This window comes from Cytophagales bacterium (genome assembly GCA_019456305.1).
In the GTDB taxonomy this organism is placed as follows: domain Bacteria; phylum Bacteroidota; class Bacteroidia; order Cytophagales; family VRUD01; genus VRUD01.
On the sequence record VRUD01000024.1, the window covers coordinates 1 to 43852 of the forward strand.

The following is a 43852-nucleotide window of genomic DNA, read 5'->3' on the forward strand; positions in this document are numbered from 1 at the left end:
AATTGAAATTTTTAATACTATTTTTTCTTTAATCCATTTAAAATTTCCTTCATCTCCATAATGTCCCTTTTCATTTCAACATTCTCCTGTTCCAGCATTTCATTTTTCTCCTTCAATTGATTAATCTCTTCCTGCATTTTCACATCATTATTTTTTAAAGCAAATATATCATTCATCATTGCTTTAATCTCCTCTTTTATTTCAATCAGATAAAGAAATATCTCCTCTACTTTTTTTACAAGCGCTTTACTGATATCACCAAGATGAATTCCTTTTGAGACTACTTCCTCTGTAGTAGGTATTCCGTCCAAGCTATGATCTTTAAAGATGTCGGGTTTAACTTTTGATAATAGATCAGGCAATGGGTAACCTGGCGCTAACACATAATCATTCCAGCCGGTTGTCATAACCACTACTTCATCAGAACAAACAATTTTACCACCATATACGTGCAGCAAAGCATCAGCAAAATCGTTTATCTTTTGTTTTGTACCAATGATTACTTTGCCATCGCCCAGTATTGCCATTCTTTGAACATCATTGAAAGTGCTTCCAGATGTTGTAAAACGAATAGCGCCATTATTAGGATTTCTAACAGTTAAAATAAGATCCTCAGAAAAGCCATTAGCACGTATCACAGCATCACCCACAGTTGAAATATTTGACCAGAAGCCGTTTGTAGTTACTGATGCTAATTGCAAGCTTTGGGCGCCATTTGATATGGCAATGGATGGATAGAGAGCATCATAAACACTAAACTTGGTAATTCCGTCATATGGAATTGTGCCTCCTATCATCACATTACCGCCACCATTTGCCAAAACAACATCATTATTGGAATTATTATTCAGAAACAGCGTACCATTCGCATCTATTTCATTCCCATCAAGGAGCATCACTTGTGTGCCTGAAACAATTTTAATAGTACCGATAAATCTGCTGTCACCAATTACTGCAAATCTAACACCTGTTGGAAAAGTATTTTCAGTCGTACCAATTCCAAGGTTGGTAGTTGCTTCATCACATAAATTAATATTATTACCATGTTGGCGCCCTTTAATTGCTAAACAAGGAGCAGTTAGTGCAGGTCCTCCGCCTCCAACACCAGCAGGCTTTCCGCCAGGCAATCTTCTCTCCGGTCCTCTATAAAATCTCCCCTGATCATCTGCAAAAACCATATAATATTTCGGAGGATTACCATGTCCAACACCAGAGGTATCAGGAATAAGTAAAACATTTACCTGTAAAGCGCCTCCAAGCTCCAAAATCTCATTGGCGCTCATTTTGCTGCCGTTCGTTGAGGGATATTTTACAGGCCCTTGGGCAAACAGGTAAGATGACCATAATAATGTGCTGATAAATGTAATTACAATATTTTTTGCACAATTGCTGTTGAATGTCTTGAGTGTTTCCATAATAAGCTCTTTTTTGGTTAATAAAACGCTGCAAAGGTATTTTAAATAGTTTTTATTAGCAAATAAAAAATGTTTTTTTTCCTTTTTAAGTTGAAAATCTTTTTTAGGTATCGTTGTGTGGAGGGGGGCATTTTTGGGTCTTTTCTGAATTCACTTACAGTCATATTTGTAACCTTGCGAAATTGGTTGGATAAATGATGCACACTGCTGTAACCTAATTTCCATGCGATCTGCTTTAATGTAAGCTCTCCTTCAATTATAAATTGTATTATATTATTTTTACACAATATAAGTCATTTCAAGTTAAAAATCAAAAATTTACAACTTTAAAACACAATTTACAAAAAAATCCTCATAAATAGTTTTAAACACATTTCCTTATTTTTAGATTTGTAATTATTTTTTTAACAAGATCATTTTTTTACAATGAACCTGCTTTCTGCGTATAACCGATCTTCCCTTCTACAAAAACTATCCTCCCATGAATTTGACCTGCTTGTGATCGGAGGAGGGATTACAGGTGCAGGCATTGCTTTGGACGCAGCTTCCAGAGGGTTCAAAACCGCGCTTGTAGAGAAACAGGATTTTGCAGCAGGTACCAGCAGCCGTTCCACCAAGCTTATCCATGGGGGCCTGAGATATCTAAGGCAAGGGGAAATAGCGCTTGTCAGGGAAGTAAGCAGGGAGAGAGCCATCGTATATCGCAATGCACCCCACCTGTTAGTTCCTGAAAAGATACTTTTACCATTGATAAAAAACGGAGACTATGGCAAATTTGAAACATCATTGGGATTGTGGTTCTATGATATGGTTGCAGGCGTAAAAAAAGAAGAACGCAAAAAAATGCTTCCTATAGAACAAACATTAAAAAGTGAACCCCTGCTTAGAAAGGAGATTCTAGTGGGCGGTTGCTTATTCACTGAGTACCGTACAGATGACGCCCGGCTAACCATTGAAATAATTAAAACGGCAGTTAAATATGGCGCTGCCTGTATCAATTATTGCGAAGTTAAGGACTTTATTTATGAGAATGAAGTAGTATCGGGAGTTGAGTGTGATGATTTGCTTTCTGTAGATAAAAATAGTAGCCCGGCTCAAAATATTTTTATTATCAAGGCTAAACAAATAATAAATGCTGCAGGGCCCTGGGTTGATAAGATCCGGAATAATGATACAGCACACACGCTAACTCCCACGAGGTATTCAGAACAAGAAAAGCGATTGCATCTTACCAAGGGAGTACATCTTGTAGTTAACCATGAGAAGTTTCCAGTCAAACAAGCTATTTATTTTCCTGCTCTTACAGTAGGTAAGGATTTTGCTAATACAAGAATGATATTTGCCATCCCGCGGGGCAAAGCTACCTATATCGGAACCACTGATACTGATTATAATGGAAGCCTTGAAAATCCCGTTACAAACAAACAAGATGCTGATTACCTGCTTAATTCAGTCAATTATATGTTCCCGGCAGTTAAGCTTTCTCTTCCGGATGTTGTTTCAAGCTGGGCAGGCATCAGGCCCTTGATTCACCAGAAGGGGAAGACTCCATCAGAGATATCACGGAAAGATGAAATTTTTATCTCAAAAAGCGGCTTAATATCTATAGGAGGCGGCAAGCTTACCGGTTATAGAAAAATGGCTCAAAGGGTGGTAGATATTGTAAATAGAAACCTGCATAATTCTTTTGGTTTTCCTAAGGTAAAATGTAAGACAGAAAATATTATTATAAATGGCGGAGAAATAGAGGAAGTTACAAACTACATCCAACAAGTTTTCGAAAAAATAAATACCTACGGTTTGGGGCATTATCAGGCAGAATACCTTGTACGAAATTATGGGTTGCAATGTGATTTTATCCTTGAAAAATTTCTGGAATTGTTCAATAATCAATTATCAATAAACAATAATCAATTGATAGCCTCCCGACTAGATCGGGATTTCGCTGCCGCTCAACTTGCAAGAGCAGAATTATGGTTTACTGTCAATCATGAGTCAGTCTTCAGGCTGCAGGATTTTTTTATAAGGCGTACTGCTATGCTTTATTTTGACATTCAGTCAATGGAAAAACTTTTAGAGCCTCTTTTGGAGGATATGAAAAATTATTTTGGCTGGACTGAAAATGAATCTAAATCTGAAAATGTACAGATCAGAAAGATTATTCGCAATGCAATTGTTTTTCCTAATTAGAATTTATAATATTAATGAAACTAATAGAAAAAAATGTATACTAAGAAGCAGAATAAAAATATTCGTATCATTAGTCCCGCATATTTGCGGGATTAGCATTATACTCAATTTGTAAATATGCCCAAATACTGTTTCTTCAATGGCAAAATAGTTTCGCCCAACAACCCTAAGATTGCCTTGAACGATCTGGGGGTGATCCGGGGTTACGGCATCTTCGATTATCTGAGGACTTACAATGGAAAACCATTTTTGCTGGATAAATATATAGAGCGTTTCCAAAATTCAGCGAAGCAGATGCAACTTCCATTGCCATATTCAGAACAGGAATTAGCTGGTATAGTTAACGAACTTTTAGAAAAAAATAAAATAGCTGCAGCTGGCATACGGTTAGTAATTACGGGAGGTGTTTCAGAAGACAATTATAATATAGGCAAACCTGTATTTTATATTCTTATAGAAGATGTTCATACCTATCCTGACAAGTGGTATAAAGAAGGGATGAAATTAATGACACATGATCATTGCAGGGTTTTCCCGGAGATCAAGCTTACCAATTATATCACGGCAATCAGGCTGCAGCCAGTATTAAGGCAAAAAGAAATGCACGATATTCTTTATGTTTATGATAACAAGGTGCTGGAAACAACCAGAAGTAACTTTTTTATTTTTAAAAATGATACTTTGATCACTCCCAAAAATAATGTGCTTATTGGCAGGACAAGAAATTGTATTTTAGACCTTGCTAAAAATGATTTCAAAATAGAACAAAGAGATATTGAAAAAGTCGAATTATCCGAAGCCGATGAGGCATTCATCACAAGCAGTTCCCAAAAAGTGATGCCAGTGGTTAAGATTGATGATATTCTTGTGGGTAAAGGTAAGGTGGGGGCAAATACGAGACGGGTTATGGAGTTGTTTGGACAATTTACATCAGGTTATTGATCTAACTTTTCACTTAAGCCCTGCTTGTTTTAATATTTTTTTAAAACATTATGCTTCAATCGCCATTTTATCCAGCACCGCCATCACTTCTTTCACATGCTGCCTGGAGCTTTCAAGCATCGCTTTTTCTTCATTATTGAGCTTTAATTCAATGAACTTTTCAATGCCTTTTTTACCCAATATCACCGGTACTCCTAAATAGCAATCATCTATGCCATATTCTCCATCTAATTTAACACATACCGGGAATATCCTTTTTTGGTCTCTTACTATTGCTTCTACCATTTGAGCTGCTGCGGCACCGGGAGCATACCAGGCTGATGTGCCTAATAATTTTACGATCTCGCCACCGCCCATTTTTGTTCTTTCAATAATGGCATCTAATTTATCTTTAGCGACCAGCTCAGTGACAGGGATGCCTGCAACGGTAGTATATCTTGGCAGCGGAACCATCGTATCACCATGGCCGCCCATCAAAACTGCCTGAATATCTTTGGGTGAGCAATTAATTTCATCTGCTAAAAATGCCCTGTATCTTGCCGTATCCAATATACCTGCCATACCAAAAACTTTCTCGCGGGGTTTTTTTGAGGTCAAATGTGTGCAGTAGGTCATCACGTCCAGCGGGTTTGATACTACCACAATGATCGAATCAGGTGAATGCTTTATAACATTTTCGGTGACCTGCTTTACAATACCTGCATTGATAGAAATAAGGTCATCGCGCGACATACCCGGTTTTCTTGGCATACCCGATGTGATCACTACTACATCTGAACCTGCAGTTCTTGAATAGTCATTGGTAATTCCAATGGTGCGTGTGTCATACACATTGATCGGGGCTTTTTGCCAGATGTCCAGGGCCTTGCCTTCAGCAAGCCCCTCTTTGATGTCGAGCAGCAATACCTGGTTGCCGATCTCACGGGATGCTAATACATCTGCACAGGTAGCGCCCACGTTACCTGCGCCTACTACGGTTACTTTCATTTTTAAATTACTATTTATAAGTGATGCAAGTATACGAATTCACACCGTGAAATACAATGAGAAATGCCTAAAATATCCAATCCCGATACGCTCGTACCCTTGCTACCTGCCCGCCAAAGGCAAAGCCCAAGCAAGGCAGGCGGGGCAGGCATCTAACATCCAATATCCATCTCCCACCTGCCCGCCCGCCTGTCTGGCGGACAGGCCAAAGGCCTAAGGCAGGCGGGTCATCCATCTTCCATCTTATAAATCTTATTCACCTCAAAAAAACCATAAGATGATTTATAAGCCCTAAAAAGATTTGTATTGTATTGATGATATAATTCGGCTAATGAATTTAATACTTTGGCTTTTATAATAACGTTATGGTCAAAGACCTCAAAAAAATTTGCTTGGGGAATTATATAAAGCTCGCAACTATCCGATTCAACAATGGCGTTATAGCTCCTTTTTGTGTTTTGCATAAGTGCACCTTCTCCAAAAGCCCCTGATCTTAACCTCGTTAAAATTTCAAACTTGTCTTTTATGTCCAGATTAAGAGATATTACACCGGATTTGATAAGGTAGAATGCCTGGGCCGGGTCACCTCTAAAAAATATTACTTCCTGGCATTTGAATCTTCTTAAGTGCAGGTGAGGTAAAAATGGCGCTAACTCATCATTTGAGAGCTTTTCGAATAGTTTGCTCCTTGTTAAAAATCTAAACAAGTTCATCTCTTTAACAGAATAAGACTTTCTAAATGGATTCTTCATTATTGAATTAATTATAAATTTTCAACCACTAATTACACTAATTTCACGAATAATTGTGGTTATTTTTTTGACTTTTGATTTTCTACTTTCTCTTTGCAATAATATACGCTTTTTTAGTCATCTCAGTAATCTTAAACCGTTCATCAATCCTATAGTTGATCACCCAGATAATTGGGCCGTCAGTTGATCCAGGTTCTGTCGGGGAAGTCAACACCCAAACTTTATTTTTCAAGTTTAAGGGAATTTTCTCATCAATCAAAAAATCACTGAGTTTTTTTTTCTTTTTATTCATACCTAAGGGACAAAACCAGTCGCCTTCCTTCCATTTTCGAAGGACCAACGGGAATTTTAATTTGTCATAGTCAAGAGATGCAATATGTTTTGGCTCCCTGATCTTAAAGTTATTATCCCGGGTTTTCAGGACTGAAATTTGGTACTTAAGGCCACCATGTTGAAACGATCTTTGGGATTTTTTAACTATACTGAACCTTCGAGGTTCAGTATCCCGAGCGCTCGGGATAAAATTTTTTATAATGATCAGTTCCGTACGGTCTTTTACCAAAGTATGAGTAGGTGATTCAAATTTCCTTCCCGGTTCACTGTCCAGTGCATTAATTATCTGTAAGGTTATCTCATAACCAAAATTATAGGGTTTTAATAATTCGGAAAGAATGATTGGCACAAGATTTTGATTTTGCAGAGACGTTGCATGTTGGAACGAAGTGGAAATCCCGACTTGTCGGGGCAACGTCTCTGTAAAATAGAAATTTGGTGAACTTTCTATTTTCTTTATTTTTTTAATATCTATATAATCCTCATTTGGATCATTTCTTAAAACTTCCTTTCTAACTTTGTCAATATACATCTTAAAAACATTTTCTACTGCGCTCACTTTCTCTACCGTAGCCTGTATGGTTGTTTCTAAGTTGGGATTGATCTTTTTGAGCAGCGGTATAACCTTGTTTCGGATAAGATTTCTTTGGTATTTGTTTGATTTGTTAGAGCTGTCTTCGCGCCATTTTAGCGTTTTTTTCTTAGCGTAAAGAAGTATTTCTTCTTTTTGAGCAAATAATATTGGCCTTATAATAGTTCCCGAAAAATACGAAGCAAGCTTACTTTTAACTTGAATACCGTGCAAACCAGCTATACCTGTTCCTTTTGTAAGGTTAAGAAGCATCGTTTCAAGCACATCATTTTGATGGTGGGCTGTTAAAAGAATCGAATAGGTGAATGGGTGAATCGGTGAATCGGTGATCCGATAGCTATCGGATCGCTTAATTTTTCTTCTCTCCGTTTCTCCGATTCCCCGTTTCTCCGATTCAGGTGGGCTTGGGGTTAGGTGGGGGCTGATCTTCCCAAACCACTCATACCTCAGAATACGAGCAGCCATTTGCAGGGATATTTTTTCTTTCTTCGCATAATGCGCTGTATTGAAATGTTCAACATAAAAATCAACTTTATATTTTTGAGCTAAAGCCTTAACAAATGTTTCGTCACCATCAGATTCTTTGCCTCTTAATCTGAAATTACAATGAGCAATAGCAAAGTTGAATCCTGTCCTATGTAGCAAATCGCACAAAACCACCGAATCAACTCCCCCGCTCACGGCAGCGAGTAGCTTGTCTTTTTTTGTGAATAATTGGTTTTTAGAAATGAATTTTAGAAATTTGTCAAGCATACTCAAAGATAGGATTTTTATTATTAATATCAGGCAAAAATATTATGAAAACAAGAATATAGCGTAAATTTATTAAATGAAAAGTATTGTTTGATATATTAATAATTGTAAACTTGTATTTTAATGCAATATTAACTAACCTTGTAATAAAGAGATATACAATGAACATTGAAACAAAAAAATTAGAGATCATCAATTGGATCATACAATTAAAAGATTTTTCTATTGTTCAGGAAATCTTAAAAGTGAAAGAAAAAAAATCTCAATCATCAAATGTAACAAAAAGAACGTTTGGGTGTGGTAAAGGTATTTTCACATATGTGTCTAAAGATTTTGATGAGCCTCTAGATGATTTTAAAGACTATATGCCATGATATACCTGATAGATACTCACCCACTTATCTGGTATATAGATAAGAATAAAAAACTTTCAAAAAAAGCAATTTCTACAGACAGAGCATTTCATAGTTATCCGATAAATATTTTTTATTAATACAAAAGAATAATTAAGGCATAGTTACAATATGTGTAATATTTTTACGGAAATTAAAACTGGCATAACGCCAATTATAAAAATGAGCATTACAACAAAACACCGTACCCGCAGCGCCCAAACTGGTGCCCTTGTTGCAGAGAGAGAGTCCTGTAATAAATTTATTTGGATATTTTTAAGTTTCTTTTTAATCAGCTATTCAGACACCTTTGCTGAGCAATCCCCATTAAATAAAAACGATTTAACGGGGCAGGCAAAAATAGACAGCCTCCTGATCGTTCTTAAAACTGCCAAAGATACAAACAGAGTACGCGTGCTTAATGCCTTATGCTGGGAATACAGACCCATTGACCCTGATAAAGCCCTTTATTACGGAAAGCGAGGATTAGCCTTAGGGAAAAAATTAAGCTATAAATCCGGAATTGCAGGCAGCTTAAATAATCTTGGTAGCGTATATCTGTTTCAAGGCAGCTACGAAAAAGCAATAAAATATTTCCAACAAGCAGGAAAAATAAGTGGCAAACTGGGAAACAAACAACTTATTGCAGCAAACTTAAACGATATCGGGGTTGCTTATATGTATCAGGGCAACTACGTAAAATCCCTTAATTTTTTCATCAAATCCCTTAACATTCGAGAAGAATTAGGAAATACGCAGAAAGTTGCGGCAAGCTTAGGCAATGTTGGCATTGTTTATTTTTACCTGGGCAACTACGAAAAAGCAATAGAATATTACCTGCAATGTTTAGATACAGCCAGAGAATTGGGTGACAAACAATTAATTTGCGGAACGTTGAATAATATCGGTGCAGCTTACCAGTCGATAGCTAAATACGAAAAAGCCATAGACTATTACCGGCAATCATTAAAATTAGCGGAAGAGTTAGGGAACAAACAATTAATTGCAGCAAATCTGGGAAATATGGGGTATGTTTATGAAAAACAGGAAAATTATCAAAAAGCAATTAAATCCCGGCAAAAAGCTTTGAAAGTAGAAGGAAAGCTCGGAGAAAAACACGTAATTGCAAACAATTTGTATAATTTGGGTAGAGTTTATAACGCATTGGGCAATTTTGAAAAGGCTTTATATTACAGCAAAAAAAGTCTATCTATTGCAAAAGAAATAGGTTCAAAAAATCTTATTAAAGGTAATTACTGGCAGCTCTCAGAAACCTATGCTACCGAAAATAATTACAAAAAAGCCTACCAATACCACCTACTCTATTCCCAAATGAAAGACTCCCTTTTCAACGCAGAAAAATCAGAAGCCATAGGCAAAACAGTGGGCCGCTATGAGGCGGAAAAAGAGCAAAGAGAGCGTGAGCTGAAGGAAAAGGCAGAGGCAGCAGCAGCAGCAAAGGTACAGGCACACCTGAACGTGATATATTATTCGGCCATCGCGGCTTTTTTGGTCCTATTATTCTTCATAATACTCTTTTCCGGGAGGTTTGCCATCCCTATAGTTATGGCTAAAAGCGTGGTTTTTGTAGGAGTTATTTTGTTGTTTGAGTTTATATTAGTACTGATCGAACCTATGGTAGAATATTATACAAGCGGAAACCCGGCTCTAATGGTTGTTATCAACAGCAGCCTGGCTTTGTTGATATTGCCTCTACACAATTTTTTGGTGAACAAGCTCGTTCAGCGGGTAACTAAGATGAAAGTGGCGAGGAGGAAAATCATGAGAAAATCCAAATAACAATTAAAAAATCATAATCACGTGATAAAAAAATCCTGAAAAGTATAAATAGAAAAGAGTCGGCAATCTACAGTCCCCAGTCGGCAAAAAACAATTGCCGACTGCCGGCTGCCGACTGGAGACTGCCGACTGCCGACTTATTTTATTTGCAATATGAATATCAACAAAAATCAGCTTTCTACAATACTTTGTGTTTTAGTATTATTTAACGAGGTGTTTGCCCAAAAATCCGAACAAATAGAATTGATACAGGCAGATGTGCTTGAAGGCGGGATACATAATGGCGAAGAGGTCAGAAAATTGATTGGTAAAGTGGTATTTAAACATGATGAAACATTCATGTATTGCGATTCATCCTACCAGTATGCAGACAGGAATGCACTGGAAGCTTTTGGCCATGTGAAGATCCAACAAGGAGACACGTTAACCCTTACCGGTGACACGCTGTTTTATAATGGCGATAACAAAATGGCAAAAGTGCGGGGAAATGTTGTTCTCAAAGACAAAGAGATGACCCTGACAACAAAATTTCTTGACTATGATATGAAGAATAAATTGGCCTGGTATTACAGTGGTGGTGATATCATAGACGATGAAAATCATCTTTTCAGTGAGCTGGGATTTTATAATACCATGAGCAAAATGCTTTCTTTCAAAACCAATGTCTCATTGATCAATCCTGACTATGAACTCAAATCAGACACATTGCTTTACAATACTATAACCAAAATCGCATACTTTAAAGGGCCAACAGATATTATCACTGGCAGTGGCACGCTATATGCCGAGGACGGTGAATATTATACCCTTGAAAAGCAATCTGTTTTCAGAGGAAAAGCCAGGATAGAAACAGAGGAATATATCCTGGAGGGGGATAGCCTGTATTATGACGAAATAAATGACATTGGCATAGCTAAATACAACGTTAAATTAGTCTCAAAAGAAGATAATATTATTATTGAAGGGGATATAGGAAAATATTGGGGCAAAATTGGTTTATCAAAAGTATATGGCCTGCCCAAGCCCACCAGCGCCCCTGAAAAGGAGAAACAGGGAATCAGAGAAACGGAGAAAAGGAAAACCAAGCAATTCACCGATTCGGTAAGGAGTGGCGGTGGGGATTTAGGGGGGGCTGGTGAGGTGCTTGGCTATGCACTTATGAAGTATTTGATGGTAGACCCTGATGGAAACCCCGCCACAGGCGGGGCAGGCACAGCAAGTGATACAATGTATCTGAAAGCTGATACACTCATTTCGATAGACGATACTATTTTAGAAAATAGATACTTGCTGGCTTATAATCATGTCCTGTTATTTAGTTCTGACCTTCAGGGAAAATGCGATTCTGCTGTATATGTTTTTTCCGATTCAACTATATTTTTCTATAATGATCCGGTTATATGGAATGAAAATAGCCAGATCACCGCTGACAGTATCAATGTACAGTTGGCAAATAACCAGATCGACAAAATGAATATGCGTATCAACTCTTTTATAATTTCCCAGGACAGCTTGCTTGAATTCAACCAGGTAAAAGGCAAAAACATGACCGCATGGTTTAAGGATGATCTCATTAATAAAGTCTATGTGGATGGTAATGGTCAAAGCATCTATTTTGTGCTGGAAGAAGATACGAGTCTTGTAGGGATGAACAAGGTGTTATGCAGCAACATGATCATCATGTTTGAAGAAAATAAGGTTAAAGATATTTCGTTTTTAAATAATCCGGAAGCAAAATTTATACCTCCTCATGAAATTGAAGAGCCGGAGAAAAAGCTTAAGGGTTTTCGCTGGAGGATAGAAGACAGGCCCAGGTTAGTGGATTTAGTACCTTGAAATTTTGAGATATGAGACGAGCATTTTTCATATTCATATCTATTAAGTCCCGAGTACTCGGGATTCGCAAAAGTTCGCTATTTCGCTGATTTTCTGAATTTATTTGCATAAAACATTATTTTTACCTACCTTTGCAACTCATTTGGATAAAAAGGAATATCCAGGGGGGAGACTACATAAACCACTAATTACACTAAATTAGTGAAATTCTTAATTAGTGTAATTCGTGTAATTAGTGGTTTCAAACACAAAAACCTCGTTAGCTATATCATGAGCCATATAAAACGACATTTAATAATAAGTAAATTATCTAACGGGGCAAACATATTTTTCCTGTCATTTTTATGCTTGATATTTTTTTCCTGCAGCGAGTTCCAGAAGATACAAAAAAGTGATCAGCTAAGTGTAAGGTATGATGCAGCGATAAAATATTTCGAAGATGGGGATTATACTAAAGCAGGGATACTTTTGGAAGAATTAATTCCGATAATACGGGGGAAAAAGGAAGCCGAAAAAACCCAATTTTATTACGCTTACTGCCATTATCATCAACGTCAGCTTGTTTTAGCTGCCTATTATTTTAAAAACTTTTATCAAACCTATCCAAGGAGCGAATATGTGGAGGAAAGTATGTATATGCATACACTGTCTCTTTACGAGAGCTCGCCTAAATACAATTTAGACCAGACTGATACATATAAAGCCCTTGAAGTGATCCAGTTGTTTGTAAATAAATATCCAAATAGCAAGCATGTAGATGAATGTAATGACTTCGTAGATAAGTTAAGAGTTAAGCTTGAAAGTAAAGCTTATGAACTGGCAAAGTTATATTATAACCTGAGGTATTATAAATCTGCTGTGATAGCATTTTCAAATTTTAATAAAGATTTTCCCAATTCAAACTATAATGAAGAGCTGGCTTACCTGAAGATTGATGCCCAATATAATTTAGCCAGGATCAGTGTTGAAAAAAAGAAAAAGGAGCGGCTATATAAAACGATCCAATATTACGAAAATTTTATAGACCTTTATGTTGATAGCAGGTATGTAAAATCAGCAGAGAATATATATGATTCCTGTGTTCATCTGATTGGTAATATCAAAAATACTTAAATAACTAAATTAATTATGGCAAAAACATCAAAAGCAATAATAATTACAAGAGATATTGACCAGATTGCCGAGCCAACTGGTAATGTTTATGATTCTATTAATATTATTTCAAAAAGGGCAGGCCAGATATCGTCAAAGGTTAAAGAAGAGCTGCATGCAAAGTTAGCTGAATTTGCTTCTACTGTAGATAATCTTGAAGAGATCTTTGAAAACAGGGAGCAGATAGAAATTTCGAAATTCTATGAGCGGATACCTAAGCCTGCAACTGTAGCGGTGGAAGAATTCCTGGAAAATAAGATCATGCATAGAAAACCCGGTGAGGACACAGATGAGGATAAAAACAAAGAGGATAAGGAAATAAAAGAAAATAAAGACACTGGGGAGAAAGGAAATAAGGAATTAAAGAAATAGGTTTATAGTAGGCAGTTAATAAAACTATAAGGCTCTTTTCTAAATATTGGATGATAGATTATCGGTTTTCGGTTCAGTAAATTCAATAAGTTGGCAAAATGCAGTTGGCAGTTGGCAAATCTTCCCCCGCCTTTGGCGAGGGAGTTTTTTGCCAACTGCCTATTGCCAACTGCCAACTTGAAAAGGCCAACTGCCAACTGTTTTTATAATTACTATCAACCAATATTTAGAATAGAGCCAACTATAATTATGGCAGGCAGTTTTCGGGATTTAGCGGTCTAATTGCCAACTGCCTTTTGCTCCCGCCTGAGGCGGGACCAACTTTTTCAGAAATGGTATTCTGTAATAAAAAGATCATTGTAGGTGTATGCGGGAGCATTGCTGCTTACAAAACTGCCTGGTTGATAAGGCTTTTAATAAAAGCAGGGGCAGAGGTTCAGGTAATAATGACACGGGCTGCCTCTAAATTTGTTACACCGCTTACGTTATCTACCCTCTCAAAAAAACCCGTATTAACAGACTTCATAAAAAGTAAAACCGGTTTATGGAATGATCATGTAGCGCTGGGTCTGTGGGCTGATGCCTTTATTGTTGCCCCTGCCAGCGCCAATACCTTGGCGAAATTGGCCGGTGGTATTTGTGATAATCTGCTCAACGCAGTTTATTTATCCGCCAGGTGCCCTGTGTTTTTTGCTCCTGCAATGGACCTGGATATGTACCAACATCCTTCAACTCAAAATAATCTAAAAAAGCTCACTGCATTTCGCAATCATATCATTGATCCTGATTTTGGAGAATTGGCAAGCGGATTGACCGGAATTGGTAGAATGGCCGAACCTGAAAATATTTTTTCTTTTGTTGAACAATATTTGAATACTTCGAAAGATCTAAAAGGCAAAAAAGTATTGATAACAGCAGGTCCTACCCAGGAGGCGATTGACCCCGTAAGGTACTTAAGTAATCATTCAAGCGGTAAAATGGGATTTGCAATAGCTGAAAATATGGCTGATAAGGGTGCCAGCGTCATGTTGATAAGTGGACCTACACAACTGAACGCTAAAAATAAAAATATAAAGCTGACAAAAGTTACATCTGCTGATGAAATGTATGAAAAAGCGCTGAACGTTTTCCCTAAAATTGATATTGCCGTGCTTGCAGCTGCAGTAGCAGATTATGCTCCGGTAAACAGGGCTGAAAATAAAATCAGGAAAAATAATCAAGAGATCACAGTAAAAATGCACAAAACAATGGACACTGCTGCAACGTTGGGAAAAAATAAAAAGTCAAATCAAATCATTGTAGGTTTTGCCCTGGAGACTGAAAATGAACTGGAGCATGCTCAACAAAAGCTAAAAAAGAAAAACTTTGATCTCATTGTGTTAAATTCCCTGAACGATAAGGGTGCCGGCTTCGGACATGATACCAACAAAATAACAATCATCCACAAAAATAATAAAACCCGCGAATTTGAGTTAAAATCTAAAGAAGAAGTTGCTGAGGATATTGTAGGGGAAATTGTTAAATTGTTGAATTGTTAATATAAATAAAATAGAAAAATGCAATCTTTAAAACCACAATGGCAGTCTTTAGAATCACAATGGATATCTGAAAATCCCAAAGAGATAAATAAATATTTAGGACAGTGGATAGCTGTTTTTAAAGACAGAGGTATTATAGCAAGTGGAGATACTTTAAAAGAAGTTTATAAAGAATTGGAAATAAAGGAAATCTCAAATGCATAGGGCATAGCGCCCAATACTTTGCTACATCGGTTATATGCATTATTAATCATGAAACTAACTAAATTGTTCTTAATTGATTGCCTGCTGCCTACTGCTACTGCCAACTTTTTCATTATTGCCTACTGTCTACTGCCTTCTGCCAACTGTTTTCCCCAGGAATTAAATTGCAACATTATTCTCAACACCGAGAATATTCAAACTACCGAAAAAGAGATCTTTCAGGATATGCAGGCGGCTTTTTGGGAATTCATGAATAATCGCAGATGGACAAACGATATATTCAGGCCTGAAGAAAGGATTAACTGCAATCTTTTCTTTACTTTTACCGATATGCCTTCCATCAGCAGCTTTAAAGCTACGGTACAGATCCAGTCTACAAGGCCGGTTTATGGAACCGGTTATGAATCAATACTGCTTAACTTCGTGGATAAACAATGGAGTTTTAATTATACAGAATCCCAACCCCTGGAATTTAATGAAAACAATTTTACTGACAACATCACATCTTTATTAGCCTATTATGCATACATCATCATTGGCCTGGATTATGATTCTTTTTCAAAGCTTGGAGGTTCTGATTATTATGAAAAAGCGCTCAATATTGTCAATAATGCCCAGCAATCTTCTGCAGTTGGCTGGAGAGCATTTGACGGAAACAAAAACCGCTATTGGCTTAATGAAAATCTGATGAACCAGCAAATGCAGCCTTTCAGGGAAGGCTTATACCTTTATCACAGGCTGGCTTTTGACAATATGGCCAAGAACCCTGAACAAAGCAGAGCACATATAATCTCCGTATTGAATAAAATAAAAAAAGTAGAAAATATAAAACCCGGATCTTTTTTAGTCCGCACTTTCTTCGATGCAAAAGCTGATGAAATAGTCAATGTCTTTACAGAAGCCAGTCTTCAGCAAAAACAACAAGCTTTCAATCTGTTAAGGGAGCTGGATCCTACCAATGTGGAGAAATATGAGCAGATCATGAGGAATTAGTTATCAGTTGACAATAGACAAGTTGTAATTTTCCGTGTTAAATAAATCAATAGTGTAATAAAAGATGCTCAAAAAATAGAACGCTGATGACGCTGATTGAGCGGATTATAACGGATAAAATGGAATTAATCCATAAAGATATTACTGATAAAATTTTGAAAGCAACAAACATAGAAGTAGGATTACTTCTTAATTTTGGCAAAAAACCACAATTCGTAAGAAAAATATTCACAAATTAATCCGCGAAAATCAGCTAAATCAGTGTCATCAGCGTTCTATACTAAAATTACCAACATCGATGCTCAAACACCTCACAATAAAAAACTACGCATTAATAAAGCACCTCGAAATGCAGCCCTCCTCTGAATTTAATATCATCACCGGAGAAACCGGAGCCGGGAAGTCAATCATGCTGGGCGCTATAGGGCTGCTGCTGGGCAACAGGGCTGATACAAAAACGCTTTACGACAAATCCCAAAAATGTGTTATAGAAGGAAATTTTGATGTGACGGGCTACCCTGTTAAAGAAATATTTGAAGAGGAAGAGCTTGATTATGAAAATGAAACCATTATCAGGCGTGAAATAAATCAAAACGGCAAATCAAGGGCTTTTATCAATGATACACCCGTAATGCTGGAAACCCTGAAAAAAGTAGGCGACCAGCTCATTGATATCCATTCCCAGCACGAAACCATCTTGCTGGGCTCATCCAACTTCCAGTTAAAGGTGGTTGACTCGGTTGCCGGCAACCAGGAATTATTAAATGATTATAAGGAAATTTTTACTCAACACAAAACCCTGGAAACGGCATATAACGAACTTGTCAACAATGCGACCAATGCAAAAAAAGAGCTGGATTACCATTCATTCCTGCTCAATGAGCTTAATGAAGCGCACCTGGAGCCTGGTGAGCAGGAAACACTGCAGGAAGAGCTTAAGCTTCTTGAAAATGCGGAGGAAATTAAATCAAAACTTAACCTGCTGCTTGATCAGCTTTCAAATTCTGAGCAAGCGGTAACCGATACGCTCCATCATGCCGTAAATGAATTGGAAAAGCTTTGCTCATTTTCAGATAAATATGAAAACCTTAAAAAAAGAGCAGAAAGTTGTTTTATTGAGCTCAAAGATATTGTGGATGAAATAGAAAAACAGGATTCCAACATTGATTTTGATCAGGGTAAAACTGAGCAGGTACAGGAACGGCTTTCCCTCATATACAATTTACAACAAAAGCACCAGGTTAATTCAGTTAAAGACCTGTTGAATATTCAAATGGAGACGGAACTAAGGGTAAATAAAACGCTCAATCTCGATCAGGAGATTGCCACGCTTAAAGATAAGTTAGAGCATGCACAGAGCCAGTTAAAGAAAGCATCCAAACAGCTCACTGAAAGGAGAGCCGCTGTAATTCCAAAAATAGAGGAGAAGCTTACAAAATTGCTCACCGACCTCGGCATGCCAGATGCCACCATCAAAATTGAACACAACATCGCTGATCCCGGCATTAACGGGGCAGATAATATTACATTTCTTTTCAGCGCCAGCAAGGGAATTGAGCCAAAGGAGCTTAAAAAGGTAGCCTCTGGCGGTGAATTCTCACGGCTTCTGTTGTGCACAAAATATCTTATCGCAGATAAAACAGCGTTACCTACCATCATTTTTGATGAAATAGATTCGGGTATTTCAGGGGAGATCGCCATAAAAGTCGGCAATATGATGCAAGGTATGTCGCAAAACCACCAGTTGTTCACCATCAGTCATTTACCACAGATCGCTGCCCGGGGCACTGCTCATTATTTTGTTTATAAAGACAATACAAATGAAAAAGCAGTGAGCAGGATCAAAAAACTTACGAATGATGAAAGAATTGCTGAAATTGCGGAGATGATAGGAGGGGAGAAACCATCTTCTGCGGTGTTGCAAAATGCCAGGGAGATGCTTGCTGTTTGATTTTTAAAAAAAATTACTAACACCGGAATAAAAACTGATGCCGTTAAAAAATTAACCTGGCAGGACGTGTTTGAAAAAGAATATCAATTACCTCTCAAAGAAGATTAAATCCCAATTATTTTTCTATTTTCATAGCAGGATCAATTTTGTTGCTTTTAATGAACCCCTTAACAATTGATAACCCTATGTTACCGCATCCTATAATAGCTATTTTATTCCAATCCTATCACTTTAAGTGTCACAAAGCCAATTAATATTCCATTGTCAATTTTCTTTAAGTCAATTAGGAAACAATCATCACGTTCCTCAGTTAAACTCACCAGATAATCTTTAGCATACTGCTTAAAGTAAAATTCTTGCTGTTCAGGGTTCGCCCCTTTAACTATGGTATGAATATGCCTGGTGTCAGGATGTGTCACATAATCACCAGGTAAAATTGTCTTGACGGTAAATAGTCCTTCTTTATCTGTCAATACAATTCCGTTTAAACGAGCAGATGTTATATCATCTTCTATTTGACGATGGTATTCACCAGTATTATCTGTATGGTATAGATAGATGTTTTGATCAGGGATCGGATTCCCATTTTCTTTTTTCACCAATCTTCCACATATTATTAATGGAGTCCCTGTCTCTTGGTCATTGGTAATTTTAACTATATGTAAAGAGTCCAAGTTGAGATATTCCTCCATTAAGTGAAGTTCTGTGTCCGTTAATTCTATGATTGTTCTATCTTGCGCTGAACAATGTATCACAGAGAAAATGACTAATATTATAAGCGATTTTTTTTTCATCTTATTATGAATTTAAAAATATTACTATTAAGCAAGTTATACAGAGTGAAGAACAGTTTATGAAGACGCAAAGCGCATAGCGCATAGCGCATGGCATCTCCCGCCATGCGCCATGCGCTGTGCGCTATGCGCTTTGTGCTACGCGCCATGCGCTTTCACCGTCAGCGAAGTGCCGCTTTCTCCAATCACGACCACCTCTGTATTTTTATCTATAAACTCCCCCCTGCTATTTGCATCAAATAAGCTGCCTTCTATCATTACTTTACCGCTTGGCCGCAATACAGTATAGGTAGTTCCTTTGCTGCCGGTCATTGGTTGCGTGGTAAATTTAGATGTGAATCCTTTTTTTGACTCAAGTTTTTTCAGCAAAGCGATTTTTTGAAACATTTTGCTGTTGAAAAATTTTACGCCTCCAACCGTTATCACCAGGATACCACCGGTTAACCCGATAAATAAAGTAAGAGCCGCATTGTAAATTTCATCAGTATTTACATAAGAAAAGTCAAACAGGTCGTTACTGATCATAACCAAAATCAAGGAAAAAAAGGTGAGTATGATCCCGGAGATCCCTGCAATGCCAAACCCGGGTATCACAAGCACTTCCAAACCAATAAGTACCAATCCTGCAAAAAACATGGCTATTTCCCAATGCGCTGCCAGTCCGTTCAAATAGTAGGGAGAAAAATAGAGGGTAGCGGCTATGATAGATGCTATAAGCGGGAAACCGACACCGGGCGTTTGCAGCTCAAAATATATGCCCATTATTATGACCATCATCAGGATACCGCTTACAACCGGATTTAAAAAAAATGCAATGACTTTTTCAGCGCTGCCGAGCTTAAAATGTATTAATTCATAATTTTCTATTTTGCATTTTGCCAGGATGTCTTCAATTGAATTGACTTCTCCTTCACAGAACCCGTTTTTTATTGCTTCTGATGTAGTAAAAGTGACTACCTGCCCTACCTGAGAGACACTATCAACCCCTAATTTTTCCTCTACCATTGCCTCTGCAATTTTTGGGTCCCTGCCTTTTGCTTCGGCAGTTGAACGCATCATTGACCGCATATATGATTGGTATTTATCAGGCGCAGCTTTACCATCTTCCGTTACTACCGTTGCAGCGCCAATATTGGCGCCCGATACCATGTAAATACTATCGCAGGCAATAGAGATCAATGCTCCTGCCGAGGCGGCATTATTATTGATAAAAACATAAACAGGTATAGCTGAATTTAATATCCTGGTTCTGATAGTATCAGCATCAACCACGATACCCCCATAAGTATTCATATCAATGACGATATAGTCTGCATCTATGCTTTTTGCTTCTTCAAAAGCCAGCTTAATATACCTGCTCATTCGCGGGTCTATCTGCGCTTTGATCTCTATTACCAAAACTTTGACGCGGCTGTCAATGGCTGAAAAGCTACTGAACAGCAAAATGGTAAAAAGTATTATCGTCCTGAACATGATCTTTTTAGTTTTTAGTTACCCCGCGCACCCCGCATATAAATTTTATGTGCGGGGTTATGGTTAATTAGTGTCTGTCTCTAAAGTCACTTTTTCATAAGAATAGCACCCTGATTTATCAGGGTGAAAAAACGAGAAGTACCATTTTTCAGTCCGTTTTAACGGACTTTAATCACTTTGAATATCCAATTATTGAAGTCCGTTAAAACGGACTTAGAGTTTATTTTTTTGATTATTAATACTTTTCATAAAAATAGTTTAATTTTGCCTAAAATTAAATAATTTAATTGATAAAAGAAAATTATAATATTAACAAACAAAACGGATACTCATTAAACGCTATGTGCAGAACTAAATTCTTGTTATTATTTTTCCTGTTTTCTATAACCTGTTTACAATTGACCATAGCCGATTGTAAATTGTTAAGTGTTCCCACCGAATACCCGGGTAGGGCAACTGATTCAATAGGTGTAGTGAAAAAAAATGGTAAGGTTTATATTCTTCATAAAGTAGAGCCAAAGGAAACACTTTATGGGCTTAGCAAAAGATATGGCATTCCAGTAGAAGAAATAAAGGAGGCAAATCCTGAAATAGAACAGGGTTTGAAAATTGCCCAGGTGATCCGGGTACCTCTTATTAAAAATACCGAAAGTATTAATAAAAGTACAACTGCTTCAATATCCAAAGGTAAGAAAATACATGTAGTGAAGCAATCTCAAACTTTATTTAGTATTTCCAAAATGTATGGGATTACGGTAGATGATATAAAAAAATGGAATGATTTACCCGGTAATGACATTAAGATCGGCCAGCCATTGGTTGTTGGGAAAAGTTTGAAGAACAAAACACTGACCAATAATGAAAAAGTATCTTCCGAAGGCAATAAGAAAGATGATCAATCGGAGATAGTACAAAAAACACATTCCAATACCGGTATATCTGAAAAGGAGAGTAACGTAGTTTATACCAAAACGGGCGGCTATAAAAAAGTGATAGAAAAAGGGCTTGCAGAAATGATCAGTGACAAAGATTTTGATAACACCAAATATTTAGCGCTTCACCGAATAGCGCCAGTTGGCACGATCATGCATGTAAAGAATGCGAAAAACGGTGTAAGCGTGTTTGTCAGGATCATCGGTACACTCTCAGATAACCAAACCAATGAAAATGTGGTCTTAAAGATCTCAAAAAAGGCCTTTGATCGCCTTTTTGCCGAAGATAAAAAGTTTGCAGTGGTGATTTCGTATATTCCGTAAATTAGTTTAATGCCAATCCCGAGTACTCGGGGTGCGGGGTTGCAATGGAAATCCCATTTCAAAAAGTAACCGGTATTAACCGCTATTAACCTTTATTAACCGATATTAACTGAATTATTGTTTAAATACTCTTTATTATGAAACTTAGTACTACAGCTACCCTGATATGGTTGTTCATCTCTACAGGGCAGGCTTTTGCCCATAAGCAAGGTTTAAAAGATTCTACTGTCAGTGAGAACCGCAGCTACAACTTTTATGTTAACAGGCAAATAAATTATAATGAGGCAAGCCTTACAGTAGATATTGCAAAGGGCAGTAAAATTGTTTTTGAATATGTATATGATAGTGGAGGTGATGCGCGTGTTGACGCAAACTATAGGGAAAAAATTGTATTTGAAATTGATTCTGGTGACGGGCTCTTCCAAATTACTGATTCTTCTATAGTACAGTTTAATGTTTACTACGGACAACTTTGCATGTGCGTTGACAGAGGTTATCAACAGGTGAAAAAAGGATCTGTGCAAGGCATGATATTAGAAAATGGGAATTGGTATCTTGAAGTTGACCTGGTTGCTATCGGGAGAAATTCTAAAAAAGAATATCAACATAGTTTCGAGGCAGAGTTTATAAGATCATCAAAATAATAATATGAGACCTAAAACAGTAAAGTTTTCTAAAGCTGCAAACTCTGATTTTAACAGAACGTTAAGACAAAGAGTTAACGAATATTTCATAGCTAATAATATTTCTAAATATGCAGATTCAGGAATGGTTTGGAAAACAATTTTTATGACCGCATTATATTTCATTCCCTATGCTTTTATAATTTCAGGCATTTTCATCAATACCTGGATTATTTTCAGCTTGTGGATCATTATGGGAATTGGAATAGCAGGTATCGGTTTATCTGTTACTCACGATGCAATTCATGGGGCATATTCACCCCAAAAGAAGGTAAATATGTTCCTTGGTTATTTATTGAATATCATTGGTGGAAGTGCAGCAAATTGGGAAATTCAGCATAATGTGCTTCATCATCGTTTCACCAATATAGACGGTTTTGATGAGGATATAACACCCGTAAAGGTATTGCGTTTCTCTCCTCATCAAAAGCGATATTTTATTCATAGAATACAACATATTTATGTATGGTTTTTTTATGGTTTAATAACGTTGTCCTGGGTTTTAATGAAAGATTATGACCGGATATTCAAATATGAAAAAATGGGCATGTTTAAGGAGCAAAATAAAACTTTAAATGGATTATTAATTGAAATCGCCATAACTAAGCTGTTTTACTACTTCTATATGATTGTGATACCAATGTTGGTATCACCTGTACCCTGGTGGCAAACTTTAGCCTTTTTCTTTTGTATGCATTTTGTAGCCGGATTGATGTTAGGATGTGTATTTCAGCCTGCACATGTGATGCAAACATCTGAATATCCTGTGCCGGACCTGGGTGGAAATGTGAAAAATGATTGGTCAATACATCAAATACTTACAACGGCCAATTATTCCCCTTCCAGTAAATTATTATATTGGTTTGTCGGAGGACTAAATTATCAAATAGAACACCATTTATTTCCAAATATTTGTCATATTCATTACAAAAAGCTATCAACAATTGTTAGAGAAACAGCACTGGAATATGGATTGCCTTATCATAGCCAACCAAGTTTTACCTGGGCACTTTGGTACCATGCTAAAATGCTCAGGTATCTGGGCACAAATGATAAGTTTTGAAAAAAGACCTGGTTGCTATCGGGAGAAATTCTAAAAAGGAATATCAACGTAGTTTCGAGGCAGAGTTTATAAGATCATCAAAATAATATACCATTTTATGGTTGTAATCCACCCAAAAATGACTGTATTACAACCATAACGTGGTATCCATAAACAAGTTACCTACAATAGCCCGCCTAAAAACTGACATGTTTAAAAATAGGGTGAATCATTAACAGTTGGACACAAAAGTTGTTAATAGAAACGTCAACAGTTCTTTGACAAGTACGTGGATTGAAAAAAAATTAAAAAAGCCCGCCCTCAGAGATTTTTATTTAATCTTCTGCCAACACTCAGCAAGCACATTCAAATTTTGCTTTGAGAGTATTTATTTTTCAAGGTAAAGCAAAATTTGAAAGAGCTTGTTTTTGCAAACGCACAAAAAAATGTTGAAAACTTTTTAAAATAATCCATTGACATTTTACAAATCTGTAGTATTTTTGACAAAATTTGACAAGTCATTATCAAGCAAGACATGGTAACTATAAATTCAATAACGGAAATAGGTCAATATCTCAGAAACAGAAGAACAAAAAAAGGCCTAAGATTATTTGATGTGGCAAAGGGAACTGATATTGACACTACAATGTTGAGTAAGATAGAAAGAGGCGAACGTCTTCCGACATTTGAACAAGTTAAACGAATTGCTGATTTTTTTGGAATTTCTGAGAAAACCCTCAGAATTCAAGTGACAGCGAAAAAAATAATCAAAGAATATGGGCTTAATGAAACAACCCTAAACGCTGTTAAACTTGTTAAGGAACAAGTTATTCCTTATCTAAAAAAAAAGAAAAATGAAAAAACTGGTTAAAGACAACATAGAATTATGTTTGCAAGAGGCTTTGGAGGGAATGTCAAAATATCCTGATAATTCCTTTGACATGGCTATTTGCGACCCTCCTTATGGTGCATCAACAAGGGCATCTTGGAAGTACGACAGAGAGAAAAAACTCAATGGGTTTGGCGGGAACTGGAATCTCGCTAATCACGATTGGGATTTGCTGACAGGTAACGAAATTTTCGCATTCGCTTATCAATGGCTTTCAGAACTCAAACGACTTGTTAAACCGACCGGTTCGATATGGATTCACTCCACTTACCATAATTCCGGTTTCGTTAATGTAATTTGCCAATTGCTTGAATTAGAAATAATCAATGAGGTTGTATGGTACAAGCGAAACGCTTTCCCAAATCTTGCTAGAAGACGACTAACCGCAAGCCATGAAACAATCCTTTGGGTACACACCGGAGGCAATAAACGTCAATATACTTTTAATTATGAAGATGTAAAACAGGTACGTTTCAAGGGAGACAACCTAAAGGAACCCGGAAAGCAACTCAGAACAGTTTGGGACATCCCGAATAACAAAAACAAGAATGAAATAGCTTTCGGCAATCATCCCACACAGAAACCATTAAGATTATCAGACCGATTACTAATGATTTCAGGAACCAAAGGCGGTAAACTTCTCGTGCCTTTTGCAGGTTCAGGAACAGAACTGATTGCAGGGCTGAAATACGGTATGGAAGTCGTTGGCTTTGAAACAAATCAGGAATATATTGACCTTGCTGAAAAACGATTGAACGAATATCTGGAAGTCACGAAAAGCCAATTAGTATTAGAATGTTGAAACCAAATTCCAAAGTCGAGGCGGTAATAAAATGGTCAGGCAGCAAGCGACAAGTCGCCCCCCAAATAGGCCGTTTAATCCCTAAAGTCACCAAAAGGTACTTTGAACCGTTTATCGGAAGTGGTGCTATGCTGCCATTCCGCAAAGCACAGGTAGGCATTGCTGGGGATATCATTACCGAACTCGTTGACCTTTGGAATACTATAAAAAACGAACCTGAAAAAACTGCCATAGAATATCTACAGCGTTGGAGCAGATTGCAAGCAGAAGGTTATCAGGTTTACTATGAAGTGAGGGACTCTTTCAATGCGATGAGAAATCCTCACGATTTTCTTTTTCTTACGAGAACCTGCGTCAATGGCCTTATTAGGTTCAATTCAAATGGCGACTTCAATAATTCATTTCATTTAAGCAGACCCGGTATAAATCCGGAAAAACTGAAAGAGATAATATTTAAATGGCATTATTTCATCCAAGACGTTACTTTTCAAAACACCGATTACCGAACCACCCTTGACAGTGTGGAAAAGGATGATTTCATTTTTCTTGACCCTCCCTATGGTGGAACCAAAGGCCGATACACGAAAGACGAATTTTGTCTTGATTCCTTTTTCAATGAATTGCAACGGCTCAATTCGCTTGGGGCTAACTGGATTCTCACATTTGACGGAGTTGCCGGAGAAAGAGAATATGATTACAAGTTACCGGAGGAACTTTACGAAAACAAAGTGTTAATTAAGACAGGCAACTCACCGTTTACTAAAATGATGAAAACAAACATAGATGCGGTGTACGAATCAGTGTATCTTAACTTCAATCCCCCCACTAAACTGCTCGGCAATTTTCATCAAGAGGTTAGCAAAGAACCCACAATGTTTTGAAGTTTTCAGGTGAAGTATTGACACTTCCTTTTCACCTTTGAACTCCAGAGCAATTGCAATGTCCAATTTTCCTTTTTTCATTGCGGCCACTAACTGGCTATCATCACCGTAGCAAAACGCACCAGCAGAAAACGATTGGAACTTCTTTACTGGTGCTGCACTATCAGTATAAGCCCTCCATTCCCCATTTAATGACCTGTAGGCATTTGGCTGGCTGCACAGAATATCCTTTAAAAACATATTTAGACGAGTGCCTACATCTTTTTCCAAATCCCTTGATACGTTCTTTGATTCCATCGCGATATAAATCTCATCGCCATCGTAAAGCTGTATGGCACAATCAGGACGTTTCCTGTTAGAACCGGAAACTCTGGGCAAAGAAGTCCACTTATATTCCTGCTTCTTAACCTTATCGAAAACCAGTATACCACTCCAATCGCCACCAGGAGGATTGCACATTGCCTCATATATCCCATGCTTTTCTTGATGTGAAAAGAGAACATGCAACACAGTATCAACATCATATTCCGAAAAGTGATTGGGGACATTATTGGAAATCGGAATTGAAATTTTCTTGGTTCTCTTTTTAAATGCTCTTTCCTCGATATGATAGAGAGGCCCATGCTTGGAAGTAGTACTGTCCGCAAAGACCATGTTGCTCAAATTCAATATCGCCTCCCACAAACCGTTGGTTTCTGCTAATCTCGCAGGGTTTGTCTTGAAAGTATCCCAAGTGCTTTTTATCGCAGGGCCGGAAACAATCGTCAGAATTTTGATGTCATTACCGAAAACCATTCGCGCCAATGGCACCAATCCCCGGTCAGGTCGCGAATCATCCCCTCTTGGCTTGAAACCCGTAATCCAAACCACAACCAACGGTTCTTTAAGCACTTTCAATTCGTTAATGAAATCACCCACATCTTTACCATAGATGGTCTTAAATATCTTCACAAATTCACGTAATTCATCTTTAGATATTAGGCATATCGGAATCTCCTTAGCGCCAATCGAAATGCAATCAATCTTTTTGATTTTTCCTGACAGCTTGTCAAAATTCCGTGTAACATTAACCTTCCCCGACCGCTTGCGCTTCCATTTCTGCACCACATCGTCAGTTGCAAGCCATTCCGCTCTGTCTTTGCCAGTCACAGCATCAAGGAACTCATCCCATTGTTTCCCTTTAAGTGTATCAATTCGCTTCCGTTCTTTTGCAAGTATTCTTACCAACGAAAGCCCTTTTTTCTTCAATGCCTCAAATGCATCGGAATGATTGTTTCCATCAATGATTGCTTTCAGCAATACCAAGCTATCTTCAAGGCCAAAGACCAGCTGGAATTTATTTCGTAAATCTTCTGTAATAGCTGGATGCGCTTCATAAACCGGAAGGCATACCACATCGAGAGATACACTTGCAGACAAGTAAGAAAACGGAACAATCGGATTTGGGAACCTTGGTGCTTTTACAACCCTATTCTCGTCCAGTTCTACACCTCCAACCTCTGCATAGTAGAAATACGGGATTCCCAATTCCGCACAAGTAACTGCTCTACCACTTCTTTGCCAGGCATTGTTACCAGCAGGAAGTGCGTTACAATATTCAATAGCGAGAACAATTTCCTCATTTCCGTCTACTTCTTTTGTAATGTAGGCATCGGTGGCTTCCCGGATTGGCGCTTTTTCCAAAGTTAGTGCACTTTGGATACTTGTTCCCCATCTCCCATGTCCCGAATAAAGCGTTGCATCAAACTTAGCATTGCCGCTTACATTAACCCGAAACTGAGGACAATACAAATTATCCGAAATCCTCTCCACAGTAGCACCATACGCTCTTACAATAAGTTCTAAAGTGCGTTCGCACTCAATGATATTGTCACCGTGAATTCTGAGTTTCATTGATTTTCTACCGAATAAACACCTAAAAAAGCACCCGGCAAAAGTAGTCATTATATTAGGGAATTAATCATCCCTGTTTTGCCTATATGCTGCGCTTTTGCACGGAAAATCGTTGCATCACTGTTTATTCAATGATTTATCCTTATTTTCTGCTGATTTTTACTTACCGCTTCTCAATTCTTAAACATTGCTTTCCCATAAGCATAAGCGTTGGTGCTCAGGCGGTTCCGTTCAACTCAATTTTATCCGCAATTTATGCTTACTTTGCCACTCTGAATTATATTTTTTTGCGTAAATTGCGGATAAAATCCTAAATGTTAGGGGCAATAATAAAAAGACAGATGACAACAATGACGACAAAAAAGAAATCGACAAAAATACCACCTAAGACAGAGGCGGAAGTAATGTTTAAATCGAACTTACAATGTTGTGTTTGCCAAAAAAAAGGCGACCATATTCACCATTTGGACAGTGTTAGAACTAACAACGACTTTGACAACCTTGCTTTACTATGCTTTAAACATCATAATTTTGCGACAATTAAAGGAAGCTTGAGTAAAAAACTTTCTCGACAAGCAATAATCAAATTTAGAGAACATCATTATCAAGTCATCGAAAACGAAAGACAAAAAACGCTTGGGGCACTTAATAATCCAATCATAGAATTGAACGAAGAAGCCCTTTTGACAGCATCAAAAAATGCAATAATCATAATAGAAATTGAAAAAATAAAAGAAGAATACTTCAGTGCAAATTGGGACAAAAGAGAAAAAATAATAGGACAACTGAATAAATTTTCCAACCATTCTAATTTCCGGATAGCATTTGAGGTTTTTGAATTTCTCTCAGAAGCCGCAGGTCAGACAAGAGGGGGAATGACATATAATATGGCAACTTCCATTTTTGGTACTGCCCTTGACTTCTCTCCTTCATTACACGATGAAGAAAAAAGAGAACAAGCAATCCAAATTGCAAAACAATGTATTCATATCGGAGACAACATTGCTTATGACGCTTTTATTCATTTACGGAATTTGGCAGTAGCAATGTGGGGGTTGACTATAATCAAATTTATTTATCGTAAAGCAAAGGAAAATAATATTCAAGAATTGAAGGACGAAATTAATCGTACCTACAAAGAATTAGAAGCAACACTTCGCAGACCTGAAAGAACTGATTTAGAAAATGCACAGGAAATGCTTAAAGTGTTTAAGGACGACCTAGACGAATGGAGTTTGAGTTTTCCTCCTCTACCAAATCGTCTAATGAAAATTATTGACACAGACAATAAAAAATAGAAACTATGACAAAATTTACAATCGGAGCATACGAATTAGAACAAGCAACCGCGACTAACTTTGCCGACATTATCTCAATCATTAAAGGTCGCTCAATCGTTTCTGGTGCGGACTGGGAACAAGGCGACAGATTTGAATTAGGGCTTAGCGGAAATTTAATGCTTCGCTTTTTTCGGACTGACACGAATATGACTGTGAATTTGATTAGCACAAGAAACAAAGATGAAAATCCCACACTTGTAATTGATATGGGAGATATGGGACAGAGAGTTCCAATTTCCGTAATTGAAACCAAACTGAATGGTTTAAGGACACTTTATGCAATCTACTTTCTCATACACAACGACAGAGCACAAGAATTACAATCATATTTAATTCAGCATCCACAAGGAGACATTGAGAAAGCACTTTTAAAAGAAGATGAGCAACTTTACATTGAAAGCATTTCGTACGGTTCGTGGATTTTGACAGTTTGGGGAAAAACAAAAAAAGCATACAAAGCAATTGTATCAACTGCTGGACTTGTATTTGTGCGTGGACGAGAAGCATTTTTGAGCAAACTTGAGGCGGACTCTCGATTAAAAAATGCAGAAGCTGATTTAAAAACGGTTGAAGTTAAAGACAAACAATTTGAACTACATAAAAAACAGTTTGACTATTTACTTGAAGCAAGTGAAAAAATGGACATTCCAGAAGTAAAAAAACAATTAAAACGCAGAATGATTCAAGCGACAAAAAATTTTACTCTCGGGGACAAGAGCGACAGCGATTCATTCAGACAACTTGAAGAATAAATTACTGCCCCTAACAGCGCATATATTTCATCGCGGTTGACGAGAATATTCATACCTTAGCGTTTTCAATAATCGGTTGGTTTCTGAGACGGTGACGTAGTTCTCAAACCGCAACGAAACATATGCGCGGCCGTTCAATGTTTTATTTAAACCAGGGATTTGGTCCATTTTTTGACATAATCCCCAATAATAATATGAGACCTAAAATGGTAAAATTCTCTAAATTTTTTCCAAGGCTTCGTTTGTAAAAAAATTTAGACCTTCCGTTCATTTATTCATGCACACAAATTGGAGAATCCTTAAAGAATTTTTAGATCAAAAAGCAGCGTTATATAACAGACCCGATTTTATCCCAAACGACCCCATCTCAATTCCCCATCAATTCACAAAAAAGCATGATATTGAGATCATGGGATTTTGGGCTGCCATCCTTGCCTGGGGGCAGCGTAAAACCATCATTAATAAATGTAATGAATTGATTAAATTAATGGATGGCGCTCCTTACGACTTCATTATGAATCATAAAGAGAGCGATCTGAAACCATTTTTGAACTTTAAGCACAGAACATTTAATGCGACCGATACGCTCTATTTTATTGCTTTTTTCAAAGATTATTATTCTAAAAATGAATCGCTTGAAGACGCCTTTACGTGTGAGATGGCACCCCTAACGGGTGACCACCCGAAAGGGTGGTATGATGCCACCCCTAACGGGCGACCACCCGAAAGGGTGGCAAGATGGGAGATGGAAAAAGCATTAATCAACTTTCACAACCTGTTTTTTAGCCTTGATGACTACCCTCACAGAACGAAAAAGCATATTCCAACTCCGGCAAAAAAATCTGCTTGTAAACGGTTGAATATGTTTTTGAGGTGGATGGTTAGAAAAGACGATAAGGGCGTAGATTTTGGTATTTGGCAGATGAAACCTTCACAATTAGTTTGCCCTTGTGACGTGCATGTGGATAAGACAGCCCGCAAATTGGGTTTAATTACCCGTAAGCAAACCGATTGGCTCACTGCTTTAGAGCTAACGGAAAATTTAAAGCAATTTGATCCTGACGATCCCGTGAAATATGATTTTGCATTGTTTGGAGTGGGAAAGTTTGAGATGGCGGAATTCGAATTGGGGATTGCGGATTTTAGATGTTAATTTAATTCAAATCTGCTTATCAAACTCCTCCTCCCCATCACCCCCTTTTTTCCTACTATTATCAAATTCTGCTGATCAGGCCAAAAGCTATATGCTCTGACAAGCGTTAGTTTAAATTCATTTGGAAGGGACATGTGTTTGATCTTTTCACCTGTATGCTTATCAAATTCAACAAGCTCTATTTTATTCAAACCTGATAAAGTTATATCGGATGAAGCATAGAGAAAACTTAACTTATCTTTGAAGTTTTCAGCTACAAAAGAAACGGAATTAAGCCCATCATAAGCTGCATTTACCTGGGATTTTAGATGAAAATTTTCCCATTTAAGCTGTCCGGTTGAGTCAAAAGAAAATATCAAAATTCCTTCCGTTTTTATCAGGGCGCTTCTTTCATACCAGTTTGAAATGTTCTTTAAACTTTTTATGTACAGGTACCCATAAAGAGACATATACCTGTTTTCCAGTACAAATAATGCTCCTCCATTTTGATTTATCCTGAAGCCGGCAATTTCATAATTCATCCAGCTTTCCGGGCCATATAAAGATGTTTCCTGCTGTCTGGCGCTATCAATTCGTTTTACTAAATCTTGAGATATTTCATAAAAATTAATTTCTTCCACCTCTGAGGTTTCAAAATTAAACCTGGAATACATGACTCCAATGAGCTGATTATCAAGTAAGTTCAAATTAGCTACATAGACGATCTTATCATCAACGATTAATAATTTAAAATCTTCACGGCTATTATTGGTTCGTTCAATTTCAAGCAGGTTACTTTCTTTTGTTGTCAGATCATACTGTATCACAATTATCCTGCCCGTTGCATCTGCATTAAGAATATAAATGTCTCCAGGGTTGTTCAAAAAAATGCCATAGTTTGCATAATTATCTAATGGAATAACGGCTTCATTAATTTTCTCAAAGCGATTATCAAAAATTTTCACGTTTGCATAGAGGCGTTCCTTGCTATAATCATAACGCCAGGCAATAAACTTTTTTTTATCCGGGGAAAAGCCGGTATAGTATTCATATTGTAATGGCGTGATAAAGTTTTTTCTTATTCCGGAATTAATAAGGTCCTGGAACGTTTCTTTTACGCTACCCTTGCTATATGCATTCTGCCATTTTTCCACAGCAACAGAGTCCAGCTCCTTATACCATATTTTTTTGCCTTTCTTAAGGTCAAATCCATAGACAAACAGCTTACTGAAGTACTGATCATGATTGTGAACAACGGAGAGCAGTACAATTTCCCCGTTATGATAGATCAGATCTTTATGATCTTCATATTTTTCAACTGTAAGCCTGGTTTTCCATTTGGGTACTAAATTAAGATCATAACGTTCCAGTAAGTATAGAGATTTTCTCCCGGTAAGGTTTCCTTTTGTTTTAGAGAGGGTGATAAAATCTGTATCAGAGATCTTAATAAGCTCAATACGTCCGTCCGGCTCTCTATATGGGCAGCTTAATGAGAATAGTTGTTGGGATACGAGAGTTTGGGCAAAGCCCCCCTTAGTCTCCCCGAACCCCGCACATAAAATTAATAGTAAAAACAAACAAATAAATCTCTTTGAAAAATTTATGTGCGGGGCGAAGGGGGGAAATAGGAAAATGCAAAGTGAAATTTTACTCCATGAGATATTACAACTAAAAAAATATATTTGAATAAATTTTGTGAAACCACCTTCTTTTCTTAGATTCAAGTAACAAATGCAACTGAATTGAGATGATTGAAGGAATATTTGCCAAAACATCTTAGTTAATGGTTATTGGTTTTTAGTTTTAGTTTTTCAAATTTGCATTTATTACTTGAATCCACTTTTTTATTCATGTGCCCGGAGCGGGAGTCGAACCCGCACGGAGTTGCCTCCACTGGTTTTTGAGACCAGCGCGTCTACCAATTCCGCCATCCGGGCATTTTTATTTGGTGATTTAGTTGATTTCCCATTTGTTGATTTTAGACTTGCAAATTAATTTAAAACGAATTAAAAATCGGTTTTACGCAGCGAAAAGGCAACCGATTTTTCGGAGAATAATTTTTTAGTATTTTTCCAGACTTCTTTAAAAAGTTCAGAGTTTCTGTATTCATTAAGGCATTTCTCATTTTCCCATAAGCTGTAAGTTACAAAAATATTATCCTGATGATAATCTTTCATAAGCTCTAAATGAGTACAGCCCTTGAAATTCCTGATCTTGCTCTTAGAATCCTTAAATATCTTCAAAAACTTCTCTACATTTTCTTCTTTAAAAGTCATTCTGACGATTCTTACAAGCATGATATTTACTTAGTATAAAATGTTACAGTTACTACAGAATCATACGTCAGGTATAGCGCTTCCGAGGCGTTCCATTTGTTAAAAGCTATTTCGAGCAAAGCATTGCTGTTAAACAGACATACACATTCGCCCCCTTCTACCTGATTATATACTTTTGAAATATTTTCAATAATTTCACTTCCAAAAGCTATCTTATATTTTCTTCCTTTTTTACACCTTTCAAAGGTGTTTACGTCAATATTGGTTACCAGGTTTCCATAGCTGTCTATATGTATCACCTGTCCTGATAGTTGGTCTTTTGTAACCTTCAATTGCCGGTTAAGCATTTGTTTCATGCTTTTAATTTTCTGTCCCAGATCCCGGATATTGCCCTCATTGGCTAAAATGATGGCAGCGGGTGCAAAAATGTCTTTTTCAGGAAAAGCAGTTGATGCAGCCAGCCCTAAATCCCTCTCGCCACTATTTCTTACCGAATCGGTGAGTCGGTGAATCGGTGAATCGGTGAATCGCTTCGTTTTACTGCTCTCCGTTTCTCCGGTTCCCCGTTTCTCCGATTCAGGGGGGCTTGGAGTTATAAGGGGGCTGCTGGATAATTCTACTATTATATCAGGTTTTTTATCACTTATCAAAGAAAATAATCCATTGTCGGCTCCTATAAAATAATGATTTTCTAACTTTATAGAAATAAATTTGTCTTCTCTTTGGTCAAGAGAATTGATTGATACAATATGGATCGTATTTTCAGGGAATTCCCTAAAGACAGCATGAAGGATATAGGCTCCATATGCTATATTCCACGCCTCAACCGAATGACTAATATCTACGATTGAAGCGTTGGGAATTGAGCTGTAGATCTTTGCTTTTACCGCAGCAATGTAGTGATCCTTATCTCCAAAATCCGATAGAAAAGTGATCAATGGCATTTTTGATAATTTGATAATTCGCTAATTTAAATTAAAAACTGAAACTAATTTGTAAATTTATTATCTTTGTCATAATATTGCACTAACAAATGCCTAAAAGAGCTAAAATTAAAAAATGCCTGAAATTAAGGCGTAAAAATTGATACAGAACTAAAATTTTAGGTATTTTAAAATTTACAAAATATTGGTAGAAAAAATTATCACACTTGACAATGTATCTCTGGTGGATTTTCTCGGTATAGAAAATCATAATATCAAACAGATAGCGGCTTCGTTCCCACAAAGTAAAATTGTTTCCAGAGGTAATGAAATAAAAATAAAGGGAAGCCCGCCTGAAATAATCAGGATCAACGATATATTGAATGGGCTTATTGCCCATTATCAAAAGTATGGAAAAATAACCCCGGAAAATATAAAAACTTATCTTGACAAGACTTCCCAGGACTTAAGCAGCGCCCCTGAAGAGGAAATTATAATTTATGGAAATAAAGGCATAGCCATTAAGCCAAGAACAGGAAACCAGGCAAAGCTTGTTAAAAGCGTTCAAAAAAATGATCTTGTATTTGTAATTGGACCGGCAGGTACGGGGAAGACCTATATTTCAGTAGCCCTGGCTGCAGGAGCTTTAAAAAACAAGGAAGTAAAAAGAATAATCATTACAAGGCCGGCAGTTGAAGCCGGTGAGAATTTAGGATTTTTACCGGGAGATATGAAGGAAAAGGTTGATCCCTTTTTAAGGCCTGTCTATGATGCATTAAACGATATGGTTCCTCCTGAAAAGCTGAAGTATTACCAGGAAAACCACATCATTGAAATTGCCCCCCTGGCATATATGCGGGGCAGAACATTGAGCAATGCCTTTATCTTGCTCGATGAAGCACAAAACACCACTACCATGCAAATAAAGATGTTCATGACCAGGATGGGCGCTAACTCAAAAATGATCATCACAGGAGACCCTACCCAGATCGACCTGCCAAAAGATCAAAAATCAGGTTTGATAGAGGCTATGGCTATTTTGAAAAATATAAAAGATATAAGTTACGTAAAATTGGACTCCAGCGATGTGATCAGGCATAGGTTGGTGAAAGATATTGTAGATGCCTATGGAAAATGGACTCCTAAAAAGTAAAATCACCAAACCTGCCCGCCTGTCTGGCGGACAGGCCATTCACAAAGCCAATACAAGGCAGGCGGGGCACTCAATTCCTAAATCACCAAAATTAGTACAAGGAATACGTACTATCACTTATTTCCCTAAAACATATTTTAGAGCGGTATGAAATTAGAGCAGTTAATAGAATCCATTGAGCTTACACAAAACTCCTTACAGCAAAAGGCATTAAGCGCGGTAAATCAGTTGGCTACCATCCGTAATTGGCTGATTGGCTACTACATTGTTGAATTTGAGCAAAAGGGTGAAGAAAGGGCTAAGTATGGGGATAAGCTACTAAAAACACTCTCAAAAGAATTGAAAAATCAGCAAGTAGTTGTAAATATTGAAGATACCATATGGAATAAATCAAATTAGCTGGAAATTCTATTACCTTTACAAAGTAAAATTTAGGAATTCTATTTTAAACAGAAATATGCCAATTTCAGCAGAGAGAGAAGTTTTTCAAATAAAAGAGATTGAACCTGTCAAGCCATCTGATTTGTTAGAAGCCAATTTATATGATGAAGATTTATCTTTCAATGGTTTTGACACTCAACACTCGATGCACGCTATCCATCCCTATATAGCTGCAATGAATCCCCCTCTTGCCAGAAAGCTGATACAAACTTATGTGCCAGAACCGGAAAGCGTACTTGATCCGTATTGTGGGGGAGGTGGAGTGCTTCTTGAAAGCACATTGCTTGGCCGGGAGAATGCTGGAGGTGATATAAATCCGCTAGGCGTATTAATTAGTAAAGCGAAAACAACATATATCTCTCCAAGAATAATAGAGATGGCATATAAAAATATCCTTTCACTAAGTCAGAAATTAACGAATCAATTCAGTATCCACTTTGATCGCCAATTAAATTACTGGTTCAAGGAATATACAATCCCCCAAATAGATTCATTAGCAAAAGCAACAAACAAGGTTACGAATGATGATCTTAAACTTAAAAATTTATTTCATGTTATCCTTTCTGCATCGATCAGAGATGTTATGCTCACATATAGAGGTGAAGTGCGGCTGAGGAGATTACAAGGTGATGATCTTGAAAAATTTAACCCGGACATTTATAAAGCATTTGCTAAAAGATATACTATCGCTGTTGAAAGAATTGATACTCTCCCTCCTGGTTGTGAATCGAATATTGAAATAAGGGATATAAAGAATCTGTCATTTGATTCAGAGCAGTTTCATTCTATTATCTGTTCTCCTCCATATGCAGATGATAAAAATGGTGTGGGGTACTTTCAGTTTTCAAAAAATATGCTGGCTTGGTTGGGTTTTGCCCCTGATGATATTAAAAAACATAAAGATCTGTTTTTAGGGGCAGAGAAGAATAATAAAATTTCACCTGAATCAGAATCATTAGCAATATCCTTGGAGAATATCAATAACAGAAACACGAAACATTATAAAGAAGCTGTTGCTTTTTATCATGATTATGATCTAGGGCTAAAAGAAATGGTACGAGTAACTAAAAAATGGATAATAATAGTAATCGGAAACCGGGTACTGTCAAGAACTCAATTTAATAATGCTCAAATTACAGTGGATTTGCTTAATAATCATGGGGTTGAGCTTAAGCACCATTATACAAGAGAACTAAGAAAAAAGAGAATGATGAATCTCGGTAATGACGGTGGTGGTATATCCAAGGAACATATTCTTGTCTTTAAAAAATAAAGACAATATTGCATTTAATACTTATGCACCTATACACATAATTCATGCTTCTTAACATTCCAAAAACTTAAAGTGTCTCTTACAAATTTATCTGGCTGATCTTCAGAAAAAGATAATGTATTTATTCTAAACCCTGATCGGGTTATTTCAGGGCTAGGCGGTGTGCGTAAATTATAGGAATAGCAGTTAGTAAAATCCCCATCCACTTCAAAATAATCTCTCTTTGGTTGAACGGATATATTTAGTTTATCAGGGACACGACCCCCAAGTTCACCATAGTTTATAGCATCTCCATGCGGAGGAGGAAAGGATTTGGAATCAAGCGTAATACAGGTAGAGAGAAATCCTTTATTCATAATAATTTTACTGGCAGGGGCATCATCTTTTATTCTTTCTGCGATACTTGTTTTTGCATGAATCACTCCGAGAATCTTCCAATTTTTATTTCCGGTACCACAATCACCTTCAATTGCAATATCCATTTTTGAAGGGGCAATTTTACCCTGTAAACCCATTTGGAATAAGGCATTGGAAGCAGATAATTTGGTTAACACAACTAATCTTACTCCATATTCAATAAAGTGGGGATTGTAAAGAGCAATAAACGCTTCTTCGAATGCCTGTCCGCTTGCCCTTTTCCAGCTTTGTTCATTTCTGCCGCAATCAAGATAAATTCTATAAATAATATGTTGCCATATATCACTTGGATTAGCTAATGGACAGATTTGTACTGCGTAAATAAATGATTTTGCTATAGCTTTATATGCTTGTTCTTCTTCCAGAAGTTGAGTGAGTTTTTTTCTAATGGATTCATATTCCGGAGATGAAATATTATCAATTTCAACCTCAACGCTCTGCTTACGATCATAACTATAAACTTTAATTATAGCCATATTATATTTTCAGGATTAATTTGCACAAACATAAAAAGAAAATAGTTAAAACTTCCTTTCTATAAGCCCTACTCAAGCTGGAGTCCTTAATTTCTTTAATTAAATTTTCCTGTGCATCGCTGAAGCTGCTGATATTGATATAATGCCCTGAGCCGGTAGTGGCGATATCCTTCATTTGCAAAGCACTTTTTTTGCCGTTTTTTCACCCACAACCGATAACATTACCTGCCCTACTCCCATTTCTTTGAATCAAAAACTCAAAGAAATAATACAACAGGGCGAAGGCATTGAAATAGTTAATATTGATTAATTTAGCGACCATGAAATTTGAGCAGTTAATAGAATCCATTGAGCTTACACAAAACTCCTTACAGCAAAAAGCATTAAGTACGGTAAATCAGTTGGCTACCATCCGTAATTGGCTTATTGGTTACTACATTGTTGAATTTGAGCAAAAGGGTGAAGAAAGAGCTAAATATGGCAATAAGCTGTTACAAACCTTATCAAATGAGTTGCACAAAAAGAAATTGAAAGGTTTTTCTGTTACTAATCTTAGATTGTTCAGACAGTTTTACTCCGTATATCCGCAAATTCATCAGGCACTGCCTGATGTTTTGAGTTTGGAAATTCATCAGCCACTGGCTGACCAATTGAAAATCGGGAATATTCAGCCAATGGCTGAACAATTAGAATTACAGATTAGTCAGCCACCGGCTGACCAATCTGATAAAACTGTTCAGGTATCGGGAGGAAAGCTATTGCAGCACTTTTCTTTCAGGCATTTTACGAAACGTCAGCAACGCTACATTTTTGTTATATTTTACAATGCAAACAATTTTCCAATTATTTTCCACATTTTTGAGAAAGAAAATGATTATAAATGTTTCCCTTTGTGAAACCTTTTACTTATCTTTGCGTTTCAATAGTGGATAGGAACTCACACAGCATATACAAAGCTGTGTAATGAAGGGAAGCAATATATTGTGAATGTATATACTTAAAGATTGCAAAAATGGAAACATTAATGTACTCCATCATCAAAACCGATAGGCAATACAATGAGTATTGCAACGTTCTTGAAGAACTTTTAGCTCAGGATAAAAAAGCTGTGTCTGATGAAATTGAACTGCTTACCCTCTTGATTGAAAAATGGGATACGGAGCATAATTCATTTGATGATCTTAACCCTGTTGAGTTAATTAAAGCTTTGATGGAAGAAAACAACCTGAAACCCAAAGACCTTATTGAAATCTTAGATTTGTCTAAAGGAACGGTTTCCAAAATATTGAACTATCATAAGGGGCTTTCTAAAGAAACCATTCGTAAGCTATCCGCTTATTTCAAGGTTTCTCAAGAGGCTTTTAACCGTTCTTATAAATTGGTAAATGAGGTGAACAGGTATTTTCGTAATGCAAGCCCGATGAACACAGAAAAAGAAACAGAAAACGCTGTTGTTGTTTAATTTTGCTCTCGAACTGTTAAATTAGAAGGTTAAGTTTTTTCATCAATTAGGCAGGGTGAATTAATTCAAATAAACAGAAAGCCCTGTGTGCTATTGAGAAACCTACGGAATCCCACAATAATAGTCGGCAGTTAGCAGTCGGCAATCGGCAGTCAGCAGTCGGCAATTGTTTTTTGCCGACTGGGGACTGTAGATTGCCGACTTTCTTTGTGGGCGGTATAGGATTCGAACCTATGACCCCCTGGGTGTAAACCAGATGCTCTGAACCAGCTGAGCTAACCGCCCGGATTGATTTTTTTAAGCCAAATCTTACCTCTGCAAAGTTAATCCTATTTAACCAGATTACAAAAACCTCCCGTAAAAAAAACAATAATAAATAATCATTTCCTCACTTTATTCGTTTAAGTTGAGATACTTGAGATACTATGAAATTTAAACGAATAATAAAGTACCTGCTGGCTATCATTACAATAACACTTACCCTGCTTATTAGTGGTGGCGTCCTGGTGACCTGGCTATACCAGGATAAGATCATTAACCTTTGTGTAGCCGAAATCAATAAACATCTCAAAACTAAAATATTTGCTGATAAAATTTCTTTGTCGGTCTTTGATAAATTTCCCAATGTATCAATATCATTTAACCGGATCGTGATAGAAGGCAGTAACATGGAAGATGCCCGCCTGCCGAAGCTCCAGCGCAGGCAGGGAAAATGTCTTGTTAAAGCAAAAGATATATTTTGCACATTTAATATCAAGGATCTGATCTCAGGAAATTATGTCATTGATGAGATCTGGTTAGAAGATGCTAAAATATTCCTTCGTATTGATGAAGATGGAAATAATAACTTCACAATATTTGAACCCGGTATTACCGGCGCCTCAGAAAATAAACTATTCTCTTTTGACCTGCAAAAAATTTATTTCAAAAATGTGTTGTTTCTTTTTGATAACCAGCAATCCAAACAAGCTGTTCACTTTCTTTCTACCGGCACTAATGCGGGATTGCGTTATGAAGGGGACCTGCTGAACATAAGCTTAAATGGCAATCTGTTTTTATATAAAATTCAATTAAATAAAAGCACCTGGTTTAGCAAAAAGAATATTTCTTTAGAATGTGATCTTATTTACAATAAGAAAAACGAAATTCTAAAGATCAATCCTTCAGTTCTGCAGGTAGAGAATTCTGAATTTGGTATTAAGGGAAAGTGGGTCGGGGGACGGGGGACGAAGGATAAACAGAAAATAGATTACATCAATCTATCCATAGATGGGAAAAAGACTACTGCTCAAACAATACTTTCTTTACTTCCAGGCGATTTGTATGAAAAATTCAGTGTTTATAAAAGTAAAGGAAGTGTATATTTTTCGGGAAAGATCATTGGTAACATCTCTGAAACCGCCACTCCTGCAATAGATATATTATTCGGATTTAATAACGCTTCCTTCTACCTGCCTCTCAAAGCTACAGTGGGGCAGGCAGGCATGCCGGATTCCAAACATTCAATTAAAAAAGTTAACTTAGCAGGAAAATTTTCAAATGGAAAAAAGCATAACCAATCATCTTCTTCATTAACGCTATCAGGCATTAAAGCGGAATTGGACGGAAAGCCGCTTAAAGGCAGCTTTTTAATAAAAAATTTTGATTCACCCTATATTTCGTTCAACATTGATGCGAATATAGATATTGCCACTTTACTTGCATATTATCCAAATGACAGGATTGACCAGGCTGATGGAACTTTAAAGATCAATATGGACCTCTCCGGAGGTCTTGAGCAGCTAAAACAGATCAATCTTTCAAAAAACTTTAATACGTCAGGTGAGTTTTCGTTACGTAACTTTGATTTAACGCTAAAAAACATTTCGTTAAACTTTAAAAACTTCAATGGCAATTTTTTGTTCAACAAAAATGATATTGCAGCAACCAATTTCAGCGGAAAAATTGGCAGCAGCGATTTTCTGATCAATGGCTTTTTCAAAAACTTGCTACCCTACCTGTTATTTGAAGATCAAACTTTATTTATGGAAGCTGATCTGCGCTCTGATCTGCTTGACCTTGATGAATTATTGGCCACAGATTATACAGATTTTTTAAATGAAAGGAACGGGGCACAACGGACGAGTGGAGAAGGTAGGGAGTATAGGTTGTCTGTTTCTCCGGATCTGTCTTTTGCATTAGGGTGCAATATTGGTTCAGTAAAATTCAGGAGGTTCAGGGGAAAAAACATTACAGGTAAGCTAATCGTAGTAGATCAGGTAGTTAGCTCTGATAACATTTCGTTCAACGTTGGCGGAGGGAAACTAAATATTTCGGGCATGATCAACGCAAAAGGGCGAAACGAAATTGCTGTTACAACTAAAGCCGGATTTGAGAAGATACATATAGACAGCATCTTCTATATTTTTGAAAACTTTAACCAGGATTTTATCACGGATAAACATCTCAAAGGCCAAATATCTGCCCGGGCAATTGTCAATATGTTTTTTGACAGCAACCTAAAAGTAAATTATGATAAATTAATTGCAGATATAGATGCATCAATTGCTAATGGCCAGTTAGTCAACTTTGAACCGATGCGGAAACTATCAAAATTTTTAGATGAGAAACGCCTCGCTGATCTTAAATTCTCAGAATTGAGAAACAGCATCCATATTGAAGACAGAACCATTTTTTTCCCTGAAATGGAGATCAGGTCAAATGTCAGCGCCATTTCAGTAATGGGCGCTCACGGTTTCGATCAAAGCATAGATTACAAATTAAAGATACCGTTAAAAAACTATAAGATAAAAGACAAAGTGTTTGGTGCGATTGAAGAAGATGAACAAGGTGTTGCAACTCTATATCTTACCATAAAAGGCACTACTGATGACTATAAAATAACCTATGATAAAGAAAGGGTAAAAGTTAGGATCAGGCGCAGCTGGCAAAATGAAAAAGAAGAATTCACCGATCTTTTTAAAAGAAAACCCATAGAGGCTGTGGTTCCCGATACGGTGACTATATTAGATGAAGAGGAATATTTTGATTTTGAGGAATGATTATTTTTTGTTATTCGAATCAATAATGATCGTCACCGGCCCGTCATTAACAAGTGCAACTTCCATATAGGCTCCAAATTCTCCTGTTTCTATCTTTTTCCCTAACCCGGTTTCTAACTTTTGTACAAACTTTTCATATAAGGGGATTGCGATTTCAGGGGGTGCAGCATTTATGAAAGACGGCCTGTTTCCTTTTTTTGTGCTTGCATGCAGGGTAAATTGGCTTATCAATAAAATATTTCCTCCAATATCCTTAAGGGCAAGATTCACCTTCCCCTGCCCGTCATCAAAGACACGCAAATTGATGATCTTTTTACTCAACCATTCAATATCCTGTTCATTATCATCATGGGTTATGCCAAGCAATATCAAAAAACCTGCATTGATCTTTGCTTTAGTTTTTCCCTCAATTTTAACAGATGCTTGGGAAACCCTTTGTATTACTATGCGCACTTTACAAACAAGCAGCAGTAGGCAGTGGCAGTTGGCAGTCCTGCCTCCTGCTGCTGCCGCTGCCTACTTTTTATGCAGTAGTGGCTTGCTGATGGAGCATTACAGGCATCACCAGCATCAGCACATCTTCATTTTTATCCTTTTCTTCTGGAAAGATCAGCCCGGCTTTATTAGCCTCTGACATTTCTATTTTTATCATTTCCGAATCAAGGTTACTAAGCATTTCTATAAGGAACCTGGCATTAAACCCGATCTCAATATCCTCACCTTCAAACTCACATGAGAGCCTTTCATTGGCCTCGTTAGAAAAATCAAGATCTTCAGCAGATATCTGAATCTCACTGCCGGCAATTTTGAATTTGACCTGGTAGGTTGCCTTATTTGAATAAATAGCAATCCTTTTTAATGAATTTAACAGTTCGGTACGGTTAATAATTAGTTTATTAGAATTATCGGTGGGGATGACATTTTCGTAATCAGGAAATCGTTCATCAAGAAGCCTGCATACCATTTTTACCCGGTCAAAGCTGAAAAACGCATTGGTACTGTCAAACTCAAATTTAACTTCAGTAGTTTCAGATGGCAGTGAGTTTTTAATAAGCGCCAGCGCTTTGTGAGGAATTAAAATTTCAGCATCGTTTTTTGCAGTAATATCTGATCTTCTATATCTTGCCATCCTGTGACTATCAGTTGCAACAAAAGTAATATTTTTATTGCTTAGCTGCACAAGTATTCCTGACATAGCAAGCCGCATTTCATCATTGCTGGCGGCTATAATAGTAGTTGATATAGCTTTGG

General features: G+C 37.1%; 41 protein-coding genes, 2 tRNA genes and 1 pseudogene. 27 read left to right on the top strand and 17 right to left on the bottom strand.

Annotation, left to right across the window (positions count from 1 at the left end):
• Nucleotides 1-17: 17 nt before the first annotated feature.
• Nucleotides 18-1415, bottom strand: coding sequence for a hypothetical protein (locus FVQ77_06855; protein ID MBW8050048.1), 1398 nt, complete (start codon nt 1413-1415; stop codon nt 18-20).
• Between the two features lie 41 nt (nt 1416-1456).
• The gene (locus tag FVQ77_06860; GenBank protein MBW8050049.1) at nt 1457-1705 is read right to left on the bottom strand and encodes an AraC family transcriptional regulator; all 249 of its coding nucleotides are present in this window, start codon (nt 1703-1705) and stop codon (nt 1457-1459) included.
• A gap of 136 nt (nt 1706-1841) precedes the next feature.
• Between FVQ77_06860 and FVQ77_06865 the strand changes: the two genes are divergently transcribed.
• Together FVQ77_06865 and FVQ77_06870 are read left to right on the top strand one after the other, a co-directional pair.
• Nucleotides 1842-3605, top strand: a complete 1764-nt coding sequence (locus FVQ77_06865; protein ID MBW8050050.1) for a glycerol-3-phosphate dehydrogenase/oxidase — start codon at nt 1842-1844, stop codon at nt 3603-3605.
• 117 nt (nt 3606-3722) lie between these two features.
• The gene (locus tag FVQ77_06870; protein ID MBW8050051.1) at nt 3723-4547 is read left to right on the top strand and encodes an aminotransferase IV; all 825 of its coding nucleotides are present in this window, start codon (nt 3723-3725) and stop codon (nt 4545-4547) included.
• A 48-nt stretch (nt 4548-4595) separates the two neighbouring features.
• Here FVQ77_06870 and mdh read toward each other — a convergent pair whose 3' ends face one another.
• The 3 genes from mdh to tilS all read right to left on the bottom strand — a co-directional run bounded on the left by mdh (nt 4596) and on the right by tilS (nt 7964).
• Complete coding sequence (gene mdh, locus FVQ77_06875) at nt 4596-5534, bottom strand: malate dehydrogenase (GenBank protein ID MBW8050052.1); 939 nt, start codon at nt 5532-5534, stop codon at nt 4596-4598.
• A 227-nt stretch (nt 5535-5761) separates the two neighbouring features.
• Nucleotides 5762-6286, bottom strand: coding sequence for a cyclic nucleotide-binding domain-containing protein (locus FVQ77_06880; GenBank protein MBW8050053.1), 525 nt, complete (start codon nt 6284-6286; stop codon nt 5762-5764).
• Nucleotides 6287-6368: 82 nt separating this feature from the next.
• The gene (tilS, locus tag FVQ77_06885; protein MBW8050054.1) at nt 6369-7964 is read right to left on the bottom strand and encodes a tRNA lysidine(34) synthetase TilS; all 1596 of its coding nucleotides are present in this window, start codon (nt 7962-7964) and stop codon (nt 6369-6371) included.
• A 161-nt stretch (nt 7965-8125) separates the two neighbouring features.
• Here tilS and FVQ77_06890 point away from each other — a divergent pair, with 161 nt between their 5' ends.
• The 10 genes and pseudogenes from FVQ77_06890 (at nt 8126) to recN (ending at nt 18202) form a co-directional block, all read left to right on the top strand.
• Complete coding sequence (locus tag FVQ77_06890; protein MBW8050055.1) at nt 8126-8338, top strand: DUF2281 domain-containing protein; 213 nt, start codon at nt 8126-8128, stop codon at nt 8336-8338.
• Nucleotides 8339-8488: 150 nt separating this feature from the next.
• Nucleotides 8489-10156 (top strand): tetratricopeptide repeat protein, encoded by a 1668-nt coding sequence (locus FVQ77_06895; GenBank protein MBW8050056.1) that lies wholly within the window; start codon nt 8489-8491, stop codon nt 10154-10156.
• 153 nt (nt 10157-10309) lie between these two features.
• Nucleotides 10310-11992 (top strand): hypothetical protein, encoded by a 1683-nt coding sequence (locus tag FVQ77_06900; protein ID MBW8050057.1) that lies wholly within the window; start codon nt 10310-10312, stop codon nt 11990-11992.
• Between the two features lie 270 nt (nt 11993-12262).
• Nucleotides 12263-13105: an outer membrane protein assembly factor BamD gene (gene bamD, locus FVQ77_06905; GenBank protein ID MBW8050058.1), complete on the top strand. Its 843-nt coding sequence runs from the start codon at nt 12263-12265 to the stop codon at nt 13103-13105.
• Nucleotides 13106-13120: 15 nt separating this feature from the next.
• Nucleotides 13121-13516, top strand: coding sequence for a DNA-directed RNA polymerase subunit omega (locus tag FVQ77_06910; protein MBW8050059.1), 396 nt, complete (start codon nt 13121-13123; stop codon nt 13514-13516).
• A 332-nt stretch (nt 13517-13848) separates the two neighbouring features.
• Entirely contained in the window at nt 13849-15054 is a 1206-nt protein-coding gene (gene coaBC, locus FVQ77_06915; GenBank protein MBW8050060.1) for a bifunctional phosphopantothenoylcysteine decarboxylase/phosphopantothenate--cysteine ligase CoaBC, read from the top strand.
• An 18-nt stretch (nt 15055-15072) separates the two neighbouring features.
• Complete coding sequence (locus FVQ77_06920; GenBank protein MBW8050061.1) at nt 15073-15258, top strand: hypothetical protein; 186 nt, start codon at nt 15073-15075, stop codon at nt 15256-15258.
• 48 nt (nt 15259-15306) lie between these two features.
• Entirely contained in the window at nt 15307-16251 is a 945-nt protein-coding gene (locus FVQ77_06925; protein MBW8050062.1) for a DUF4835 family protein, read from the top strand.
• A gap of 155 nt (nt 16252-16406) precedes the next feature.
• Nucleotides 16407-16490 (top strand): annotated as a pseudogene (locus tag FVQ77_06930) (GxxExxY protein).
• Between the two features lie 59 nt (nt 16491-16549).
• Nucleotides 16550-18202 (top strand): DNA repair protein RecN, encoded by a 1653-nt coding sequence (gene recN, locus FVQ77_06935; protein ID MBW8050063.1) that lies wholly within the window; start codon nt 16550-16552, stop codon nt 18200-18202.
• A gap of 115 nt (nt 18203-18317) precedes the next feature.
• On the opposite strand, the gene FVQ77_06940 is transcribed toward recN, so the two are convergent.
• The 3 genes from FVQ77_06940 to FVQ77_06950 all read right to left on the bottom strand — a co-directional run bounded on the left by FVQ77_06940 (nt 18318) and on the right by FVQ77_06950 (nt 20469).
• Nucleotides 18318-18413, bottom strand: coding sequence for a hypothetical protein (locus FVQ77_06940; protein ID MBW8050064.1), 96 nt, complete (start codon nt 18411-18413; stop codon nt 18318-18320).
• A gap of 1 nt (nt 18414) precedes the next feature.
• Complete coding sequence (locus tag FVQ77_06945) at nt 18415-18996, bottom strand: hypothetical protein (protein MBW8050065.1); 582 nt, start codon at nt 18994-18996, stop codon at nt 18415-18417.
• 138 nt (nt 18997-19134) lie between these two features.
• Nucleotides 19135-20469 (bottom strand): nodulation protein NfeD, encoded by a 1335-nt coding sequence (locus FVQ77_06950; GenBank protein MBW8050066.1) that lies wholly within the window; start codon nt 20467-20469, stop codon nt 19135-19137.
• A 341-nt stretch (nt 20470-20810) separates the two neighbouring features.
• Here FVQ77_06950 and FVQ77_06955 point away from each other — a divergent pair, with 341 nt between their 5' ends.
• From FVQ77_06955 to FVQ77_06980, 6 genes are all read left to right on the top strand, one after another.
• A complete protein-coding gene (locus FVQ77_06955; GenBank protein ID MBW8050067.1) occupies nt 20811-21725 on the top strand; it encodes a LysM peptidoglycan-binding domain-containing protein in 915 nt (304 codons plus the stop codon).
• 137 nt (nt 21726-21862) lie between these two features.
• Nucleotides 21863-22369 (top strand): hypothetical protein, encoded by a 507-nt coding sequence (locus FVQ77_06960; protein ID MBW8050068.1) that lies wholly within the window; start codon nt 21863-21865, stop codon nt 22367-22369.
• Nucleotides 22370-22373: 4 nt separating this feature from the next.
• On the top strand, nt 22374-23471 hold the full coding sequence (locus tag FVQ77_06965) for an acyl-CoA desaturase (GenBank protein ID MBW8050069.1): 1098 nt from the start codon (nt 22374-22376) through the stop codon (nt 23469-23471).
• Nucleotides 23472-23985: 514 nt separating this feature from the next.
• A complete protein-coding gene (locus FVQ77_06970; GenBank protein ID MBW8050070.1) occupies nt 23986-24321 on the top strand; it encodes a helix-turn-helix transcriptional regulator in 336 nt (111 codons plus the stop codon).
• Between the two features lie 40 nt (nt 24322-24361).
• A complete protein-coding gene (locus FVQ77_06975; GenBank protein ID MBW8050071.1) occupies nt 24362-25141 on the top strand; it encodes a site-specific DNA-methyltransferase in 780 nt (259 codons plus the stop codon).
• On the top strand, nt 25135-26022 hold the full coding sequence (locus FVQ77_06980; GenBank protein ID MBW8050072.1) for a DNA adenine methylase: 888 nt from the start codon (nt 25135-25137) through the stop codon (nt 26020-26022). Before FVQ77_06975 ends, FVQ77_06980 begins: the two co-directional genes overlap by 7 nt.
• On the opposite strand, the gene FVQ77_06985 is transcribed toward FVQ77_06980, so the two are convergent.
• Nucleotides 25939-27915, bottom strand: a complete 1977-nt coding sequence (locus tag FVQ77_06985; protein ID MBW8050073.1) for a hypothetical protein — start codon at nt 27913-27915, stop codon at nt 25939-25941. The genes FVQ77_06980 and FVQ77_06985 overlap by 84 nt on opposite strands.
• A gap of 350 nt (nt 27916-28265) precedes the next feature.
• On the opposite strand from FVQ77_06985, the gene FVQ77_06990 reads away from it, so the two are divergent.
• From FVQ77_06990 to FVQ77_07000, 3 genes are all read left to right on the top strand, one after another.
• Entirely contained in the window at nt 28266-29213 is a 948-nt protein-coding gene (locus FVQ77_06990) for an HNH endonuclease (protein ID MBW8050074.1), read from the top strand.
• A gap of 5 nt (nt 29214-29218) precedes the next feature.
• Nucleotides 29219-30007, top strand: coding sequence for a hypothetical protein (locus tag FVQ77_06995; GenBank protein MBW8050075.1), 789 nt, complete (start codon nt 29219-29221; stop codon nt 30005-30007).
• A gap of 277 nt (nt 30008-30284) precedes the next feature.
• Nucleotides 30285-31160 carry a TIGR02757 family protein gene (locus FVQ77_07000; GenBank protein ID MBW8050076.1) on the top strand — a complete coding sequence of 292 codons (876 nt, stop codon included), beginning with the start codon at nt 30285-30287 and terminating at the stop codon, nt 31158-31160.
• On the opposite strand, the gene FVQ77_07005 is transcribed toward FVQ77_07000, so the two are convergent.
• The 4 genes from FVQ77_07005 to FVQ77_07020 form a co-directional block, all read right to left on the bottom strand.
• Entirely contained in the window at nt 31157-32716 is a 1560-nt protein-coding gene (locus FVQ77_07005) for a hypothetical protein (GenBank protein MBW8050077.1), read from the bottom strand. The two genes, FVQ77_07000 and FVQ77_07005, sit on opposite strands and share 4 nt — an antisense overlap.
• 276 nt (nt 32717-32992) lie before the next feature.
• Nucleotides 32993-33076, bottom strand: a tRNA-Leu gene (locus FVQ77_07010).
• Between the two features lie 69 nt (nt 33077-33145).
• Complete coding sequence (locus FVQ77_07015) at nt 33146-33436, bottom strand: antibiotic biosynthesis monooxygenase (protein ID MBW8050078.1); 291 nt, start codon at nt 33434-33436, stop codon at nt 33146-33148.
• 5 nt (nt 33437-33441) lie between these two features.
• A complete protein-coding gene (locus FVQ77_07020; protein ID MBW8050079.1) occupies nt 33442-34359 on the bottom strand; it encodes an SAM-dependent chlorinase/fluorinase in 918 nt (305 codons plus the stop codon).
• A gap of 184 nt (nt 34360-34543) precedes the next feature.
• Between FVQ77_07020 and FVQ77_07025 the strand changes: the two genes are divergently transcribed.
• From FVQ77_07025 to FVQ77_07035, 3 genes are all read left to right on the top strand, one after another.
• The gene (locus tag FVQ77_07025) at nt 34544-35491 is read left to right on the top strand and encodes a PhoH family protein (protein MBW8050080.1); all 948 of its coding nucleotides are present in this window, start codon (nt 34544-34546) and stop codon (nt 35489-35491) included.
• 147 nt (nt 35492-35638) lie between these two features.
• Complete coding sequence (locus tag FVQ77_07030; protein ID MBW8050081.1) at nt 35639-35890, top strand: DUF1016 domain-containing protein; 252 nt, start codon at nt 35639-35641, stop codon at nt 35888-35890.
• 58 nt (nt 35891-35948) lie between these two features.
• Nucleotides 35949-37205 (top strand): hypothetical protein, encoded by a 1257-nt coding sequence (locus FVQ77_07035; GenBank protein ID MBW8050082.1) that lies wholly within the window; start codon nt 35949-35951, stop codon nt 37203-37205.
• 29 nt (nt 37206-37234) lie between these two features.
• Here FVQ77_07035 and FVQ77_07040 read toward each other — a convergent pair whose 3' ends face one another.
• Nucleotides 37235-38098, bottom strand: coding sequence for a restriction endonuclease (locus FVQ77_07040; GenBank protein ID MBW8050083.1), 864 nt, complete (start codon nt 38096-38098; stop codon nt 37235-37237).
• 320 nt (nt 38099-38418) lie between these two features.
• Here FVQ77_07040 and FVQ77_07045 point away from each other — a divergent pair, with 320 nt between their 5' ends.
• Together FVQ77_07045 and FVQ77_07050 are read left to right on the top strand one after the other, a co-directional pair.
• A complete protein-coding gene (locus FVQ77_07045) occupies nt 38419-38994 on the top strand; it encodes a DUF1016 domain-containing protein (protein MBW8050084.1) in 576 nt (191 codons plus the stop codon).
• 116 nt (nt 38995-39110) lie between these two features.
• Entirely contained in the window at nt 39111-39560 is a 450-nt protein-coding gene (locus tag FVQ77_07050) for a helix-turn-helix domain-containing protein (GenBank protein MBW8050085.1), read from the top strand.
• Nucleotides 39561-39770: 210 nt separating this feature from the next.
• Here the strand turns inward: FVQ77_07050 and FVQ77_07055 are convergent.
• A tRNA-Val gene (locus FVQ77_07055) sits at nt 39771-39845 on the bottom strand.
• Nucleotides 39846-39985: 140 nt separating this feature from the next.
• Here FVQ77_07055 and FVQ77_07060 point away from each other — a divergent pair.
• Nucleotides 39986-42601 (top strand): DUF3971 domain-containing protein, encoded by a 2616-nt coding sequence (locus FVQ77_07060; GenBank protein MBW8050086.1) that lies wholly within the window; start codon nt 39986-39988, stop codon nt 42599-42601.
• On the opposite strand, the gene FVQ77_07065 is transcribed toward FVQ77_07060, so the two are convergent.
• Nucleotides 42602-43054: a D-tyrosyl-tRNA(Tyr) deacylase gene (locus FVQ77_07065; GenBank protein ID MBW8050087.1), complete on the bottom strand. Its 453-nt coding sequence runs from the start codon at nt 43052-43054 to the stop codon at nt 42602-42604.
• A gap of 70 nt (nt 43055-43124) precedes the next feature.
• Nucleotides 43125-43852: DNA polymerase III subunit beta (gene dnaN / locus FVQ77_07070; protein MBW8050088.1), on the bottom strand; the 728-nt coding region annotated here is incomplete at its 5' end.

What these genes read in the sequence shown, in the direction of transcription:
- bamD (MBW8050058.1), top strand. Translation starts at nt 12,263, where the DNA reads ATGAGCCATATAAAACGACATTTAATAATAAGTAAATTATCTAACGGG.
- FVQ77_06945 (MBW8050065.1), bottom strand. Translation starts at nt 18,996, where the DNA reads ATGAAAAAAAAATCGCTTATAATATTAGTCATTTTCTCTGTGATACAT.
- FVQ77_07015 (MBW8050078.1), bottom strand. Translation starts at nt 33,436, where the DNA reads ATGCTTGTAAGAATCGTCAGAATGACTTTTAAAGAAGAAAATGTAGAG.
- FVQ77_07030 (MBW8050081.1), top strand. Translation starts at nt 35,639, where the DNA reads ATGAAATTAGAGCAGTTAATAGAATCCATTGAGCTTACACAAAACTCC.
- FVQ77_07020 (MBW8050079.1), bottom strand. Translation starts at nt 34,359, where the DNA reads ATGCCATTGATCACTTTTCTATCGGATTTTGGAGATAAGGATCACTAC.
- FVQ77_06900 (MBW8050057.1), top strand. Translation starts at nt 10,310, where the DNA reads ATGAATATCAACAAAAATCAGCTTTCTACAATACTTTGTGTTTTAGTA.
- recN (MBW8050063.1), top strand. Translation starts at nt 16,550, where the DNA reads ATGCTCAAACACCTCACAATAAAAAACTACGCATTAATAAAGCACCTC.
- FVQ77_06955 (MBW8050067.1), top strand. Translation starts at nt 20,811, where the DNA reads ATGTGCAGAACTAAATTCTTGTTATTATTTTTCCTGTTTTCTATAACC.
- FVQ77_07060 (MBW8050086.1), top strand. Translation starts at nt 39,986, where the DNA reads ATGAAATTTAAACGAATAATAAAGTACCTGCTGGCTATCATTACAATA.
- FVQ77_07000 (MBW8050076.1), top strand. Translation starts at nt 30,285, where the DNA reads ATGCACACAAATTGGAGAATCCTTAAAGAATTTTTAGATCAAAAAGCA.
- mdh (MBW8050052.1), bottom strand. Translation starts at nt 5,534, where the DNA reads ATGAAAGTAACCGTAGTAGGCGCAGGTAACGTGGGCGCTACCTGTGCA.
- FVQ77_06960 (MBW8050068.1), top strand. Translation starts at nt 21,863, where the DNA reads ATGAAACTTAGTACTACAGCTACCCTGATATGGTTGTTCATCTCTACA.
- FVQ77_07040 (MBW8050083.1), bottom strand. Translation starts at nt 38,098, where the DNA reads ATGGCTATAATTAAAGTTTATAGTTATGATCGTAAGCAGAGCGTTGAG.
- coaBC (MBW8050060.1), top strand. Translation starts at nt 13,849, where the DNA reads ATGGTATTCTGTAATAAAAAGATCATTGTAGGTGTATGCGGGAGCATT.
- FVQ77_06890 (MBW8050055.1), top strand. Translation starts at nt 8,126, where the DNA reads ATGAACATTGAAACAAAAAAATTAGAGATCATCAATTGGATCATACAA.
- FVQ77_06995 (MBW8050075.1), top strand. Translation starts at nt 29,219, where the DNA reads ATGACAAAATTTACAATCGGAGCATACGAATTAGAACAAGCAACCGCG.
- FVQ77_06910 (MBW8050059.1), top strand. Translation starts at nt 13,121, where the DNA reads ATGGCAAAAACATCAAAAGCAATAATAATTACAAGAGATATTGACCAG.
- tilS (MBW8050054.1), bottom strand. Translation starts at nt 7,964, where the DNA reads ATGCTTGACAAATTTCTAAAATTCATTTCTAAAAACCAATTATTCACA.
- FVQ77_06990 (MBW8050074.1), top strand. Translation starts at nt 28,266, where the DNA reads ATGACGACAAAAAAGAAATCGACAAAAATACCACCTAAGACAGAGGCG.
- FVQ77_06985 (MBW8050073.1), bottom strand. Translation starts at nt 27,915, where the DNA reads ATGAAACTCAGAATTCACGGTGACAATATCATTGAGTGCGAACGCACT.
- FVQ77_06965 (MBW8050069.1), top strand. Translation starts at nt 22,374, where the DNA reads ATGAGACCTAAAACAGTAAAGTTTTCTAAAGCTGCAAACTCTGATTTT.
- FVQ77_06855 (MBW8050048.1), bottom strand. Translation starts at nt 1,415, where the DNA reads ATGGAAACACTCAAGACATTCAACAGCAATTGTGCAAAAAATATTGTA.
- FVQ77_07050 (MBW8050085.1), top strand. Translation starts at nt 39,111, where the DNA reads ATGGAAACATTAATGTACTCCATCATCAAAACCGATAGGCAATACAAT.
- FVQ77_06925 (MBW8050062.1), top strand. Translation starts at nt 15,307, where the DNA reads ATGAAACTAACTAAATTGTTCTTAATTGATTGCCTGCTGCCTACTGCT.
- FVQ77_06865 (MBW8050050.1), top strand. Translation starts at nt 1,842, where the DNA reads ATGAACCTGCTTTCTGCGTATAACCGATCTTCCCTTCTACAAAAACTA.
- FVQ77_06920 (MBW8050061.1), top strand. Translation starts at nt 15,073, where the DNA reads ATGCAATCTTTAAAACCACAATGGCAGTCTTTAGAATCACAATGGATA.
- FVQ77_07045 (MBW8050084.1), top strand. Translation starts at nt 38,419, where the DNA reads ATGAAATTTGAGCAGTTAATAGAATCCATTGAGCTTACACAAAACTCC.
- FVQ77_06980 (MBW8050072.1), top strand. Translation starts at nt 25,135, where the DNA reads ATGTTGAAACCAAATTCCAAAGTCGAGGCGGTAATAAAATGGTCAGGC.
- FVQ77_06895 (MBW8050056.1), top strand. Translation starts at nt 8,489, where the DNA reads ATGTGTAATATTTTTACGGAAATTAAAACTGGCATAACGCCAATTATA.
- FVQ77_06870 (MBW8050051.1), top strand. Translation starts at nt 3,723, where the DNA reads ATGCCCAAATACTGTTTCTTCAATGGCAAAATAGTTTCGCCCAACAAC.
- FVQ77_07035 (MBW8050082.1), top strand. Translation starts at nt 35,949, where the DNA reads ATGCCAATTTCAGCAGAGAGAGAAGTTTTTCAAATAAAAGAGATTGAA.
- FVQ77_06975 (MBW8050071.1), top strand. Translation starts at nt 24,362, where the DNA reads ATGTCAAAATATCCTGATAATTCCTTTGACATGGCTATTTGCGACCCT.
- FVQ77_06950 (MBW8050066.1), bottom strand. Translation starts at nt 20,469, where the DNA reads ATGTTCAGGACGATAATACTTTTTACCATTTTGCTGTTCAGTAGCTTT.
- FVQ77_06970 (MBW8050070.1), top strand. Translation starts at nt 23,986, where the DNA reads ATGGTAACTATAAATTCAATAACGGAAATAGGTCAATATCTCAGAAAC.
- FVQ77_06880 (MBW8050053.1), bottom strand. Translation starts at nt 6,286, where the DNA reads ATGAAGAATCCATTTAGAAAGTCTTATTCTGTTAAAGAGATGAACTTG.